We start from the raw sequence: 51,808 nt of genomic DNA on the forward strand, positions 1-51,808 counted from the left end.
TCGTCGTGTTCTCGCTTCGTCCAGCCTTCGAATACGCGACTTGTAGTGTGCAGCTCGGCCCGGCGTTCGGCTTCACCGCCGCAGCGCATGGCGAGCAGTGCCAGTGCGGCGACCGTGCCGTGGCCGCAGGCGGGCAACTCGCCTTCGCCGGTGAAGAACCGGAGCCGATATGACGATCGATCCTGATCCTCGCCGTCCGCCGCGGCGATGAAGACCGCGTGCGAGGTGCCTGTCGCAGCAGGGATGCGCCGTCGCTCGGCATCGGTGAAGGGCGCGTCGTCGAGAACGGCGGTCGGACTGCCGCCCCGGCCCCGCCGTCGGCACGCGTCGACGATCGTCACCTCGGGCATGGCGCCACCTCCATCGTGATCAACATCGTCGGGTCGAGCGCGGGCGCGCTGTGCGTCAGCACGCCGATCGAGATGAGGCCGACGCCGGCATCGGCAATGGCGCGAACCCGGTCCAGGGTGACGTTGCCGGACGCCTCCAGGACATCTCCGAACCGCCGGAACGACCGGCCCTCATACGCGTCACTGCTTCGATGTCGGCCACCTCCATGTGGTCGAGCGTGAGCCAGCCGGCTCCCGCTTCCCCTGTCCTCCGTAGAGGCGGCCACGTCGGCCCGCACCGCAGAAGCGGGGAACTCGGCGATCTTCATAGGTGGTTCCTCAGCTCTCGGAGACCGGTCTTCGGACCGAAGAGGCCGTGGGCGGCTTTCCCGCTTTCCCGAGCGTCGGGTGGGCATGGAGGTGCCGGACCGGATCGATGGTTCGGCCCCATCAAAACCCCCGCTATCCGGTCCACGCCAATAGCCCCACGAGGCCACCCCATAGGCTCGGCCCTATCGCGAGAGCAAGGAGCGGACATGCACGACCACCAAGGCGTCGAACTTCGTCATCTCCGCTACTTCGTCACCGTCGCCGAGGAGGGCACGATGACGGAGGCCGCACGGGTGCTGCGGATCGCGCAGCCCAGCCTGAGCCAGCAGATCAGCTCCCTGGAACGCCGGGTCGGGGCCAAGCTGTTCCACCGCAGGCCTAAGGGGATGGAGCTGACCGAGGGCGGCCGGATCCTGTACGCGAGTGCCCGTCGTACCCTGGCCGAGATCGAGTCGTCGCTGGTGCGGGCGCGCGAGGCTCGCTCTCCGGTGCGCATAGGGATTTGCGGCACCGTTCCCGAGCACCTGCTGGCGCGGGTCGAGCGGGTCCTGGCCGAAGACGGATCCCTGGACGTCGAGTTCGCCGAGGCCGACTCCGGGCAGCAGCTCGACCTGTTGCGGACCGGCACCCTGGCCTTCGGGGTGATGCGCGTCTTCCACGACATGGACGACCTGGCCACGCTGACCCTGGCCGACGAGCCGCTCGGCGTGCTGCTGCGCCCCGACCATCCGCTGGCCGACCACGCGGCCCTGTCCTGGGCCGACCTCGCGGGCCAGGAACTGCTGTGGTTCCCGACCGAGCGCAACCCGCGCTTCACCGAAGGCGTCCTGGCCCACCTCGCCGGCCACGGCTGGTCGCCACGGCTACGTACCCCGGACGCGCACAGCCGGGCCCTGTACCGTCACCACCTGCGCAACAGCCAGAACCTGATCACCCTGCGGGCCCGGACCGCCGTCACGGCGGATACCGGGATGGCCTGGCGACCGTTCGTGTCCGACCCGCCGCGCGAACGCTTCGTCCTGGTCACTCTCGGCGACAGTTCCTGGGCGGAGTTGTTGGCTCGCTCGGGCGGCCGGTCATCCGATGACGGCGGCATCGGTGGACCCGGCCAGAGCGCGGAGGGCTTCCCGAGCGCCCTCTCATCGACGCTGCAGGGCTCAGCCTGACAGACCGTCACCCGTCGGCCGTCGTCGCCGCATCGCACGACCTCGACGACCAGCGTCAGGCCGCCGGCCTCGGGCGCCTGAAGCGCTTGGGAACGGCCCTCGCCGCATGCGGCGCGCGAGATCGCCGAGCGGCACGGGTCTGACCGGCGGCGCACGGAACGATCGGCAGTTCGTTCCGCGCGCCGCCGGCGGTGGGGTGGCAGCCAGACGCCACAGCCGGGCTCAGACGGCCTTGAGCGGCCCGCCGTCGATCAGGTAGTCCGCGCCCGTGACGTCGGCGATGACGTCCGACAGCAGGAGGGTGATGAGAGTCGCGACTTCCCTCGGCTCGACGAAGCGGCCGGAGGTGATGCCGAGAGCCCCGGGCGCCTGCTCGGTGAAGGTGGGGATGTCCATGCCGAAGACGGCCACGACCTTCCCACCGAAGTTCTCCGTCCCGGTCCGACGCGCCGCCGGGCGCGGCGGCGCGGATTCGCCGGCGCGATGAGCACGTGGGGCACACCTCTGGGCGCACTGGAGCGGGAAGGTCGCGCCGCGGGCCACACCACTCGCCACCGGGCGCACCACCCGCCACCGGGCGCACCACCCGCCACGGGGCGCACCACCCCCCACCCCCGAAGCTGCCCACCCGCTCCGGGTAGCCGGCGAGCCGTGCACCAGTCGCACCCGGTCCGCACCCGGACCACTTCGTGCGTCACCCCCCTCCGAGCCCGGCCGCCTCGTTGTCGTCCCGGCGGGACTTCTCCCCGTTCAGCGCTTGCGATCACCGAATCGACCCACATAGTATTACGTTCATCATTTAATGACTCGGAGCGTCATCGGTCAGGCCACGACGGACAAATCCCGCGGCACTCGCCCGGTGAGCCGACAGGCCGGAGCGCGGGATCGGCCAGTCCTCCCCGAGGACCGAACCCACCCTTCACGCCCGTCGGTCACCTCCCCCTCAGCACTCCGCCCTCTTCGTCAGGAGTTTCCGTGGACTTCTCCACCAGCACCGCCCTCGTCACCGGAGCCAACCGCGGCTTCGGCCGGGCCCTCGCCACCGAACTGCTCGACCGCGGCGCGACCGTCTACGCCGGAGCCCGCAATCCCGACCACGTCGACCTTCCCGGCGCCAAGCCGATCGCGCTCGACATCACCGACCCCGCTTCGGTCGCCGCCGCCGTCGAGGCCGCCGGCGACGTGAACCTCCTGATCAACAACGCGGGTTCCAGCACCGGCGCCGACCTGCTCGCGGCAGACCTGGACGACATCCGCCTGGAGATGGACACCCACTACCTCGGCACGCTTCGCATGGTCCGAGGCTTCGCTCCCCGGATCGCGGCCAATGGCGGAGGCGCGATCCTGAACGTCCTGTCCGGACTGTCCTGGGTGAGCTTCCCGGAGCTCGGCGCCTATTGCGCCGCTAAGTCCGCAGAGTGGTCGCTCACCAACGCCCTGCGCCTGCAGCTCGCCGACCAGGGCATCCGAGTGTCCGGACTGCACGTCGGCTACATGGACACCGACATGGTCCGGTCGGTCGACGCGGAGAAGTCCGACCCCGCGGACATCGCCCGGATCGCCGTCGACGGCATCGCCGCCGGCGCCTACGAGATCCTCGCCGACGACGCCGCCCGCCAGGCACAGGCCGCGCTGGCCGGGGGCGTCTCCGTGCTCTACCCCCAGCTCCCCTGAGGAACGGGCCGCTCGGGAATCGGGAATCCGCACCGAGCCCGTGGAGGCCGGTGCCCGAAACCGCACCGCGCACCGTCGGGCCACACCCCCCACCCCCACGCCCATTGACCCATCGCCACGCACGTCTGCCGAGGGAACCGTCATGCAACAGCACCACAAGCCACCAGCCGGACGCGCCGGCATCGTGTGGGTCGTCCTCGTCACCAGCGTGGCCGGATTCATCACCGCGCTCGACAACCTGATCGTCACCACCGCCCTGCCCTCCATCCGCGAGGACCTCGGCGGCGGCCTCGCGGACCTCGAATGGACGGTGAGCGCCTACACCCTCACCTTCGCGGTGCTGGTGATGTTCGGCGCCTCCCTCGGCGACCGTTTCGGCCGCAGGCGGCTGTTCGTGATCGGGCTCACGATCTTCACCGCCGCCTCCGCCGCGGCCGCCCTCGCACCGGGGATGAACGAACTGATCGCCGCGCGTGCGGTGCAGGGTCTGGGAGCCGCGATCATCACGCCGGTGACGCTGACCCTGCTGTCGGCGGCCGTCCCGGCCGAGCGGCGCGGTGTGGCCTTCGGCATCTGGGGCGCGGTCAGCGGCATAGCGGTGGCCACCGGACCCCTCATCGGAGGCACGCTCACGCAGCACCTGTCCTGGCAGTGGATCTTCTGGGTGAACGTCCCGCTCGGTCTGGCGCTGATCCCGCTGGCCCGGCTGCGCCTGAACGAGAGCCACGGTCCCGACGCGAGCCTGGACATTCCCGGCACGCTCCTGGTCAGCGGCGGTCTCTTCGGCATCGTGTACGCCCTGGTGCGCGGCAACACGGACGGCTGGACCAGCATGCCCATCCTGGGCGGCTTCGTCGCGGGTACCGGCCTGCTGATCGGCTTCGTCCTGTACGAACTGCGCGCCACTCACCCGATGCTGCCGATGCGTCTCTTCCGCCACCGCTCCTTCAGCATCGTCAACGTGGCCAGTCTGCTGATGTTCCTGGGCATGTTCGGGGCCATCTTCCTGCTCAGCCAGTATCTGCAGACCGTCGGCGGCTACTCGCCGATGGAGGCGGGCGTGCGGATGCTGCCCTGGACGGCCATGCCCATGATCGCCGGGCCGCTCGCCGGAGCACTGTCCGACCGTGTCGGCGGCGCGCCCGTCGTCGCGGCGGGCATGGCCCTGAACGCGGTGGGCCTCGGACTGTGGGCACTGGCCGTCGAACCTCAGGTGTCCTACACCCACCTGCTGCCGGCGCTGATCGTCTGCGGCATCGGCATGGGCATGTTCTTCGCCCCCAGCGCGAACCTCGTCATGAGCACGGTCGTCCCGGCGGAGCAGGGAATCGCCTCCGGCGCCAACAACGCGATCCGCGAGGTCGGCGGCGCCATCGGCGTCGCGTCCCTGGGGGCGGTCTTCGCCGCCCAGGGCGGTTACGGTTCCGCGTCGCTGTTCGTGGACGGGCTGGTGCCGGCACTTTGGGCCGGGGCAGGCGCGGTCGCCGTGGCGGCGGCTCTGGCGTTCCTGATGCCTCGTCGGCACAGGGCGGACGGCCCGGATGCCGGCCTTGGCACAGGTGATGCCCAGGTAGGCGCACCGGTCGCGATCTGAGCGCGCGTCGCGGGGCGGTCCGGCCGGTTCGGCCTCCCCGCCCCGCGACGCGCCTCCCCGCCCCGACCTCACTGTGGCGCCCTTGCCGGCTCAGGTCACCCGGCGTCCGCCCACGCGGCGGATCACCCCTTTCGTCCGTCGGCCGGGAAGGGGCGCAGGTGCACCAGCAGGGCCTCCGGCCGTTCTTCCGGGATGAAGTGGCCGCATTCCGGCATCTCGGCGCCGGTGACGTCGTCCGCGTACGCGCGCCAGATCTCCAGTGTCGGCAGAGGGGGCGGCAGCCCGACCGAACCCCACAGCGCGAGTACCGGCATGGTCAGGCGACGGCCCTCGACCGCGTCGGTCTCGTCGAGGGCGACGTCCTCCTCCATGGCTCGGTAGTCGTCGAAGCTCGCCCGCAGGGCGCCCGGCCGGGAGAACGCGCGGACGTAGTCGTCGACCGCTTCGGGTGTCAGGGCCAGGGCGGTTGTAGGTCCACCGCTCGAAGAAGTACGCGAGGTACCCGCGGATGTCGGGTCCCACGAGGCGCTCTGGCAGGTCCGGCTGCATCTGGAGGAGCCAGTGCCGGTAACCGGAGGCAAGCGAGGCGTCAAGGCGGCGGAACATCTCCCGGGTCGGCACGATGTCGAGCACGGCCAGCCGCTCCACCTGGTCCGGACGGTCCAGCGCCCACCGGTGCCCGATACGCGCGCCACGGTCGTGCCCCACGACCGGGGCACCCTCGAAGCCGAGCGACTCGACGAGGCCGGCCACATCGGCGGCCATCCGCCGTAGCCCCCCGTTCACCAGGCTCTGTGAACCCAGCTTGTCGACGGGGGTGGGCGGTATGCGCTTCCGGGGATCCCGGCCCGCACCGGCGCGTCGAGGTCCCCGTCCCGCCGGGAGGAGCACGCGTCCTGCCAGGTCGACCCACCGACCGTGATATTACGTACGACAGGCCATGGATTAGGCTGGGGTGCGACGCAACATCGTCACGGAGCGAGTGGAGAACGCCAGTGGTGCGCTACGCCAAGGAGCACAAGGAGGTCACGCGGCAGCGGATCATCCAAAAGGCCGGGCAGCGGTTCAAGCAGGACGGCATAGACGGCTCAGGCGTCTCCACCCTGATGTCGGACGCCGGGCTCACCAACGGGGCCTTCTACGCCCACTTCGCGTCCAAGGACGACCTCGTCGCCAACGTCGTCGCGGCGGAACTGCGCGCACAGGTGGAGGCGTACGACACCCTGCGGCCGGGACGCCAGGGGCTCGAAGACCTCATTCGCCAGTACCTCTCGCCCGAGCACCGGGACCACCCCGGCGCCGGATGCCCCTCCGCCGCCCTGCTCGACGAGATAGGCCGCTGCGGCGACGCGACCAGGCAGGCCTATACCGACGGCGCGAAGGCCATCGTCGACGAGATCGCCGCCCGGCTCACGCCGGAGGACCCGCGGTCCGCGCGCGGCAAGGCCGTCGGCCTCTACACCATGATGGTCGGAACCCTGCAGCTGTCCCGCGCGCTCTCCGACCGGTCGTTCGCGGACGAGGTGCTCGAGCAGGGGATCGAGAACGGTCTCGCCTTCCTGCGCTGAGCCCTCTCGCGCCGAGCCTTCCCGCGTCGAGCGGGAGGGACGGCCGATCCGCGGCACGGTGAGGCGCGTGCCGGAAGGCCACTCGCCTCCGCCGCGTCACACCCGGGACATCGGCCTCTAACGGCACTCCCGCCGTCGCGGAGCGTTCCTGGAACCCGGGTTACCGGAACCGGGCAGGTCAGACACACCGAACCGGACCTCGAGCCGCACGTCCCGTCGGGCGTCACGGCTCTGAGGGAGTCTTCTCGGCTTGAGGGACGTGCGGTGCCTAGGGCCGTGCGAGGAACTCGAGAGCCGTCGGCACGAACTGCTCGTGGAACTGGAAGATTCCGCCGTGACCGGCATCGGGGTAGATCACCAGCTCGGCGTTCGGCAGCCGGCGGGCCATGTCGGCCGAGTTCGACGTCGGCACCATCCTGTCGTGGTCGCCGTTGGCGACGAGCACGGGCTGATGAATGACGGAAAGATCGTGCGGCCGCTCCAGCCCCCAGCGGTGAATGGCCTTCAGCTGGGTGAGGTACGCGATCGGGGAGATCGCCTTGTCCCGCTCCTGGGTGCGTTCCTTGAGCCGGGCCAGGAACTCCTTGCCGGCCCGGCGCCCGTTGGCCGTGCGGGTGAAGAAGAGGAACTGCTTGGGGTCCTGAAGGGTGAACAGCGCCCGGACGGTGTCGAGATGGGACAGCCGGGTCACGTTCTTGATGCCCTCGCCGCCGGCCGGGCCGGTACCCGTGAGGATCAGCTTGCGGACGAGCTGCGGCTCCTCCTCCACGATCACCTGGGCGATCATGCCGCCCATCGAGAAGCCGTGGATGTCCACCTGCTCGAGTCCGAGCGCACGGATGAAGGTGACCGCGTCCTTCGCCATCGCCTGAATGGTGTCCGGCGCCGAACCGCTGGACGCGCCGACGCCCCGGTTGTCGAACGTGATGACCCGGTGCTTGGCGGCGAAGCCGTCGACGACCCGGGGATCCCAGTTGTCCAGCACGGCGGCGAGGTGGGTGATGAACACCACCGGAACACCGGTGCGCGGGCCGAGGTCGCGGTAGGCGAAGGTCACTCCCCCGGCGGTGACGGTGCGGGTCGGTGCGTCCTTGTACGACGTCACGACATCACTCCGTGCTGCTTCTGCGTCATTCATGGTCGTGCCCTTCTGGGGGGCTGCTGCAAGCGTCCGCCTCTTCTCCTTGCCGGAGGGGAGGAGGCCACAGAGCAGGTACACGGTTCTCTCGGCTGCGGCTGTGCAGTCCGGGGTCGGGTCGAAGACTGAGGGAGTCGGACCGTGTGGGGTCGATCCCTTCGACCTCCCCCGACTATTGAAGTATGAACATACTTCCATACGGGCGCAAGCGGCGAGCCGGACGAAATGGCGTCGATGTCGGGACCCGCGCACCGACACCGCCCAAAAAACAGGCGGGGCCACCTCGCACGCTCGCGAGGCGGCCCCGCGATGACGCACCGACTACCGCCCGGACGGGGATCAGCGGCGCGGCGGAAATGATCAGGCGGCGAGGAAGTCGGCCACTTACTCGGTGAGCGACTTGGCGTACCAGAAGAGGAAGTCATGGCCGGAGTCGCCGACCCGCGACGAGCCACGGAGCGGGATGCGAACCGAGCGACGGAAGTGGTCGGAGGCGGGCATAGGGACACGACCGCGGGCGGCCGCTCCATCGCCGCACAAGGGGTGACCATCACACGGGATCATTGGATTACGTTCACAATCCAATACAGTGGAGGAGCCGGTGGAGGGTGAGAGATCCTTCCGGTGACTGAAGGAGTGTGCGGTGCGATACGGGAAAGAGCACAACCAGGCGACCAGGCAGCGGATCATCGAGACAGCCGGCCGCCGGTTCAAGAGGGACGGCATAGACGGCTCGGGCATCGCGGCACTGATGAAGGACGCGGGTCTGACCAACGGCGCCTTCTACACGCACTTCACGTCCAAGGACGAACTCGTGGCGACCACGGTCGCCGACCAACTGCACACCCAGAACGCGAACATCGTCGCGCACGCGGCCCCCGGCCACGCCGGACTCGAACAGATCGTCCGGTGGTACCTGTCCCCCTGGCACCGCGACAGCCCCGGCGACGGCTGCCCCTCCGCCGCTCTGCTCGACGAGATCGGACGCTGCACGCACCCGACCAAGCAGGCTTACACCGACGGCGTGCTGGTCATCGCCAACGGCATCGCCGCCCGTCTGGCGCCCGACGATCCGCTCTCGGTCCGCACCAAAACACTCAGCACCTACGCCATGATGGCCGGGACACTGCAGCTCTCCCGGGCCCTCGCCGACCGGTGGCTCGCCGATGAGGTCCTTGAGCAGGGCATCCACAACGCCCTCGCACTGCTGGATGTCGAGCATGAGCGCGCCGGGACCGCGAGCTGAGACAGCCGACCGAAGCTGCCCGTCGGCAGCTCGCGTCGGCTCGCGTCGGCTCGCGGCCGCGCATCCCGCGCACCCTCGCGGCAGGGACGACGTGCCGATCCGGATCCGGGCAGCGAGCATCAACCCGCTCGGCCTCATGGTCCGGGACGCGGAGATGAAGACGGTCCCGCCGTACCGGGTCACGTTCGTCCTGGGCAAAGACCTGGAGAGGCGGCCGCCGCGCGCATGCCCGAGGACAGCGGACTCCTCGGCGGTGAGGTCGTGTCGAGCCGGGCGGTCACGGCTCCCTGCGGGTGCCGCTGGATGAGGGTGTCGCGGTGCCCGCATCTGCGGACAGCACGTAGCTGGGGCTCCCACGCCGCTTCGGCAGTCGGCGCTCAGGACGTGCCGCGGCTGCGGTGCAGGGCCGTGGGCGCACCGGCGGACTGGCTGCCCTCATCACCGAGGCTGATGGTGTCGGCAGCGGTCAGCTGGACCACGTACAGGTGGCCGCTCTCGCACTGCAGCGAGGTGTCCGAGCGGTTGGTCGCGTGGCTCGCGGCCGCGACGAACGTGGCTGTCGTGCCGCGCACCGACCGTAGTTCCAGGGCTTCCGTGCAGCCGACCTCGCGGCCGGTGCCGGCCTCCTTGATGTTGCTGACCTGCTTGCCGGCCAGTTCGCCCGCCTCGGCGGTGTGCAGGGTGAGGGTCACGGTGAACGACGCGGTGCGCGGGTGCTGTTGGCCGTCCGCGTCAGGGTTGCCCGGCCCCGTGCCGGTCCAGACACCCGCCCATGCGGCGGAGAGGGCGGGCGCGGAGGACGACGGGGCCGGGGAGGCCGTGGAGCCTTCACCGGCCGTCTCCTTCCCGAACGGGTTGCCCAGCAGGACGCCGGTCACCAGGGCGGCCACCGCGAGAACGGAACCGGCGACGGTCCAGCGGACGCGGCGGCGTGCGCCCCCCTCCCGATGGAGGGGCGACGCGTCGTGCGGTCCGAACCCGGCCGGCCCGGCGGTGCCGGGGGCGAAAGGACCGCTGGGCTGCATGGTGCCAGGGGTGAACAGGCCGTACGGCGTGGGGGCGTCCGGAATCGGCCGGCCGTACGGGGCCGGGGTGTCGGGGGGCGGCGCGTACGGCGTGGCGGGGGTCGCGTGGTCGAGGGACGGAGGCAGGGACCCCACCCCGGCGGTCGCCGGCACGGGCGGTCTCCCGCCGGCGGACCTCACCGCGTCCGACGCCGCCTGCCCCTGGCCGTGCTGCGGTACCGCGCATCGGTGTGCGACGTCCTCCTCGCGAGCCGCGAGGTCGGCGCCGAGTCCGGGCGGGAGCGAGCCCTTCCACGTGCCGGCCACCGAAGCGGGGCCGCCCTCGTGAGCGGCCGTCCGCGGGTCGTCCGCGGCCCGCCCTCGGCGCAGCCGGTCCGCCAACTCGGCGCTGTCCGGCCGGTCCTCGGGCCGCTTCGCCAGGCAGTCGCGGATCAGCGGGGCCAGTTCGGCCGGTACGCCGTCCAGACGGGGCGGCTCGTGGACGATGCGGTAGAGCAGGGAGGCGGCCGAGGGCTGCTCACCGGGATATTCGAAGGGACCGGTGCCGGTCGCGGCGAACACCAGGACGGCGCCCAGGGAGAAGACGTCGCCCGCCTCGGTGACGGCTCCCCCGGCGGCCTGTTCGGGAGCGAGGTAGCCGGGCGAGCCGATGACACCGCCGGTGCTGGTGTGGCGGGAGTCGTCGGCGGCCCGGGCGATGCCGAAGTCGATGAGCATGGGCCGGTCACGGCCGAGCAGGACGTTGGACGGTTTGACGTCCCGGTGGGTGAGGCCGCAGGCGTGCACGGCGGCCAGCGCCGCGGCGAGTTCGGCGGCCAGGGTGCGCAGGGCGACGGGCGGCAGCGGCCCGTGACCGGCGACCCAGTCGGACAGGGCAGGCGCGGCGACGTACTCGGTGACCAGCCACAGCGGGCGGTGGCCGGACGGGCTGAAGTCCACCACCGAAACGGTCCACGGGGAGCGGACGCGGTCGCTGGTGCGGATCTCCCGGGCGAAACGCCGCTCGAAGTCCGGGGCGGCGGTGAGGTCGGGCCGGACCGTCTTCAGCGCCAGGGGGCGGCCGGTCGGCGTGCGCGACAGATAGACCTGCCCCATACCGCCCGCGCCGAGCCGGGCCAGCAGCGGATAGCCGCCGATCGTGGCCGGATCCGTACTCTCCAACGGCTCCACGTACGCCTCCCCCTGGTCACCTCACCCCATGACGGAAGCAGGATAGTGGGAGAGCACGGAAGGTGACCTGGCGGACGTCCTCGTGCTCCATCCCTGCCCACGGGACCTCCGCAGGGGCCCAGTCAGGGCAACCGAAAACCCGTGGAGCCCACCTGCGTGGCGTGGAATGCTCTTCGGCGACTGCCGGCGGAAGGGAAGGCTGAAAACGTGTACGTACCGTCATCTGCACGAGCTCTCGATGACGACGAGCGTGAGCTCGTGGAGTTGGCACGCCGCACCATAGACGCGCATACCGACGCCGGGCCCGACGAAGACGGGATCCACACGATGGGCGCCGCGGTCATGGCCGCCGACTACCGGATGTTCGCCGGCGTGAACCTCTACCACTTCACCGGCGGACCCTGCGCCGAACTCGTGGCTCTGGGAGCCGCACGAGCCCAGGGCGCCCGCCAGATGCGCTGCATCGTCGCCGTGGGAAACCACGGACGCGGGGTCATCGGCCCGTGCGGGCGCGATCGGCAGGTCTTCGTGGACTACTACCCCACCATGCGCGTCATCGTGCCCACGCCCGTGGGGCCCAGGTCCGTTCTCGCCGCCGACCTGATGCCGCTGACTCAGCGATGGACCCCGGAAGGCATGAACGGTCTCGACCCCTCGCTCTACCAGGACCCCGAGACGGCCGGTCCCCCGGTCATCCGGTTCAACCCCCGTTACCTCGAAGACGTCCGCTCCGGCGCCAAGACCAGGACCACCCGCTTCCGGGACCCGGCCCAGCTCGGGCCGGCACGGCTGGTGTTCGAGAGCGACCCCAACGTCGTTCTGACGGCAGAGGTGACCGGCATCAGGCACTGCCTGGTCAGCGACCTCACCGACCAGGACGCCCAAGCCGAGGGGCTGACGACCGCAACCGAACTCCGGGAAGGCCTCAAGATCCACTACCCGGATCTGGCGGCAACCGACGAAGTCGACGTCATCACCTTCCAGATCAACGACAAGACAGGCGCCCCTTAAACCACGGGCGGACACGTACGCAGGCTCAGCGCCGAACGTTCCATGGCGACAGCTCACCGATGACCAGTGGGAACTCATCGAGCTGTACGGGTGATGGTGGAGCGGTCGATGCCGAACAGCGTTCCCGGCACCACGTGCGACAGGTCGTGCCCGCAGAGAGATCAGCGTGGCCACGAGCCGGTCGGCGACCACCGACCGGTGGCGGGTGCCGGCACCCGCGTCCCGCTGCCCCTGGCCCCACCTCGGGCAGCATGACGGCGCCCCCTTTCCTAGCCTGCCAGGGCACCGCCAACTCCTCGACCAAGCAGGCGAGATGACGCCGTGAGACCCTGTGAACAGCCGATGGGCCAGCACCGCCCGATCGACCGTGATCACCAGAGTTGGATCATGCCGCCGGCCAGGGCCCGCACCAACCTGAACACCCAAACGTTCTCCCAACGAGCTCCCGCCCGGGGCACTTTGGCCATGCAGGTTCAACTGTCGCGAGTACTGCTGCCAAGCCTCGTTGCAGTCACTGTGTGCGCTGGGGGCGTCCGCTCCAGACATGGTGACCGGACCGTGGGAGGACACGCCGGGCAAGGGCGCATCCCCGCTCACGCGTCGACGGCTTCTACGACTGGGCCGTGGCACCGGATCGCCGCGTTGCCGGGATGTGCCGGTTCCCGCCCGGAGCCGGCCGGGGGGTCAGTCCAGTGTGGGGCGTATGCGGCGTGCGGTGCGTGCGGGCCGCCCGACTGCGGCGTACCAGACGAGGGCCGCGCATATGAAGGCCGTCGCCGCGGAGACCAGTGACCTTGTGAGGGTGTCGTTCCGGGCGCCGGAAGCGAGGGCGATGGCCATTGCCGCCGTCAAAGTGATGACGGGCAGCGCACGGGTGCTCCGTGTGGCGCTTGACGCGGCGGCCGGCGGCAGCAGCCAGGTTGCGAGTCCGTAGCAGACACAGGCCAACAGGGTGGCCCCCAGCACTTCGCTGGGCCGGTGGCCGCCCATGGTCGCGCTGGCGGCGGCGATACAGGCGAGCCACAACACACCGGCCGTGGCGACGTAGGGGCGTATGCGGGGGGAGACCACGAGGACGGCGGCGAGAGTCAGCGCGGCGGGGATGGCGGTGTGCCCGCTGGGGAAACCCTGATCAAGGAGATTCTCGGGCGCGCCCACCAGATCGGGGCGAGGCAGGGTCGATTTGAGCACCTCCTTGCCTCCGGTCGTGAAAATGACGACTCCGAGCGCCGCACACCCGGGCCACCAGCACCGCCGCACCAGGGTGATGACCACGATGACGGCCAGGCCCACCATCAGGGTGGGCTTGGCGCTCAATTCCAGCGGCGGCAGGGGCGTCGAGCCGTAGGCCGCTCCGGACAGGGGGTAGATCCATGCTTTTTCGCCGCCCTGCTTACCGAGACCGAAGAGGGCGTTCTCAGCTCGTTGCCCCCACGGGGTGCAGTCGGCGAGAAGGTAGACCGTCAGGAACCCGAGGGAGTACAGCAGAGCCGGCATCCACCGCCGTGTCGTACGCGACGGGCTGGGAACGTCGGGGTCCTGCGTCGAGGCCCCCCCCCACGGTGTGCGGGCAGGGTCGGAGAATCGTGCTGAGTCATCGCTCTGTTTCTTCCGTTGCAGGGAGTTGGGTCACGCACGTCTTGTGGCACGTCTTGTGGCACGACATGGCCGCCGGGCTCGGGCGGCCCACCGGGGGCCCCTCCTATTCGGGGAGTGCCCGCCCCTGTCGGCGCTGGGCGGTGATGGCCAGGGCGGGCAGGGGTGCGATCAGGAGGAGGAGAACGACCAGGTCCGGAAGGGACTGCATGAACGCGTCCGGCTGGACGACGATCGCCTGCGTGCGGACGCTCGCGACCGCCGCGACGGGGATCAGCCACCGGTGGTCGCCGGTTGCTGCCGTCGCCACCCACGCGCCCAGCAGGGCGGCGACCTCGAGGACGAACAGGCCGCGCTGGAAAGCCGGACTGACAGAGATGACGTGCAGGCCCCCGGCCACGAACATGGCGAGCACGACGGGAGCCAGCCAACGGTACGAGCGGCGTCGCAGACGGCTGGGTCGGCAGAGCGCCAGCACGGCGCACGCGGCGCACAGTGCCCCCGAGAGCGCCAGGTCACGGGCCGTTATCGGGGCTCCGAGACCGTAGTAGCTCAAGCCCGCCTTGCCCTCGCTGCCGAAGAGGGTGCGGCCGTGGGACGTAGCGCCGGCCCAGATCATGGCTGCCGCCGCCGGCAGCCCGATCCACGCTCTGCCCCGCAGGAGAGCGATCAGGCAGCCCAGCGGGAGCAGCCCGTAGGGCAACAGCCGTACCCGCGTGGGACCTCCGGCCCACGGATACCAGCCGGAGAAGTGGAAGGCGATGGCGTGCTGTCCGGGGTCGATGTGCAGTGCCCAGTGCCACACATCCTGCAAGTACGGAACCAGCGCCAGCGCGGCGAGGGCCAGGGCGGCCAGATGGATGCCGTCCAGCCACCACGGCCGAGTGGTGTCGTCAACGGTGGCACGGGCTCGGGCCTGCACCCCGACGCGCACCAGGGCGGCGACTTCCCGCGGCGGGGGCCAGGAGCGCCCGGGATATGCCTCGGCCAGACAGGCCAGCAACTCCTTGCCCTGCTGGGAACGGTAGGACCTGGGATAGGCCGCAAGCAGCAGACGATTCATGCCGGGGCCGCTCCGGCATCCCGTGCGCGTCCGATGACGACGGCAGCCGCCTGCTGCATCCGCAGCGCTTCCCGGCCGAGCGCCTCCGTGCCGTCCTCGGTGAGCCGGTAGTAGCGCCGCGCCCGCCCGTCCACGATCTCCTCATGGCCGGCGGACACCAGCCCGGCCCGTTCCATCCGCTCCAGCGCGCCGTAGAGCGTGGCGACAGCGATTCGGAGACGCCCGTCCGTGGCCTGCTCGGCAGCCTTGATGATGCCGTAACCGTGCAATGGGCCATCCATGAGCGCAGCAAGGATGAAGTACTGCGGTTCCGTCAACGGCAGGTTCCGTCTGGTCATGGTTCGAGAATATATCGAGTCTCGATATATATCTGCCAGTTGGGTGATCATCGGCAGCGCCTTCCATGCCCGCGGCGAGCGTCACCCACTCCCGGCCGGCGGGCGCAACGGCGGTCGGCTCGACGCTCCCGCGCGGCGTTCACGGATGCCGCCCACCGCGACCTGGTCCGGGAGGCATGTCATTCCCACCGTGTCCGCCGGACCCGACTCGCCTCCCGGCGCGCTCGATTCCTCGGGCCGGTTGGTCGTCGGCGCACGCGGTCCGGACAGCGGGCTGTGAACCGGTCAGCAGAAGTCGGAGAACTCCACGGACTTCGGGGACCGGCTCAAGCAGTCCTGCAACATGACCGACTCTCCCTCCGCAGCCGGCGCATCTTCGAGGAGCGCGGCGACGGCCTGCGTGCGCAAGTCACCCCAGCACGCGCTGCGCGGTGCTGGGGTGACTTGCCTGTCGGCGCAGCGATGGAGGGGCGGGCGGGCAGAGCGTGCCGCATGGCCTCGGACCAGAAAGTGATCACTGTTGAGGCGAACCGGACGACGGTGGCCGGGTGGTCGCGCAGGCCTCCGCGTCGAACCGGTCGAGGCGGCGGCGCATACGCCGGGTGGACTGGGGCCAGCTGAATCTGTCGACGCCGTCGGCTTCGAGGTAGCAACTGGAACAGCCGCCGGCGTTGTCGGTGCGGAGCATTGCCTGATGCACCGCGCCCATGGGCACCACAGACGACCGGCGCTTCCGCCGCCTCACCGTCCGCGTCCTCCCCCACCACCTACGGCCCAGCGCCTCTTCGACGCCCGCCAGGCCGGAGCCGGCGACCACCAGCCGCGCCACATCATCGCCGAAGACTCCGCTGCGCAATTCGGCCGGCTGTCGGTGCTGGCTTCACCGGGGCGTGAGCACGCGGAACTCGTTGCCGTCGGGGTCGGTCAGCAGCGCTGTGCCGTCCTCACCGTTGGCGGAGTCGAGACGCTTCGCCCCGAGGGAGAGCAGGCGCTCGACCTCCGCTCGCTGATCGCCGTCCGGCACGAGGTCGAAGTGCAGGTCCTTGCCGGGGTCGGGAATCAGCGGCGGACCGCCCCACGTGATCTTCGTACCGCCGTTGGGTGACTGGATGGCGGTCTCCTCGTCCTGGTCCCAGACCAGCGGCCAGCCCAGCGCCTGGCTCCAGAAGTAGCCCACGGTCTGCGTACCATCGCAGGCGAGCGCTCCGATGAAGCCGCAGCCGGTGAGGAAACTGTTGCCCGGCTCGAGGACACAGAACTCGTTGCCCTCGGGGTCGGCGAGCACCACATGGGACGCATTCGGTCCCTGGCCGATGTCGGCGTGTTGCGCGCCGAGGGCGAGAGCCCTGGCCACGGTCTCCTGCTGAGCCTCCGCGGAGGAGCTGGTCAGGTCGAAGTGGAGACGGTTCTGGCCCCTCTTCTGCGCCTGGGAGGGACGGAAGCCGAGGCGGTAGCCGGCGTCGTTCCCGGACGGAAGGGCGACGCCGTCGTAAGAATCGTCAGTTCTCTCCAAGCCCAGGACGCCGGACCAGAAATGCATCAGGCGCTCGGGCTGGTGCGCGTCGAAGGAGATTGCTGAGAGTCGGCTGCCCATTGCGCCACGCTTCCCCGGTACGTCGAGTGCCGGCCTTCGGCAGGGCGCCATGTCAGCGCCTCGAAAAAGGATCCTATGGGCGGGTCGGCCTCAGTTGCAGCCGAGTATTCCGCGGCCCAGAGCCGGAGCCGCACCCTGCGGGGTGCGGGGTGCGGGGTGCGGGGTGCGAGTCGGTGGCTGAGGCGCGTGAGTCTGGTGGTCCGGCACGTGAAGGACCGCCGGCTGGGGTTCCATCGGGTCGGGGTCAGCCGACCTGTCCGGTCGGCCGCATGGTGATGTGGTTGATGTCCACGCCCGCGGGCTGGTTGACGGCGAAGACGATCGTGTCCGCGACCTGCTCGGCGGTCATCACCGGCGCCGCCTCGGGGGTGCCGCCGCGTTCGTCCCAGAACGGGGTGTCCACCACCCCGGGTGCGACGACCGTCACCCCGACCCCGTCCTTGCCGACCAGCAGCCGGGTGTTCTCGGCCAGTGCGTGCGCGGCCCACTTGGTGACCGCATACAGGTTGCCAGGCGTGTTGCGCACCCCGGCGACCGAACCGATGATCACGATCCGGCCCTTGGTCTCCCGCAGGTGCGGCAGGGTCTCCCGCACCAGCAGGGCCGGGCCCAGGACGTTGGTGAGGACCATGGCGCGCATGTCCTCGGGGGCGTGGCTCTCCAGGTTGCCGGGCAGTGAGTAACCGGCATTGGCGATGACGGTGTCCAGTCGGCCCCACGCCTCCACCGCGCGGCGCACGGTGGAGGCGACGTCGTTCGCGTCGCTGGCGTCGCCGGTGATCGTCAGCAGCCGCTCGCCCGCTGCGGCCGAAGCGGCGAAAGCGGCCAGCTTGTCCGCGTCACGTCCGGTGACGGCCACGCGGTGGCCCTGCTTGAGCAGGGCGCGGGCGGTGGCGGCGCCGATTCCGGTCGAGCCACCGGTGATCAGTGTGACGGGTTCCATGAGACGGCCTCCTTGGCGATGTGGTCATCGGGGCTGTGTCAGGGCGCCGGATGCCGATGAACACGAGGTGGCGCGTGAGGTCGGCCGACTCCAGATCGCCCGTTCCCCGAAACCCCTGCACTATACCCAGCGATCTTCCCGCTGAGCCGGTACGCCGTCGCTGACCGGCCGTGATGGCGCACGAATGACGCCGAACTCGCGCTGCCGGCAACTGTGTTGGGATGTGCGCGGCACGCAGGCCGAGTCCGCCGGACCATGACCGGACCAGCTGCCCCGAACTCGCCGCCGTCACCCCCACGTTCGGAAATTCGCCACCCTGATGCGCGACCTGGGCGGACGACTTCGACGCTCTGCCTCAGGCGGGGAACGTCATGGGTACAAGGTGCTGCGGCGGACCGCGTCACAGCAACGCGGCGATGCCCTCCCGGTTCTCCGGTAGCCCGGCCGCGCGGAACCACAACCAGTTGCCGCCGATGCTGCCCGTCGCCTCGTCGGTGTCCACGAACGCCCGCAGCAGGGCGCGTTGGGCGGGGGTGAGCGAGTGGGTCGGGTCGTAGCCACCGGAGAAGGCTCTGAACAGGATCGGCCCGCTTTCGTTGTCGACGATGGACCTGCGGCCGGTGGCCACCATGGCGATGGCCACCGGTGCCACCTCCTCGAACGACGCGGCCAGGTCGAGCGCGGAACGCAGCACGGTGAACCGGAACCACCCGTCGACCCCGTGCAGCGGCTCGGGGAACCATCCGTCTGTCGTGCCGGGGTCCCGCAACGCGTCCAGGAGCACGGCGAGCGCGCGGGGCCGATCCACTCGGACGGGACCGAGCGCGGCGCAGACCCGCACGGCCGGGTCGGAGTCGACGAGCAGGTCGGAGGTGTCCATCCCCCAAAGACTCAGCGCCCGCGCCACGGCGGCCCGCTCCCGCCGGCCCGTCATGGCGCCCAGCTGGGCCCGCAGCAGCGCAGCGGCGCGCGGTACCCGCTCGGCGAGGTCCGGGGCGGAGAGCAGCGGCATTGCGGCGCCGAGAGCGGCCTCACAGACGTGGAGGTCGGAGGAGGAGAGGTACGGCTCGACGGCGTCGTACAGGGTGGGCCGGATGTCCCGGCACGCTCGCAGTGCGGCGAGCTCGTCGGGGTCGCGCTCCCTTCGCGTGTCCTCGTGCCAGGGCCGCCACTCCCAGTTGGCTCGGTCCCGCGACGGATCCTCCCCGTGGGCAGCCGACTCGGCCACCTGCCCCAGCCAGCCCAGCAGGGCGGCCCGCAAGCTGCGCCGCGGCCCGTCGTCCCACGGGAAGTGCCCCTCGTGCTCGGCGAGGCCCACGGGATGGTCGAGGATCGCGGCGACGAACAGCGCCGCGGGCGCGGTGACCGTATACAGCGAGCCCTGATGCAGCACGCCCATGTCCAATGCGGCCAACGCCTGGGCCCGCACCTCGGCATCCTCGTCCACGAGACTGCACAGGGTGATCGGTATGTCCTCGCCGGAGCCGTAGGCGTGCCGGTGTGAAGCCCAGTCCGTCTCCCACAGCAGTTCGTGAGCCGCTGCCGGCAACCCGTTCAGGATCCGCGTCATGCGTGCGCTCTCGCCGTCCGTCATGCACGCACCCTGCCAGCACCCACTGACAACGCCCCTTCTCGGAAGCTCCCGTCCCCTACCCGAAGCCGGGTCGGCCGCGCACGGATCAGTTCTGCCTCTTCCGCCGCCACCTCGCGCCGGCCTCTCGGGCCCGGTCGTTCCAGTGGTCCCGCACCCACCCCCAGAACAGCGCCACCGGCGCTGCGACCAGGGCGACCAGTAGCGACTTGTCCCAGGCCATGCCGCCGCGCCCGTACCGGAACATCAGCACGAGCAGCGCGTAGACGCCGACGCCGAGTAAAAGAACCTTCAACGGTTTCGAGAGATACATGCCTTGCGGATACCCGGTGTTCACCGATGAACCCGGTGCACCCTGCGTGGCGCAGAGCCGCAGCAGCCGTCCTGTCCGTGGCCACGGCCCACCATCGCCTCGGCCGCCGTCCACGCCGTCACCGCCGACGAGATCTGCACTGCGCGAACAACCGATCTGAACCACTCCCGCGGAAGACTTCAGGCCGGACCGGCCCCATGCCCGGCACTTCCTCCCGCATGCCGAACCACTGCTCGGCGCCCCACTCCTCGAACCACTGAAGCGCAGATGAGAGTGCATCCGACGAGACCGTGGGCCCCGTCATCACGTCGAGACGAGGGCGACCGGTGCCCGATGGGCACGGACACCGAACGAGCGGTGGCGCTGGGGGTGACGCGGGCAAGCAGGCCCATCGGCCACCGACCCCGGGCGGGTGGGCGAGCAGCCGCCGCATGGCGGACAGGTGAGATCCGCGGCCCTGACGACACCTCAGAAAGGCAACATGCGTGCGGGGTAACGCCCTTGATCGTGATCAAACTGTGTGAGAGCGTACGCGCACACCCGACGCGCTGCGCGGTGCGCCGATCACGGTGCTCGCCGCCCGTCGTTGATGTCTTCCAGGGGGAACCACAGAGATGAAAGCCATATCGCGTCGCTTCGCGACCGTCGCCGCGGCTGCGGCTTGCATGGTCATCGCCACCGCCACATCCGCCAGCGCAGGCACGAACTCGCCCGTCTCGGATGCGAGCAACGGAGACGGCTACGCGTACTTCGTGGCCGACGGCGACAAATTCCTGATCCACGACAACAAGTGCGACGGCGGCACGGTCTGGGCTCAGCTGACCTGGTACACCTCCGGGCAGGGCTGGCACTTCCGGACGATCCACAACACCTCCGGATGCAACACCACGGACACCAAGACCCCGTGGAACATCCCCGAGGGTGCGGCCGTGTGGGTGAGGGCCTGCGGCAGCGTGAGCGAGGGATACGTCAACACCGGTGCCGGTGTTCTCAGCGCCGGACACGACTGCGACTTCACCCAGGGCGGCCAGCGCGGCACGGCCTGACGTATCGGTGAGGGCCTTCCCAGCCGGCGTGTTCACGTTCGCCGGGAAGGCCCTCACCAGCGTTCTGGCACCATGAACCTCTTCGTATGGCGGTAACGGGGCTGGGCGGCGGCCGATCCTCGCCATCGCCTGGCGTCCAAGCTCAAAGACTGACGGCCGGCACCCGTCCCCCGGCCTCGCCATAGACCGCTGACGGCCACCCCGTGGGGAAGGAGGCCGAGGGTGGGGGCCGTGGACTCCGGCTGCGTGCTCGCGGGGGCGACGGATCACACGATGGCGAGCCGGTCCACCACCAGTTGCACCCTGCGCTCGGTGTCCTCCGGAGGGAGCCGTCGCGCCCGGGTCAGGGTGGCCAGTCCGTGCAGAGCCGCCCAGAACACCTCGGTGAACAATCCCGGGTGGACACCGTCCCCGGCGACCTCGCCGAGGCTTTCCAGCAGGGCGGCGAAGGCGTCCTTCAGAGGTTCCGGGGTGTCCTCCTGTGCGTACGGGAGACCGCCGTCGAGCTGGAAGATGGCGTCGTAGACCGCCGGGTTGCGTACGGCGAAGTCGAGGTAGGCACGGGCGAGGGCGGTGACTCTGGCGCGCGGACCCTCTTCGGCGGCGGTCGCGGCACGCACCGCCGTGGCCAGTTCGGTAGCGCCCTCCAGGGCGACGGCGCCGATGATCTCGCGTTTGCCGCGGAAGTGACTGTAGAGGACGGGCTGGCTGTACTCGATGCGCTCGGCGAGCCGGCGGGTGGTGACCGCGTCCCAGCCCTGCTGCTCGGCGAGTTCGCGGGCCGTAGCCACGATGAGGCGCTCGCGGACCGCCCGTTCGCGCTCCTTGCGTTCCTGTACCGACATGGTTCGATCCTAGCACCGCTAGACAATCAAGCGGCAGTCGTACTAGCGTTGCCTCAACAGCTAGCAACGCTATATTCGAAGAGGGGGAGTCATGTTCAACGCACTCGAGGTCGTGACCACTGTGATCGTCGGCGTGATGGTGGGGGTGGAGTTCGCCGTCGCCTTCGTCATGAACCGGATCCTCAACGCACTCCCGGAGGAAAGCCGCCAGCTCGGCCATGCCCACGGGGGCCGGATGCTCGGCGCCGTGATGCCGGTCTGGTACATCGGCTCGCTCGTCCTCGTCGCGGTCTGGGGCATCGCCGGACGGCACCACGACGGCACCGGCCTTGTCGTCGCCGCCGGCGCACTGCTGCTCCTCAGCGTGGTCATGTCGATCCTGCTGCTGGTCCCCATCAACAACCGGAACAAGACGTGGACCCCCGAGAACCGGCCCGAGGACTGGCAGGAGCAGCTGCAGCGCTGGGAACGCTTCCACTACATCCGCGTCGCCGTCATCATCGCCGCCTTCACCCTGCTCGTCACCGCCCTCGCCTGAGTCCGCGGACCGGCCGTGCGCACGGCGGCGTACGCTCCCCCGCTCCCCTGCCCCCGTGCAGGGGAGCGGGCCGCTGAGCTCCCGGCATCCGGCGAGACAGCTGCCGGCGGATACGGTGGCGCCCGGTCGGCGACATGCCGGTCTTCGGCCGGATGTCGCCTGCCGGGACGAACCCGTCCTAGAGGACGGCCACCATGTCCGCGTCGCCGTACCTGAACCCGTCATTGTCGAAGTAGAAGACGGTGACCTTCACTTTGTCTCCCTTGTCGAAGTGCGAGCCGGCGGCCGCACGCAGGGTGACCAGCGCGACATGGTCGTTGTAGTCGCAGACCAGCTTGTCCTTCTTGACGGTGCCCGCAGCGATGGACTGGTCGTGAGCGCTGTGGTTGAGCGTCGTCGCGTTGGCCACGAGTTCGTGGTCCATGCCGACGTCACAGGAGTAGGTGACCTTCACCTGCAGACCTGGAGTGTGCTGCGACACCGTGTTGATGGTCAGCAGGTTCGCCTTGGCCGCTGCTGAAGGCGCGGCCGCCACGGCCCCGGCTCCGATCAGAAGAGCGGTTGCTGCGGTTCCGGCGAGGCGTCGTCGGAAAGTGGATGACGTCATCTGATGTGTTCCTTCCCCCTTGCACAGGTGCCCTCGGTCAAGATGCGGAGAATCTCCAACTAAGCGGGCAGCTGCGTCAGTTGTTCCGGTCGATCTGGATGCTACGTGAGCTTTGAGTGATTCCGGCATCAGATGGTGCGGCCCTGCTTCGTGAGGAATGCCGCATCCTGCCGGATGAACCACTCCCGGCTCGGCATCGTCAGCGACGGGCCCGTCTGCCTCAGGAGGTCGCACGCGGCCCTCCGCTTCGACGGCCGGCCGCTCGGGCTCCAGGGGGACCCGGCTCCCCTACCGGATCGGCGCCCTCTTCACCGACAGGCTCGGTGAGGACGACCGCTCCCCCGCCGACACCCGGCCCGCGATGCCCGACGACGCACGGCATTCACTGGAGCCCCTGCCCCCTCCTCGCCGGACTCCCCCACACGCCTCGGCCACACACCTCGGCCGACCTGGTCACGAGCAGCCTCATGGGTGTGCGTCCGGCCGGCGCAGCCCGGCAGTCAGCGGGCTATCGAGATCGCGAAGGGGGTGAATCCGGTGGAGCGGATGACGTGCGGTACGAACAGGATCGCGGCTTCCGTGGCGCGGGCGGTCTGGATCCCGCCGAGGTCGGTGATCCATTCCTTTTGCCAGCCGAGGTCGGTGAGCAGTTCGTGGACGGTCTGCTTGGCCTGGGGGTCCTCGCCGGAGAGGAACACGGTCGGTGTCTGGGAGAGCGTGGCCGGCGAGGTCATCACGGGGAAGAGCATGGTGTTGAGCGTCTTGACGACGCGCGTTTCGGGGAGCGATTCCTGGAGTTGCTCGGCGAGGCTCGAGCCGGGGTAGATCAGATCGGCGGGCAGTCCGTCCGGTCCGTCGGTGGTGGCGTTGGAGACGTCGACGAGGATCTTGTCCCGGAGTTCCTCGCGCAGAGCGGCGAGCCGGTCGAGCGAGCCGGCACCAGGGGTGGCGTTGATGACGATCCGGGCCGTCCGGGCGGCGTCGGCGGTGGCGCCGGGCGCGCGGTCGGCCACGGTCACTTCGTGTCCTGCCCGGGTGAGTGCTGCGGCCAGGTTGCCGCCGACACGGCCGTTTCCGAGAACTGCGATCGTGGTCATGGTGATGTTCTGGTCCTTCCGGGGGTTGTGGGGCGTGGTGCGCGGTCAGCGCGAGAGCGTGGGCGAGAGCGTGGATACGGCCCGGGCGTGGACGTCGGGCGCGGCAGCCAGGAAGCTGTGGCTTTCCGGGGTCCAGGGGCGGCCCTCGGCGTCGGAGATCCGTCCGCCGGCCTCGGTGACGAGCAGCGCTCCGGGAAGCAGGTCCGCGCGGGCGCCGGCGAACTGCCAGAAGGCGTCGATGCGGCCGGCGGCCACGTTCAGCAGATGCAGGGTCGCGGGCACGGCGACGCGGACGACGAGCGCGTCGAAGAGCATCGCGGTGATCGAGGAGCCGACGCGCCGCACGACTTCTTCGTCCTCGTCCGGCCGGGCCTGGCTGGTGGCCACGATGCTCAGGCCGAGGTCCGCGGTCCGGGAGACGTGCAGCGGCCGGCCGTCGAGGTGGGCGCCCGCGCCGGTGAGCGCGGTGTAGGTCTCCCCGGTCAACGGCAGGTGGACCACGGTGAGCACCGGCTGGTTCTCCCGCACGAGGGTGGCGGTCACCGCCCACTCCGGCAGGGCGTGCAGATGGTTGACGTTGCCTTCGGCCGGGTCCACGACCCACCACTCGCCGGCCGGCAGCGCGCCGCCGTCCAGTTCGTCCTCCACCCAGCCGGCGTCGGGGCGCAGGCGTGTGAGGCGGGGGCGCAGGATGTCGAGGGCCGTGTCGTCGTTGACGGCGAGCGCGCGCATCAGCTCTTCGCGGCTCTGGTAGCGGACCACCTCGCCGAAACGCTCGCGCAGCGCCGAACCCGCCTCACGCACAGCGGTCACGGTCTCGGCGAGCAGCTCGGCGTCGGAGAGGGCGACGTCGGTGGTCTGAAGCGTTTCGGACATGGTGGTGCTCCCGTCTGAGAAGGGGTGGCGAGGCCGGTCGAGGGCCGAACTGCCCATTGCTGCCTGCGTTTTCCTGCGCTTTCGCCTCAACGGTATGCATCCCGGCGATTAACTTCAAATGCATGTAAGGCACGGCTAGGATTACTCACATGCAATTGGATTTGAACCTGCTCGCCGCGCTCGACGCGCTGCTGGAGGAGGGCAGCGTGACCGGAGCGGCTGCCCGCCTGCATGTCACCGCCCCCGCGATGAGCCGGAGCCTGGGCCGGATTCGGCGCACGACCGGGGATCAGATCCTGGTGCGCACCGGCCGCACGATGACCCCGACGCCGTATGCGATCGCCGTCCGGGAACAGGTGCATGAGCTGCTGCATCAGGTTCAGGGGGTGCTGGCGCCGAGCCGTGAACTCGATCTGACGACGCTGGAGCGCACGTTCACCCTCCGCTGGCACGATTCCCTGGTCGCCCTGAGCGGCCCCGCGCTGCTCACCGCCGTGCGCGAACAGGCCCCGGGCGTGCGCTTGCGCTTCGTCGCGGAATCGAGCACCGACACCCCCGAACTGCGGCGCGGCGAGGTCGACCTGGAGGCGAACGCCAACCGCCCCAGCACACCGGACGTCCACGCCGAGAACGTGGGCGAGACCCGCCTCGTCATCGTCGCAAGGCAGGGGCACCCCCTCACCCGCGTCAAGACCGTCACCCCACAGCAGTACGCCGCCGCCGAGCACGTCACCGTCTCGCGACGAGGAAACCTCACGAACGGCATCGACGACGCCCTCGCCCGGCTCGGCCTCACCCGCCGCGTGGTGGCGACCGCGCCGACGGAAGCCGCCGCGCTGGAGTTCGCGCGTGACTCCGACATCCTGATCAGCGTCCCCGAAGCCACCACGCGGTCAGCGGTCGCCGACCTCGGCCTGGTCGTCCTCCCCCTCCCCCTCGAATTGCCGTCGGCGCCCATATACCTGTCGTGGCATCAGCGCTACGACACCGACCACGCCCACGCCTGGCTGCGCGGGCTGGCACGGACCGCACTGGCCATCTGAGAAGCGTCGAAGTCGGCGCCGTGCATCCGCTTCACCCATACGCCCACGGTCCACGCGACCATCACGGCGAAACAGCGACAAGGACCGGGAGGGGGCGTACAGCGGCAGCCTTTGTCGGCTCCCGGCTCCCGGCGCGTGGTGGGAGAGTTCCCGTCCAGCCCGTCACACCCGTCACACCTGTCACGCCCGTCAGGGCCGCAGGCCCTCCCGCCCGAGGGCGACTTTGGACAAGTCGGAGATGACCTGCTGGTCCCCCCGGCGCCAGGCGTCGGCGAGCCCACCCGGCGGGGCGGGAACTGCGGCGAGCTCACGCTGCGGTCCGGTGAGAGCGCGCAGCGCGAGCAGGTCGGCGCCACCGGGTTCGTCGAAGAGGCGTCGGGTGGTGGCGGCGCGGCGGATCCAGCGCAGGCGTGGGGGCAGCCACAGCGCCAGCACGAAGGCCGTCGCGAGGACGACCAGCGCCACTGCGGTCAGGGTTGCCGCGCGACCCACGGTGTCCTGCAGGGACTGTCCGGCGTCGGAGAGGCTGTTGCCCGCTTGCGCGGCGGACCGGAGCGGCTTCTTCAACGAGTCCCCGACGAAGGGCACTTTCGAGGCCGCGTCACCGGCGTCGTCGAGGCCGGCGGCGAGGCCGTCGCCCGCGCTCTGCGCCTTCTTTCCCGGCTCGGCCAGCAGGGTGATCGCGTCGTGCACGGCCAGAGCGAACTTCACCGCGGCCGCGATCAACGCGACGGCGATCAGGTCCGCGAGTACCTGACGCCTCCGACGCGTCGGGGTCTGGGCGTAAAGGCGCATGGGCGTGCTCCTGTTCCGTCGGAAGCATCGAGGTGGGCGTGGTTGAAGGCAGGTGGAGGCGGCTCAGGCGCGAGGCCTGAGCGGGCGATCGGCCGTACGTGGAACTCGACTCTTCCACTGCTACCCCCGAGGGGACGTCTTTGACGCGCAACCGCCCCGCTGCGGCGGCGCGGTGACGGCCCGGTGGAGCCCGCGGGAAACGAAAAGCCGTCACCGACGCCGCGAAGGCACACCCACCGACGCCGGCCACCGAGCCCACGCCCCGGCCTCCCACCGCTGGACCTACGACGGCGCGGCCCACTCAAAGCCGCATGCGCCCCCGAAGGATTAACGCAGCGCTGCACTAGGCGGAGGCGACGACGCCCTCAGCGCGCGTTCCGTCCGGGCGCTGCCAGGACGCGACGACCGTTCCGGGCACGTCCGCGGACACGGGAGAAGGGAGCACCCGGTGGACCGCGGGCACCACGGTTGCAAGGTCTGCGACGCGCACCCGCACGGACGGCTCCAGGGTGTCGCTCTCGCTCTGCGCCTGGGCGACGATCTCGCCGCGGAGCAGGCCGGTCAGGCATGCGACAAGCACCGGGTCGTGCACGCCGTCGTAGATCCACCGCGTCCCGAGGACGCCGTGCTCGGACGTCCCGATCAGCGCGTCGTCCACGCCGTCGAGCGGAGCCCCACGATAGGTCAGCGGCACCAGGTAGGTGCACGGCGAGTCCGCCGAGGCATCCGTGACGATCATGAACTCGATGCCGACCTCCCCGTCCGGATCGTCCAGACGGAAGCCGCCGGCCTTCGTGAGTTCGGCCTCCGGTCCTCCCTGATACCAGGGCTGGCTCGGCAACCACTCGGTGAGCAGCTCCAGCTTGGTGGGACTCATCGTGGTGTGGTGGATGACAGCCACTGCGACTCCTCAGATCAACGCTCGGGCCACGATGCTTGCACCCCGACGTCGTGTGCATGGCGGCGGGGTGCGGACGGTTCGCGGTCCTGCCGACGAGCGGCCTGTGCACGGACGAGCGGACGGTCTGGAATGCAGCGTGGCCCAGGTGGCCGAGCGCCTCGACGTGCCGGCCCGGCATCGTGGAGAGCCGCGCCTGCGGCAGCCCTTCGCGCATGGAGGGTAGCCGGGACGCGACCACGCCTCCCCCACGCCCCGATCACCTGGGCACGCTCGGCTCGTCGAGCCTGCGGATCGCCGCGGCCGTTTCGACGCCGTCGTCGTGCAGCACCTGGCGCAGGCGGGAGACGTCGACGTAGGCGGCGTCGAGGGGGTGGGTGAACAGACGTGAGAGCGCGGTGGCGTACTTGGCCATGGAACTCCTGCCCGGCATGAATATCGACAGTTCGTCCCGGGCCTCGAAGGTCTGCACCTCGACACCGCGCGGCAACGACGACGCTCCCTCGTCCACCGTGACGGGAAGCTTCACCAGCCAGTGCGGTCCCTCACCGGCAAGTGTCCGGCTCCTCTGCTCCGCGGACTCGACCGCCAGGGTCCGCCACGGCCTCCCCGACACCACGGCTCCGGACGACTCCACTGCCTTGACCACGTCGTCGACAGTCGCAGCTACAGCGGCGTCGGCAGCGGCCCAGTCGAACGGTTCGCCCCCGGCCGACGGCCTCGGCACCGGCTTGGACACCACGGTCATCCGGTCCACCCGGCGCAGGCTCACCTCGGGAGGCGACGTGAAGAACTCCCGCGCGTCGTCGATCGCCTCGTCCTGGGCCCGCCGCTGCCGCTGCACCTCCCGCGTATGCTGCCGCAGCAGGTCGAGAGCCGTCTCCGGCTCGTCGAGGGCACGGCTCACCAGCTTCACGCTCATCCCGGTGCCGCGCAGGACAGTGATCAGCATGGCCTGCTCGACCTGCGTGAACGTGTACGAGCGATAGCCGGTCCGCTCATCGACGTCCGCCGGAACGAGCAGACCCTCCGAGTGGTAGTACCTCAAGGTCTGCGGCGGCAGATTGCACATTTCGCTGAAATCACCAATCGACAACATGGCTTCATCTTCAGCGTTATGGCGGCTGCAAGGTCAAGGAGCGAAGTGCGTGCGGCACGGCACGCAGCCGGCGCCTTCCGTCGGGTGCGGACCCTCATGGCTTGTGCAGGACATCGCGAAACGGGCCAGGATGCACCAGCTCCGGGCTGGAGGAACCGGAGTGTGACCGAGGCGACCGGTTGACACCCACGGTGTCGAAATCCCGTCGAGTTCCGCACGAACGGGGCCTACTCTGCTGACATGGCTCACGCGAAGACCTCGTATGTCTGCCTGCCCTGCCGGGCCTCGTACAAGCAGCCCTACGACAAGGGCAGGGAGCGGATCTGTCCCCGCTGTACGCGACCGCTGATCCACGTGGGCTCCGCCTTCGCCCCACCCCGCCGCCGGGACACCGCGGCCTGGCGGACGCTGTCCGTTCTGCTGCACGCCGGTGTCCGCTTCCACAAGAGCTGCTGCTGCGGGCCCGGTTACCGTCCGCGCACTCTGCGGGAGGTGCGCGAGCGGATGACGTATGCCCGGCGCAGCGGTGAGCCGTTCGCGCGGTCGCTCGTACGGTACGACCTGCCCTCCGGCCCGCCCCGCGGCTGACAGGGGCCGGGGTGCATGAGGAGACAGGAGCCGGCACCGGTCGTTCGTGGGCACCCTGCCTCCCGCCCTCGATGAGCAGTGCACCCCCGGCCGGGAGGTGGGGAATCAGGTGACCGGCGCCTCGCCGGGTGTGCCACGACGATCGGGAGCGGGACGTGATCGCCGCCTCACGGGCTCCGAGGGGCGCTCAGCGGAAGGTGTCGCACCGGGCCATGTCTCCGGTGCGGTAACCGACGCCGAACCACTGCTGCCGCTGCTCGGACGAGCCGTGGGTCCAGGTGTCGGGGGTCACCCGCCCCTGGAACTCCTCCTGGATGCGGTCGTCGCCGACAGCCGCGGCCGCGTCCAGTCCGTCCTTGACGTCCGCGTCCGTGAGGCTGGTGATCAGTGGCCTGCCTGTGGATTCGTCCTTGACCGTCGTCGCGTGGTGCGCCCACACACCGGCGTAGCAGTCGGCCTGCAGTTCCGTCTTGACCGAGGCGCTGTCGGCGCCGGTCAGCCCGTTCTGGGACCTGCCCAGCGTCCCCTGGAGGTCCTGGACATGGTGCCCGTACTCGTGTGCCACCACGTAGGCTTGCGCGAAGGGCCCGCCGGTCGCTCCGAACTTCGTCCGCAGCTCGTCGAAGAAGCCGAGGTCGAGGTACACCGTCTGGTCGCCGGGGCAGTAGAAGGGCCCCACCTCAGATGTGGCGTTGCCGCACGCCGTGTTCACCTGCCGGCTGAAGAGCACCGTCGACGCCTTCGTGTAAGCGACCTGGCCGCGGGCCGACTCCTGTGTCCAGTAGTCCTGAACGCTGTTGACCACCGCCACGATGCGGCAGTCGTCCTTGGTGTTGGCGTCCTGTCCGGTGCGGCAGGCCTGTTCGACCCGGGCGAGCGAGGACGAGGCCGGCGCCGACTGGTCGCCACCGGAGGAGAGGCCCAGCTGGTCGGGGCCGATGCCGAGCACGAGTCCCACGACCAGTACGACGAGGCCGACGATTCCGCCGCCGATGGTCGCACCGCCACCGGGGATCCGACTGCCGCGCACGTCCTGCACCTCGGAGGTGTCCAGACGGGCGTTGTCGTCGAACTGCATGAGGCGCCGCCTTTGCCGTATGTCGTTGCCAGGTCGCTGCTCCTTGTACCCCGTTTGCCGTCCCCGGTGCCCTGCGAGGCGTCGCCAGTGTGCGACGCGGGGGGGCGATCCCGTCCGTCACGCCGCGCGGTCCGCCGTCCCGTCCGGCGAAGAACCCGCCTCCGCGACCGTCCCCAGAAGATCGTCCGTGCCTACCGCCGCCCACACCTCGCCCGGCCCGCGGAGCGGCCGCCCGGCACCGGCTCGGCCCGCAGAGCGGCCGTCAACCCGTACCAACGCGTTGCGCTGCCAAAATCCACCGCGTCGGCCCATCCATCCGACCCGCCCGCCGTCGCCCACAATTCGTCCATCCGGATGCGCACTTGACCGGTTCCGGCGCTCCGAGCTCGTCGTCTGGCTACTGCGCTGTGGTTTTGCGCTCCCTGCGGGACCGCCACCACGGGACCAGGCACCAGGAGGCCACCACCAGAGCGGAGGTCACCGCGGTGGTCGACCAGCCCTTGTAGGTGCCCGCGAAGCCGGTGGCATAGCGCATGACGACGGTGAACACGGCCCAAACCACCAGCCAGAGAGCCACCTTGGCCATTCGTCCCTGTCGTCGCATGGCGCGAGCATATCCACGGGCTCGAAGGGGAACGGACGAGGGCTGTGATTCGATGGGTGAACTGGCAACCCCGGCGTTCAGTCAGATGGCGCGGCAGGCTCGTTTCCGGCACCGGAGCGGTGCTCGACGGCACCAGAACGGCGCTTGCGAGTCGCGTCCCGCGGTTGGACCGTCCTCATCCCAGGCAAATGCGCCTTGCGCACCGCCCTGCCGACGACCCACGCCGACGGCACCGGCCCGTGATGCCGGGAGTCCGTGCTCAGGGCCTGGTTGTCACCCAGGACGACCACATGACCGGCAGGCACCGGTGCGCCCGGCCCCCCGCCCAGCACGCCTGCGGGCAGGGCATCGCCCGGCAGGGCCGCGACCCGCTTGATCGTCAGCCGGCCCAGCAGGGTGTGGCCCTCAGGTGCCCGACCGGTCGGCGGCATGTCGACGATCACCACGTCGCCGCGGCGCAGCCGCGCCGCCGCCACACGCCGGCCCACCACCCAGTCACCCGGCAGATAGGCCGGACTCATGCTCCGGCCGTGCACCAGCACCAGAACGACGGCCCGGCGGACCCAGGTCAGCGTCGCCCGAGCGGCGGCAAGGAGCACCACGGTCATCGCCGCCGCAGCGATGAGCCAGGTCACCGCCTCGCCTCCACGGGCGGCCCCGGGGCGTTCCCGACCGGCCCTACGGTGCTGGACCGGTAGCCCTCGGCCTGCGCCGCGAACATCCCCGCGTACAGCCCTCCGTGCGCGATCAGCTCGTCGTGCGTGCCCTGCTCGGCCACCTCACCGTCGTCGACGACCAGCAGCTCGTCCGCCTCCCGCACCGATCCCAGCCGGTGCGATATCAGTACGCTCGTGCGGCTTCCGCGGTACTCACGCAACTGACGATGGATCCTGGCCTCTGTCTCGGCGTCCAGACCGGAGCTGGGTTCGTCCAGGATCAGCAGATCCTGGCGCCCGCGCAGATATGCCCGCGCAATGGCCAGCCGCTGCCACTGGCCGCCCGACAGCGTCACACCCCGGTCGCCGTCTCCGTCCTCCTCGTCGCCCTGGAAGAAGATCCGGGACAGCAAGGTGTCGTACCCGCGCGGCAGTTCCCGGACGAAGGTGTCTGCGCCCGACCGCTGCGCCGCCTCCGTCACCCGCTCGGGCGACGCGTGGGGCAGATCGCCCAGCGCGATGTTCTCGTAGGCGCTCAGGTCGTACGTCATGTAGTCCTGGAACACCGCGCCGATCCGGCGCCGAAGCTCCGTCGGGTCCAGTTCCCGCAGGTCCACGCCGTCCCAGAGGACCGCGCCCCGCTCGGGGTCGTACATGCGGCAGAGCAGCTTCACGATCGTGCTCTTGCCCGCTCCGTTGCGTCCGACCAGTGCGAGGCAACGCCCGTGGCCGACGCGGAAACTGACGCCCCGCAGCGCCCAGGGATGTTCGGGTGAGTAGCGGAACCACACATCCCGGAACTCGATGCCCGAGGACAGCGGGGGAACCGGCGTCGGCTTCTGCGCCACCGGAAGATCCGGTGCGCCATCGACGATGGACAGGTAGTGCCGGAACATGAGCAATTGCTGATGGGACTTGGCGATGTCCCGCATGAGCCCGGAGCCCGCGGACTGGACTCCGGCCACGGACGCCATCATGAGCGATACGTCGCCCAGGGAGATCCGTCCGCCCAGCGCCGCGAGCACCGCCCAGATGACAGCCGCGCCCGCGCTGCTCGCGGTGACGAGACCTGCCAGTGTCTGAGCCGCCAGCTCCTGCCGGTCGAGCCTGGCCCGGACGGAGTTGGCCTTGACCCTCTCCCCCGTCATCCGCGCACAGAGCCGGCCGCCGATGTCGAACAGCCTTATCTCCTTGGCGGCCTGAAGGTTCGTCAGCAGTTCCCGGTAGAAGATCTCGCGTCGTTCCGTCGGGCCGATCTGCCAGTAGGCGTTCACCCGGCGCTTGGCGAGCCACATCTCCGATGCCAGCACGGGCACGACGGACACGACGACGACCGCAGGCAGCCACCAGGCCAGCAGCAGCAGCGAGCCCAGAAATCCGCCGGCCATGGCCACCGCGCGCACCACGGACAGTACGGTGGCCACCAGGACGCCGGGAGTGGCGCCGCCGTGCTGCTGCGCGAGCCGGAAGCGGTCCACGAACGCCGGGTCCTCGAACCGGGCCAGCCCCACGAGCCGGCCGGTCGCCTCGTAGAGCTGTTGCTGCGCCAGCAGGCCCACGGCCCGCTCGAACTCCTTGTTGGCGTACATGAGCAGCTGGGGCAGGCAGCCGGTGAACAGCCCCGCGGCGGCCAGGCCTGCCGCCAGGAGAACGACCTGGCCGCGTTGCGCTCCACCTCCGTGGGCGAGGAGATCCAGAAGCGACTTGGTCAGCCAGGCGGCGGCCACCGGAGTCACGGCGCTCACGAGGGTGAGCAGCGCCAGCACGCAGGTTCCCCCGCGTGAGGCACGCCAGGTCAGCCTCAGCGCCTTGAGGATTCCCTGCATTGTCGTCACGCGTCCACCAAGGACGACACGTGCCTGATCAGTGAACCCGTCGCCCGGACCACCTTGTCCGGTCCGATCACCGCGAGCGCCGGGTACACCCGTGCGGCCAGAGCCAGGGACACCGGACCGTCCAGTTCCTCGATCACCACGGTGGACACGGGTTCGGCGAGCGCCCGCTTCGCCTCGACCTGCTCGGGCGTCCCCACCATCAGGGCCAGCACCCGCTCGCGGGAGATTCCGTGCGCCCGGACGAACGAGACGAACTCCGGCAGCCGCTCGTCGCACTTGCCGCAGCCGTGCGCGAAGATGCCGACCACCGTGTGGCCGTCCGACAGGAAGGCGTCGGAGAGATGCTCGCCCTCGGTGGTGACGGTGGTGAACTCGCCCACCTGCTCGCCCACCGCCAGCATCACGTCGAGGGGACCCGGCGTCAGATCCAGTCCGCTGTAGGCGGTCCGCTCCTCGATCTCGCGCAGCCGCCGCAGGACCCCCACGGTGAGCATGATGTTCAGCACGCACAGAGCCCCGAACAGAGCCGTCAGTGCGATGACGTACGACATGGTTCTTACCCTTCTTGCCGGAGCGGCCGGAACAGCCGGGAGATGTCGTCGGTGAGCAGCGTCACGCCGGCGGCCGCGGCACCGAACACGAACGAGGTGGTCACGCCCGCGATCCCCACGGCATCCCCGCCCGCCATCAGCTCGCAGAGCAGGCCTGCCAGCGAACCGGCCAGCAGGAACGCGTTCCTGATCAGATGCGCGGGGCCCACAGGAGCGGTGGAGGCCGCGCCGAAGCAGCGGCATGCGACCTGCTCGCCGCGCCGCACACTCGCACCGATCGCCACGGAGAAGGCGCTCAGCAGTCCGGTGGCAAGGACGAATCCGGCAAGAGGCGTCATAGGCAGCGCGAGCAGGACGACGGTCAGTGCTTCTGCGGTGATCACCGACACCGCGGCAGGCCCTGCGGGAAGGCGAGGAGCCAACGCCCCTACCGAATCGGTGAATCCGCGAAATGCGTGCCGGCCTTTGACCTTGCCCGCCACGGAGAGCACGAACACGAGGGTGATGAAGGCACGACAGGAAATGAGAACATGGGCCATGGAGGGTTCACCTCTGGAAGAGAGGCGTCGCGCCCCGCTATCACCGGGGCGCGACGCTTCGTTCATGTCACGTCACTGTGCCGACAGGCGGGCACGGCTCAGCAGTTGTCCGAGTCCGTGCAGCCCGTCTGCGACACGAAGGTGCTCCCGTCGCTGCACCTCCAGTGGAGGTCTTCCTTCCAGTACCAGAAGGGGCAGTGAGGGTTGCAGACCCTCTGCTCGATCCAACAGCCATTGGCACCGGACGACGTGGCGTGCGCCGCCCGACTCGGAACGATGTGGCTCAGCAGCTTGTCGGCAACAGCGGTAAGAGTGCTCATGGTCTCTCCTCCCGTATCTGTGGACCGGCCCGGAATCCCCGGCCGGCCGGCCGGGTCCGGACGGACCCGTTCTTGTTCAAGTAACGCTAGACGCGCGGCAGTTGACGAACTATCCACAGGCGGACCGGATTCGAGCGTTTTCCGGATAGTCACGGACACCGGCCGTTTTGGACGGCACAGTGCCGTAGGTGGCCTTGTAGAGCGCAGCGAAGCGTCCGAGATGGACGAACCCCCAGCGCAGTGCCACGTCGGTGACCGTGCCGTCGCGTCGGCCCTCGGCGATCGCGAGCAGGTCCTGGTGGGCGCTGTCGAGCCTGACCCTGCGGAGGTACAGCAGCGGGGTGGTGCCGAGGTGGGCTCGGAAGGCGGCCCTCAGTGCCGGGACGCTCAGCCCCGAGGCGAGCGCCATGTCGGCAATGGACAGCGGTTCGCCGGCATGCTCATCGCAGTACGTCATCGCCCGGCGCAGTGCGCCCGGCAGTGCGGCGTGCCTGGAGGAACGCCGCAGGGATTCACTGATGCCGCTGGGTTGGCTGTCCAGCAGTCCGTGCACCAGCAACTGTTCGAAGTGACGCGTCCCGAGCGGCGAGCAGGCGAGAAGCCCGCTCTTCAACGCCTCGGCATAGGCGTGCAACGTGTCCAGCCAGGCCCGTGAGCCGGGGCGTCGGATGTCGATGGCGGGCGTGAACCGGACCGGGGCGCCCGGGGCGACGGGAATGCCTCGCAACTCGATCGCCCGGTCGAGAACCGGTCGCGGGATGCGCAGGATCATCATGTCGCTGTCGTGGGAACGGCGGATTTCCATCCGCTGTCCCGGGCTGACGACGTCCTGCGCGGTGGCCACGGGCTCTCCGTCGACGACCAGAGCGCTGCGGCCGGCCAGGGGGATGTGGATCAGATACAGGCCCTGTTGCACGACGGTGCGTATCTCGACGTCTGCCCCGTGGCCCAAGCGGTAAAGGGCCATGTCACCTTGCGAGTTGCTCACCCGGAAGCGGGCCGGCCCGGCCTCCTTCCCGAGCAGTCTCAGCCGGTGCGGGGCGAACTGGGCGGCCACGGCCTCGTGCATGCGCGCCAGGTCACGCCCTTCGTACAGGACGGTCTCCGGGACGTTCTCCACTCGTCCTCCTTGATCGGTGATGCGGAAGCAGGCCGGCATACGGCGCGGCAGGTCGGCCGGCGAAGGCCGGGTGGGTGCGGTGATGTGGGGGGGGGAGGGCTGGCTGGCCGCTGCGCAGCGACTTGCCGGAGCGTACGGAGGTGCGAGGTACGGGCAGGCTGAGACGCATCGCCCGAGGCAACTGTTCTGCGGCATTCGCGCCTCGCGGAACACCGTGGATGACGGCGGATTCGTCCGTTCCGGCTGTGGTGGTGACGACCGCGGCTGACTGCGGTGAGCGGGCCGGCGCCGGTTCACGTGTCCCGGAGTACCGCTGCTCTCGGCTGGTCGACGAGGCGGTCCAGCAGTGGAACCGCCGCCCCCTCGCCTGGCCCCGTCAGGGGGTGAATCGATCCTGCTGCGCCACGGCGCGTATCGCGCTCGCGCCCAGGCCGGACAGCCCGGCCGGACCTCGGAACCTGATCATGGCCGGTGCTGCCCTGCTGTGGTGCGCCGACGACGCCGAGCGGCTGCCGGTAGCGGCCCGGACACCGTGGTAACCGGATCGGGCCGTCGGCCCGGTTGATGTGCGAGGAACATGCTCGGCTCACTTGACTCCCTCAGCGGTGCTGGGTGTGACTCCCCCCGTTGGGAGCAGTGACAGTTATCCCCCGATCACGGAGCGGGCCGCGGGCATTTCGACTTTCCTCGAAGTGGAATCGGCCTCGGCCGCGTCAGCCGACGTCGTTGCCGCCCCCCGCGCCGAGTCCTTCCACGGGAATCCCCCTGCCGCAGGTGCTCAGCCTGCCGCGCACCCCTGACCGGCCACCACGCCTGCCCCTGCGCCGGAGCGATTCACCGGCGGCACGATCACACCTCCGAGCAGACGGTCTTCCGAAACCGGCGGCGCCGTCGACCCTCAGACGGCCGCCGGACGATGTGCCCACGACTCTGCCGTTGCTACGGCGCTTGAGTCGCGGACCACTGGCCCGGTCCGCGTCACGCTCTCCCTACGATGCCCTGAGGCTGCCAGGCCTTCTGGCTGTCCGCCCGTACCGCGACCGGCGACTGTGGCCGCCCTGGGTCAAGAGGACGGCCTCCCCCTGCTACCGGCGCCCTCGTACTCCTTCGGCGTCTCGGGAACGGCCGGTCCGCTCCCCGTAGGCGGACCGGACCGGCGAGCCAGCAGCCGGCGGGCCAGCCGCTGCCCCGGCAGCTCCACCAGGTGATAGGTCACCGCGCTCAGCAGGAGCAGAGTCGACAGGAAGGCGGCCACCCAGGTCAGCTGGTGGACCGTACTGTGGGGATGCCCGGTCTTCTCCATGAGCCAGGACATCGCGGCGATCAGCGGCCGGTGCAGCAGGTAGACGGAGAAACTGACCAGGCCGAGCCAGGTCAGGGCACCGGGCATCCGGCGGTGGCGCAGGAGGAGGGCCACGCCGAACAGCGCCCAGCCCGCCAGGAAGGCGCTGACCCAGGCGATCGGCGAGGCGGTCCAGGTGCGGATCTGGGCTTGCTTGTCGTCGTAGAGCAGCCCGGCGAACGTACCGGCCACGATGACGGAACCGCAGTACGCCCACGCCGCACTCCGGCGCAGCTGTCCTTGTTCGGCACGATATATCACGGTCCCGCTGAACATCGTGGCCAGGATCAGCAGGCTCTCCCAGGGGGTCGACCGCCCGTCCGCGACCATGAGGACCAGACCGAGCCCCGTCAGGAGCGCCGCTCCCGTCAGCTGCGCCGCACGACGCTCGGTGAGCAGGAACAGCAGGCCCACCATTACGACCAGCGCGGTCCCCGCGACCAACTGCCTCACGGTGAACTCAGGCCGCAGGCTCCACTCCGCCGCCCACGGTCCCAGCAGCAGGGCCGCCCCGGCGAACACCACTGCCACCGGCCCGCTGCGGCGGTGGGCGCCGCCCATGAACAGCAGCGTGACCAGGTAGTAGAAGACCATCTCGTAGGTCAGCGTCCACATCACCGGCAGCCCGCTGCGCAGACCCAGCAGGTCCTGCAGCATGGTGGCGTTGGCGACTGAGGCCAGCAACGGGTGCGTATGCACCGAGACATCCACGGCGGAGAAGCGTTGCGGCACCAGCACGGCCGCGGCGACGAAGACCACGATGCACAGGGGGTAGAGCCGGAACAGCCGTCCGATCCAGAACGCCCGCACATCTCCCCGGCGTTCCAGGGAGGCCGGCACAATGTAGCCGCTGACCAGGAAGAACGCCATGACGCCGAAGATGCCGGGGTCGAACCACTGGCGCACGGCCGCACCGAGGCCCACGAACAGCTCGCCGCTCAAGTGGTGCAGGGCCACAGTCAGGGCCGCGATCCCCCGGACCGTGTCGAGCCATCCGAACCGGGCCGCCGCTGAAGGCGCAGGTATCCGTGATCTCACCCGCGGACACTAGCAAGGCCCTCCGCTCTCGCCGAAACCACCCCTACCAGCGCAAACGACAGATCGACGCAACTGAGACAGGACGTTGCAATGTGCCCGCACCCGAGGCGCAGGGTGCTCACAGGGCACGTGCCGGCAGTCCCGGCGTCCTGTCCCCTGCCGTCGCGGGAGGGCGCGCAGAGGGGCTTGGGCGGCTCGACTTGTTGCCGGAGGGCGTCCAGGGAGCCGGTGAAGCCGGGTCGGCTCGCGGTCCGGATCGGCATCGTCAGCGGGAATCCCTTTTCGCCCGCCTTCGGCTACCCTCCGGAGGGTTGCCCAGAGCGGCGCAGGGCCCGTCGGAGCTTCGCCCCGGAGCCGGGCGACAACTCGCAGGGCGGACTCCCTTGACCTCCTCGCCGTACCCCGATCGTGCCCTACGACCTTCCAGGATTCTCGAAGGAGCATGAATTGCGTCCGAATACGCGTGTTCGACGGCGTCTGCAACTGACGGGGTTTCGCGCGGGAGCAGCAGTCGCGGTGTCCGTCGCCCTCGTCGTGCCCCTCGCTGCGACCCCGGCGAGCGCGAACACGATCCATGAGACCACGGCCGCCGGGCCTCGGACGCTCTCGACGGTCCGGCAGGACGGCACTGCGGAGACACGCGCTCACCTGCAGGCGCTGGCGCGGAAGTTGGTCGAGGAAGGAGTGCCTGGGGTGATCGTGCGGGTGGACGACGGTCACGGCAGGCCCATCGAGATCTCCGAGCAGGCCGCCTGGACGAAGAAAGACCATCGGCTGAGGGCGGACGACGAGGTGCGAGAAGCGTCCAACACCAAGACGGTGATGGCTGCCCTCGTCCTGCAACTGGTCGCTGAGCACAGACTCGCCCTCACCGACCCGGTCGACAGGTGGCTGCCCGGCCAGGTGCGCGACGGCAGAGCGATCACCCTGCGCATGCTGCTCAACCACACCAGTGGGCTGTTCGACTACACCGAGGACCCCGCTCTCGCACCGGCCCTCACCGGCCGGGACCCCCACGTTTGGACGTCGACGGAAATCCTGAGCCTGGTGAGCGGACACCCGGCACTGTTCGAGCCCGGCACCGAGTGGTCGTACAGCAACACCAACTACATCGCGATCGGCGCCGTCCTGGAGAAGGCCACCGGTAAGAACCTTGCGGCGCTGGTGCGGGACCGGATCGCCGGACCCCTGGGGCTCCGGCACACCTTCTACGCCACCGGTTCCGCCTGGCACGACCGGCACGCGCACGGCTACGAGCCCGACGCGGCCCACATGCCACCGGACGTCCCCGATGAGTTCAGGGACTACGCCGGGCCTCAGCACGACGACCACGTGGACGTCACCGGCGACTACGTCACGGCAGACGGAGCGGATGCCGCGATCGTGTCCACCGCCGGCGACTGGTCCCGCTTCTACGGCGCGCTGATGTCGGGCCGCCTGCTGCCCGCCGCCCAGCTGGCCGAGATGCGCACCACCGTGCCGGAGAACGGGCCCGGGGACCCGGACGAGCTCGGCTACGGGTTGGGCATCGAGACGGCGAAGACCTCCTGCGGCGCGGTCTGGGACCACGTCGGCGTCGTCCCGGGCTATGCGACCTACAACGTCACCGACTCCACCGGCCGACGCACGGCCGCCTTCTTCTTCGCGACGTCCACCCTCAGCAAGCAGGCGCACCACACCGGCGCGGCTCTGATGGACGCGGTCAACTGCGCCCTTTTCGGCTGACCTGCGTGTTTCCGTGGGAGCCGCCTCCGGATCACTTGGTCACCTGAGGAACCAGGCGGTGGACCACGCCCGGGCTCGGGGTTCCGGGCGGGGAACCCGGGCGGGCGGTGCAGGCCGGCGATGCGCGTCCCGGCCTCGCGCCAGGCAGTCCGAGCGCCGCTTGACGCATGGGGCAGATGGGGGCACAGTTGTAGATATACGCCGTAAACATACAACGTCGCCCGCGCACACGAAGGAGCCGGGCCATGAGTGCCCCCTCGACCATCCTCGTCACGGGCGGCGCAGGATTCATCGGCAGTCACGCCTGTGTCGAACTGCTCGACCACGGCTACGAGTTGATCGTGGTCGACGACTACTCCAACAGCAGGCCACAGGTCTTCGCCCGCGTGGAACGCATCGCCGGCCGATTCCTCGGCACCGTCTATGAGCTGGACATCCGTGATCGACGCGCCCTGTCGGCCGTCTTCGACCGTCACTCTGTGGACGCCGTCGTGCATTTCGCCGCGCACAAGGCCGTCGGCACGTCGACACGGATGCCCATCGACTACTACGACACCAACGTCGGAGGGACGACCGCGCTGCTGAACACGATGCACGAGCACGGGGTGCACCAGCTCGTCTTCTCCTCGTCCTGTTCCGTCTACGGCGACGCCGGCCATGGACCGCTCGACGAGTCGACCCCGGCCCGGCCCACGAATCCGTACGCCGCGTCCAAGGCCATCTGCGAACAGATCCTCGCCGACGTCTGCCGCCGTCGCCCCGAGTACACCGTGCTGTGTCTCAGGTACTTCAATCCGGCCGGCGCCCATCCCAGCAGCCTCCTCGGCGAGGACCCCAGCGGCTCCCCGGAGAACCTGCTGCCGAACCTGGCCCAAGTGGCGATCGGACGACGCGAACGTCTGCGCGTGTTCGGTGACGACTACCCGACGGCGGACGGGACCGCCGTCCGCGACTATCTGCACGTCATGGACACCGTCGAGGCCCATCGCGTCGCACTCGACCACCTCGCGGACGGAACGGGGATGCGCGTGTACAACCTGGGCATAGGCAAGGGGAGTTCGGTCCTCGACGTGATCGCCTCCTTCTCCGACGCATGCGGCCGTCCCGTTCCGTACGAGATCGTGGCACGCCGTCCCGGAGACGTCGCCGAGCTCGTGGCAGACGCCTCCGCCGTCGCCCGCGCCTGGGGCTGGCGCCCCTCGCGGGACCTCGCCGACATGTGCCGGGACGCCTGGCGGTTCCAGCAGCTCAACCCGCACGGTTACACCGGATCTCCCCGTCGCGCGTCGGCCAAGGACTGACCGCACACCGGCCCGGGGCCGGCATCTCCCGGACGGGCTTCCCGCCACAACGGCCTACGCCAGCGACTTCGACCCCGACCCCGGCTCCGGCTCCGGCTCCGGCTCCGGCTCCGGCTCCGGCTCCGACAGCAGGTACGCCGTCTCCACCAGCGCCAGGTGGCTGAACGCCTGCGGCGCGTTGCCGAGTTGGCGGCCGGCGTCGGGATCCCACTGCTCCGAGAGCAGACCGAGGTCATTGCGGATCCCCAGTACCCGCTCGAACATCTCCGTCGCCTGCTCGCGGCGCCCGGTCGTCGCGAGCGCGTCCGCGTACCAGAGGGAACACGCCACGAACGTGCCCTCGCGCCCGGGCATCCCGTCCACACCGTGCAGCCCCTGGCCGTTCGAGGCGTACCGGCGCACGAACCCGCCGTGCGTCAGCTCCCCCATCGCCCGCACCGTGCCGCGCACCCTCCCGTCCCCGGCGGGCAGGAAGCCCAGCCGCGGGATGAGCAGCGCCGAGGCGTCCAGCGCCGGCGAACCGTAGGACTGGACGAAGGCCCCCCGTCCCGCGTCCCATCCCTCCCGGCACACCTGCCGGTGAACCTCGTCGCGCAGGGTCCGCCACCGGGCGGAAGAACCGTTCCTGCCGAGCAGCTCACCCATCCGCAGCGCACGGTCCGCCGCCACCCAGGTCATGACCTTGGAGTGGACGAACTGCCGCGCCGGACCACGCACCTGCCACAGACCCTGGTCCGGCTCGCGCCATTGACGGCCGAGGTGGTCCATCATGGCCTCCACCAGAGTCCACACATGGCCCGGCATCGGGATGCCCGCGCGCAGCGACAGCAGCAGCGCGTCGAGCACCTCGCCGTACACGTCCAGCTGGAACTGACTCACCGCGGAGTTCCCGAAGCGGACCGGACGCGAGCCCTCGTAGCCGGACAGCCACGGCGCCTCCGTCTCCGGGAGCAGCCGCTGTCCGGCCACGCCGTACACCGTCTGAAGATCTGCGGGTTCTCCGGCGATGGCCCGTACGAGCCACCCCAGCCAGGCCGTGGCCTCGTCGCGGTAGCCGCCTCGCAGCAGGCAGGACAACGTCAGCGCGGAGTCGCGCAGCCAGCAGTGCCGGTGGTCCCAGTTGCGTTCGCCGCCGATGGAGCCGGGCAGCGAGGTGGTCGGGGCAGCGACGATGCCGCCGGTGGGCGCGTAGGTGAGCGCCTTGAGCGTGATCAGCGACCGCATCACGGCATCGCGCCAGGGGCCCTCGTACCGGCACTGGGACGCCCAGAGCCGCCAGAAGTCGCTGGTCTCCCTGAGCACCGTCTCGGCCGGGAGGGACAGCGGTGCGGGCGGGGCGGTCCGGTACGAAGGCGCCCACACGAAGGTCAAGGTCGTGCTGTGTCCGGCCCGCACGGTGAAGTCGTGCACCGTGGAGTTCCCGCCGCCGGGCTCGGGCGCCAGGCCCTCCGTGTTCAGCCAGACGGCGTCCGGCCCGGCGACCGCCACCGTGCAGGCCTCGTCGGCCTGGATCCACGGCAGCACCCTGCCCTGATGGAAGCGCAGCCGCAGTTCGCTGCGCATGGAAACCGAGCCGGAAAGGCCCTCCACCACGCGCACGATGCACGGCAGTCGACTGCGCGGCGGCATGAAGTCGACGACCCGCACGGCGCCCGTGGCCGTCTCCCAGCGGGACTCGAGGATGAGGGTGTCCGGCCGGTACGCCCGGCTCGCGCAGCGCGCGTGCGCCGCCCGGGACACCGGTGCGATCCGCCAGAATCCGTTGTCCGGTGTCCCCAGCATCGCGGCCAGACAGGCCGGCGAGTCGAATCGAGGCAGGCACAGCCAGTCGATGGAACCGCCCCTGCTCACCATGGCAGCGGTTTCCAGATCGCTGATGAGGGCGTAGTCCTCGATGGGTGAATTCATGATCGAAGCCACGCCGCCGTGTTATTGCCGCACCTCCAGGATACGGCGAACGGAGCTAGAATTCCCGTTATGACCAGGTGAATCCGGGGTCCCGCCGGCCCGGTCGCACAGGGCGGAAGGACGTGGTCCGCGTGAAGCCGCTGAGGATAGAAGGAGCCTGGGTCCACGAACCACGGCTGTTCGCGGACCGGCGGGGGTCCTTCCACGAATGGTTCACGAGCGTCGATTTCCGCGAGTCCGTCGGACGCGATCTCGGTCTCGCGCAGGCGAACTGCTCCGTCTCGGCGCCGGGGGTGCTGCGTGGCGTGCACTTCGCCGACGTGCCGCCGGGGCAGGCCAAGTACGTGACGTGTGTGCGCGGTGCGGTGCTGGACGTCGTGGCGGACCTCCGGACGGGTTCTCCCACGTTCGGTGAGTGGGAGACCGTGCGGCTCGACGACGACGCCCACCGGTGTGTCTATCTCTCGGAGGGCCTCGGCCACGCCTTCCTCTCCTTGGCCGCCGACAGCACGGTCGTCTACCTGTGTTCCACGGGATACACACCGCATGCGGAGCACGGCGTCCACCCCCTCGACGCGACGCTGGGCATCGACTGGCCGGTGACCGGGGATCCCGTGCTGTCCGAGAAGGACGCCGCGGCGCCCACCCTGGCCGCGGCGCAGAGCCAGGGACTGCTGCCCTCCTACGAGGCCTGCCGGGCGCTGCGTTCGGCTTCCAGCAGCGAGGGGAACGCGTCGGCCAGCGCCTGACGCCAGTGCCGCGGCGCCGGGAGTCCGGCCGCAGCCCAGCGGGCGTGGCCGAGAACGCTGTAGGCGGGCCGCGCGAGCCCGGTGGTGCGGCACGGGCGCACCCGGCGGGGATCCGCGCCCAGCAACCGGAAGACCTCGCGGGCCAGTTGGTTCCAGGTCGCCTCTCCCCCGGCGGTCGCGTGGTAGACACCGGGCGGCGCCGCCCCGGCGAGCGCCGAACTTCCCAGCAGGATCAGCCGGTCGGCCACGTCGCCGGCCCATGTGGGCTGCCCCCGCTGGTCGTCGACGACCTGGAGCTCGTCCCGCGTCTCCTCCAGGTGGATCATGGTGCGGACGAAGTTGCGGCCGCCCGCCCCGTACAGCCAGGCGGTGCGCACCACATGCCCGGTCTCGGGGAGCGAGTCGAGCACGGCGCGCTCCCCGGCGAGCTTGGTCCGCCCGTAGGCGGTGCGCGGCCCCGGGGTGTCCGTCTCCGTGTAGGGACGGGTGCCGTCACCGGGGAAGACGTAGTCGGTCGAGACGTGCAGCAGGACCGTACCGCGTCCCTGGCACACCTCGGCGAGGCGGGCGGGACCGTGTCCGTTGACGGCGAGTGCCTCGGGCTCGCTGGTCTCGGCCCCGTCGACGTCCGTCCAGGCGGCGCAGTTGACCACGGCCGAGGGCCGGTACCGGTCGAGGGCGTCGCGGACGTCGTCGCGGTCGGTGATGTCGAGCCGCCCGTGGCCGGCCGCGAGGGTGTGGATCCCGCGGGCCGTGAGCCGGGCGACGACCTCGTGACCCAGCATGCCCTCGGCCCCGGTGACCAGCCAGCGGCCGGTCATGGCGCCGCGCTCGCGGCCGTCGGCCGCAGCGGCTCCCACCACGTTCGGTGGGTGCGGTACCAGTCGACGGTCTCCGCGATGCCGGCGGCGAGTTCCTTGCGCGGCCGGTATCCCAGTTCGTCGCGGATCTTCGCGTAGTCGACCGAGTAGCGGCGGTCGTGTCCCTTGCGGTCCTCGACGTAGGTCACCCTGTCCCAGTCGGCCGCGCACTCGGCGAGGAGCAGGCCGGTGAGGTCACGGTTGGACAGTTCGTTGCCTCCGCCGATGTTGTAGACCTCGCCGGGCCGGCCGCTCCGCCTGACGAGTTCGATGCCCTGGACGTGGTCGTCGATGTGGACCCAGTCGCGGACGTTGAGTCCGTCGCCGTAGAGGGGGACGTTCCCGCCGTCCAGGAGGCGGGTGACGAAGAGCGGGATGACCTTCTCGGGGAACTGGTGGTGGCCGTAGTTGTTGGAGCAACGGGTGACCCGGACGTCGAGGCCGTGGGTGCGGTGATGGGCGAGCGCGATCAGATCCGAGGCCGCTTTGGACGCCGCGTAGGGCGAGTTGGGGCACAGCGGGTCGGTCTCCGGCCAGGAGCCCTCGGGGATCGAGCCGTAGACCTCGTCGGAGGAGATGTGCACGAAGGTCCTGAGGCCGTGGCGCAGTGCCGCGTCCAGGAGCGTCTGGGTGCCGAGGACGTTCGTACGGACGAAGGCGTCCGCGCCCAGGATGGACCGGTCGACGTGGGACTCCGCTGCGAAGTGCACGACCTCGTCGTGTTCGGAGACGAGTTTGCCGACCAGCTCCGCGTCGCAGATGTCGCCCTGGACGAAGGCGAATCCGGGGGCGTCGCGGACCTCGTCGAGATTGGCGGGGTTCCCGGCGTAGGTGAGTTTGTCGAGCACCGTGACGGCCACGTCCGGCGTACCGTCCGGGCCGAGCAGGGTGCGGACGTAGTGGGAGCCGATGAATCCGGCTCCGCCGGTGACCAGGACCCGGGTCGTGGTCATGTCGGGATCTGCACTTTGCTGTGGTCCCCGAGCACCAGCCGGTGCACGGAAGGCGTGCGGGGCGCGGGGGTCACCTCGACGTTGTGGCCGATCAGGGAGACCTCGATGCGGCGCATGCCGACGATGGACGCCCTGTGCAGGACGATGGAGTACTCGATCTCGCTCTCCTCGATCCGGCAGTCCTCCGCGATCGAGGTGAAGGGGCCGATGTAGGAGTGGGCGATGACGGTGCCGGCGCCGATGACGGCCGGGCCGACGATCCGGCTGGCGAACACCTTGGCGCCGTCCTCGATGCGGACCCGGCCGATGATCTCGCTCGCCTCGTCGACGCTGCCGTCGACGCGCGGTGCGACCGTCTCCAGGACGGAACGGTTGACCTCCAGCATGTCGGTGACGTTCCCGGTGTCCTTCCAGTAGCCGGAGATCGTCGTGGAGCGCACGTCGAACCCGCGGTCGAGCAGCCATTGCAGAGCGTCCGTGATCTCCAGTTCACCGCGCCGCGAGGGCTCGATGGAGCGCACGGCCTCGTGCACGCCCGGGGTGAAGAGGTAGACGCCGACCAGCGCGAGATCGCTCTTGGGCTCCTGCGGCTTCTCCTCCAGGCCCACCACCCGGTTGTCCGCGTCGAGTTCGGCGATGCCGAAGGCCGTCGGCTCGGACACGTGGGTCAGCAGGATGCGGGCGTCCGGCCGCTCCCGGCGGAAGTCGTCGACCACGCCGGAGATGCCGCCGACGATGAAGTTGTCGCCGAGGTACATCACGAAGTCGTCGTCGCCGAGGAAGTCCCGGGCGATGACGACGGCGTGGGCGAGTCCGCGCGGGGCGTCCTGGTGCAGGTAGGTGACGTCCAGCCCGAAGGCGGAGCCGTCGCCGACCGCGGCTCGGATCTCGCGCTCGGTGTCCCCGACCACGATCCCGGTCTCCCGGACGCCGGCGTCCGCGATCGCCTCGAGTCCGTAGAAGAGCACGGGTTTGTTGGCCACGGGCACCAGTTGTTTGGCTGAGGTGTGCGTGATCGGCCGGAGCCGGGTGCCCGCTCCGCCGCACAGGACGAGTGCTTTCATGACGGCCGCCCCACAGGGGATTGATCCGATGGTCGTACGGGTGTCCGCGACTGCGCCGCGAACCAGTCGACGGTGTCCCGCAGCCCTTGCTCCAGGGACACTCGCGGGTGCCAGCCGAGTGCCTCTCGCGCGCGGGAGACGACCGGGCGCCGGCGGACCGGGTCGTCGACGGGCAGGGGGAGGTAGCGCAGTGGGCTGCGTGATCCGGTGACCACGACGACGAGTTCCGCGAGCTCGCGCACGGTCCACTCGCTGGGGTTCCCGAGATTGAACGGCCCCGGCCGGTGCGAGTCGATCATGGCGATCAGGCCCCGGACCATGTCGTCGACGTAGCAGAAGCTCCGTGTCTGGCTGCCGTCCCCGAAGAGGGTCAGCGGCTCCCCGTGCAGCGCCTGCCGGATGAAGCTGGAGACCACCCGTCCGTCGTAGGAACGCATGCGGGGGCCATAGGTGTTGAAGATGCGGACGATGCCCACGTCGACCGCCCGGGTGCGCCGGTACGCCATGGAGAGGGCCTCGGCGAAGCGCTTGGCCTCGTCGTAGACGCTGCGGGGTCCGATGGGGTTGACGTGTCCCCAGTAGTCCTCGTCCTGCGGATGCACCTGGGGATCGCCGTAGACCTCGCTGGTGGACGCCAGGACGAACCGCGCCGAGTGACGGTCGGCGAGACGCAGCATGTTCTCCGTGCCCCTGCTGCCCGCGGCCAGGGTCTCCAGCGGGAAGCGCTGGTAGTCGACCGGGGACGCGGGGCTCGCGAGGTGCACCACGGCGTCCACGTCCCCCGACACGCTGAAGCTCTCGGTGACGTCCCACGACTCGAAGGCGAACCGGGCGTCGTGGCGCAGGTGGGCGATGTTGACCGGTCTGCCGGAGGAGAGGTTGTCCAGACAGCAGACACTGTCACCTCTGCTCAGCAGCGCTTCGCACAGATGCGATCCCAGGAAGCCGCTTCCGCCGGACACGACGACACGCATGGATTCCACCTCCCGTCCCTCAGCCGGCTCCCGGACGGCCCAGGGCGTGGACCGACCACCCCGCGGAGCGCCACCGGACCGGGTCCAGGGTGTTCCGCGCGTCCACCAGGACCGGGGAACGCACCGCTGTGGCGAGCACGGCGGGGTCCAGGTCCCGGTACTGGGGCCACTCCGTCAGATGCAGGACGACGTCCGACCGCTCGCAGGCCTTGGCCACGTCCAGGGCGTACTGGAGCTCGGGGTGGACCGCCCGGGCGTTGTCGATCGCCTCGGGGTCGTGCACGCGGACCTGCGCGCCCCGGCGGTGGACCTCGTCCGCCACCGCGAGCGCGGGCGAGTCGCGGACGTCGTCGCTGCCGGGCTTGAAGGCGGCGCCGAGCACGGCGACGCTCCGGTCGGCGAAAGAACCGCCGAGGAGCCGCTCGGCGAGCTCGACGGTACGCAGCCGCTGGCGGGTGTTGATCTCGTCGATCTGTCGCAGGAAGGCGACGGAGCCGCCGAGTCCGAGTTCCTCGGCGCGGGCGGCGAACGCCCGGATGTCCTTGGGCAGACAGCTGCCGCCGAAGCCGAGTCCGGGGGACAGGAAGCGGGGGCCGATGCGGGAGTCGCGGCCCATCGCCTCGGCCAGGGTGAGCACGTCGGCGCCGGTGGCCTCGCAGATCTCGGCCATGGCGTTGATGAAGGAGATCTTGGTGGCCAGGAAGGAGTTGGATGCTGCCTTGACCAGTTCGGCGGTGGCCGGGTCGGTGGCGATGAACGGGGAGCCCGCGGCCAGGAGTGGCGCGTAGATCTCCCTGAGCCGCGCCTCGGCGCGCGGGGAGGTGGTGCCGGCCACGATGCGTTCGGGGCGCAGGGTGTCCTGGACGGCACAGCCCTCACGCAGGAACTCCGGGTTCCAGGCCACTTCGGCCTGTGGGGCGGTGGCGCGCAGCCGCTCGGCCAGGCGGGCCGCCGTGCCGACCGGGACCGTGGACTTGCCGACCACGAGGACCCGTTCGTGACCGCTGTCGCGAAGCCTGGCTCCCAGGCCGTCGACGGCCGCCTCGACGTGGCGCAGGTCCGCGGCGCCCGTGTCGGGGTTCTGCGGTGTGCCGACGCAGATGAAGTGGGTGTCGGCGAACCCGGCGGCCTCGGACCGGGAGGTGGTGAAGCGCAGACGGCCGCTGTCCACAGCTCTCATCAGCGTCTCCGACAGGCCTGGTTCGAAGAACGGCGGCGTGCCCGCGGTCAGGGCGGCGATCCTGTCGGCGTCGACGTCGACGCCGAGCACGTCGTGCCCGATGTCCGCCATGCAGGCGGCGTGCACCGCCCCGACGTATCCGGTGCCGATGACTGTCAGACGCATGTCGATCTCCGTGGTCGGCGGGTGTCGGCCGGTGGCCGAGAGGCTGGTGGCCGAGAGGCTGGTGTGTCCGTGAGGCGGTCAGGGGCCGAAGGCACCTCCTGGATCGCGTTCGGCGGCGGGGAGGCCGAGCAGGTCGCGATAGCAGGCGTCGACAGCCCCGCACATGTCCTCGGGCGCGAAGGTGGCGCGGACCCGCAGGCTGCCCTGCCGGCCCATCTGCGCAGCCTCGCGCGGATGGTCGAGGAGCCAGCCGACCGCGCGTGCGGCGTCCGCCGGATCGGCCGGTGCGACGAGCAGTCCCGTGGCGCCGTGCTCCACCAGGTCGGGCACCCCGTTCACGGCCGTCGCGACGACGGGCCGGGCGGCGGCCAGCGCTTCGGTGAGGGCCCGGCCGAGCCCTTCGTAGCGTGAGGTGATCACGAAGACGTCCAGTCCGGCCACGAGCCGGTCGGCGTCCGGGCGCTCTCCGGTCAAGGTCACCTCGACGCCCAGATCCGCGGCGAGGCTTCGCACCTCGCCGGCCAGCGGTCCGTCCCCGATCATCACGAACGCGGTGTCCGGGTGCTCCACCCGGGTCGCGGCCGCCATGCGGACGAAGGCGAGGGGGTCCTTCTGGGTGTCGATACGCCCGACGGTGCCGACGAGGGCCGTCTCACGGGGGACGCCGAGCTGGGCGCGGGCGTGGGGGTCGAAGGTCTCGGGGATGTCCGCCAGCCGTACGGCGGACGGCACCACCTCGACGCGGCCGGGCGGGACCAGGCGTTGCTCGACGGCCTCCTGTGCCACGCGCGGGGCGACGGCGAGGAACCGGTGGGCCAGGCGCCGGGTCACGCGCTCCAGCCCTCGGTAGAGGGTGCGGCGGGAGCGGGACATGTACGGGTGGAAGCTGAGTCCGTGGAAGGTGTGCACCACCACGGGGGTGCGGCACAGCCCCGCTGCCACGCGGCCGAGGAACCCGCCCTTCGCGGAGTGGGTGTGCACGACCGTGAACCGCTCGCGGCGGATGAGGCGCACGAGCCGTGCCAGGACGAGCAGATCCCCGGGGGCCAGCGTGTGGCGGAACCCCGGTATCTCGACGGTGCGCACTCCCGCGGCCCGGGCCTGTTCCCAGAGATCGCCGCCCGGTACACCGGCGACCCACACCTCGTATCGGTCGGCGTCCATGCCCGCGGCCGCCAGCAGGGTGTTGCCGCCCGCGCCGGCCCGGAAGCGGGTGATGACGTGCAGGACCTTGATCCGCGGGAGGACCGGCGCCGGGGGCAGTTCCTCGGCGGGCGCCACCGGGGGCGGGGGCGCGGGCCAGCCTCCGGCAGGGCCGTCCGGCCTCCCCGGGCGGGGAGCGAGGGTCCCGTACAGCATCAACGATCACCACCGATGGGGGCTAATGCGTATATTTACGCTGTATACGTACATCTTCACCCGAGCAGTGGTCCAGGTCAATCCAGAGGCGGGACCGTCCTGGCACCACCCCTGTGACCAGGCGTTCCGGCACGGAGTCGACCGGAGATGCCGACGTGGTCCGGGGCCCGGATACTGGGCTCGCAGGAGGTCCCCTCCTCCCGGAGGAACACACATGGTCCTGGCCGAACAGCACGACATCGAGCCCCTGCTGGTGTGCCCGCACTGCCGGTCCGCGCTGAAACCGGCCCCCGGGGAGCTCCGGTGCAGCTCACCCGGCTGCCCCTGCAACGCGCCGCTCGCGCTCCCGGTGGCGGGACGCTGGCCGGTGCTCGTCGACTTCACCGGCAGCGTCGTGGACCGGGCCGCGGTGCTGGCTGCGCCCGATGCCACCGGTCCGGCGGGGACCGGGCCCGTGAGGGGCGCGGACGGACTTCCGGCGCCGCTGCGCCGGATCCTCAAGCCGCCGAACCGTGTCGCCGCGCGCAACATCGACCTGCTGCTGCGGGCCCTGCCGGGCCGGTCCCCGCGCCTGCTGGTCGTCGGCGGGGCGACGGTCGGCAACGGCGTCGAGGCGATCTACCGCGATCCGCGCGTCCAGGTCGTCGGATTCGACATCGTCGGGAGCCCGGTGACCCAGTTCATCGCCGACGCCCACCGGATCCCCCTTCCCCCGGCGAGCGTCGACGCGGTGCTGGCGCAGGCCGTCCTGGAGCATGTGCTCGACCCGGCCACTGTCGTCGCCGAGATCCACCGGGTCCTCAAGGACGGCGGACTCGTGTACGCGGAGACGCCGTTCCTCCAGCAGGTGCACGCGGGCGCCCACGACTTCACCCGGTTCACGGCGAGCGGACACCGCTACCTCTTCCGCCGGTTCGAGGAGATCACGGCGGGAACGGTCGCGGGGCCGGGCACCGAGATGCTGTGGAGCGTGGACCACCTGATGCGCGGGCTGTGCCGCTCGGCGCTCGTGGGCCGTGCGGCGCGCGGGCTGGCGTTCTGGCTCCGAGGCCTCGACCGCCTCGTCGCACCGGAGTTCGCGGCCGACAGCGCCTCGGCGCACTATTTCCTCGGCCGCAGGAGCGAGAAGGAGATGACCGCCCGGGAGATCGTCGCGTACTACCGCGGCGCACAGGCGCAGAACCCCTGACCGCCCGGCCTTCGCGCCCGTCCGCGTCACCGCCGGCCGTCGGCCCGGCGCGAACCTGCGCCGACCGACCTGGCCCGGCGGATCGGGCACGTGCATCCGTCTGTCCTGGCCCGCCGGGCCGGCACCGACACCCGGCTGGTCGGGGCCGGCGCCTGCCCACCGGCGCCGGCCGGCCCG

At 70.4% G+C, this 51,808-nt stretch carries 51 protein-coding genes and 1 pseudogene (1 of these 52 cut by a window edge); 15 read left to right on the forward strand and 37 right to left on the reverse strand.

The window, feature by feature from the left end; all coding sequences use genetic code 11:
- Window positions 1-350 carry the start of a PhzF family phenazine biosynthesis protein gene (locus BG482_RS01760; RefSeq protein WP_069766978.1) on the reverse strand. Its footprint begins 523 nt before the window's first position, so only the first 350 of its 873 coding nucleotides appear in the window; it begins with the start codon at window positions 348-350; its stop codon lies beyond the left edge, outside the window.
- Entirely contained in the window at window positions 338-658 is a 321-nt protein-coding gene (locus BG482_RS01765; RefSeq protein WP_069766979.1) for a hypothetical protein, read from the reverse strand. The genes BG482_RS01760 and BG482_RS01765 overlap by 13 nt, the downstream gene beginning before the upstream one ends.
- Before the next feature lie 207 nt (window positions 659-865).
- Here BG482_RS01765 and BG482_RS01770 point away from each other — a divergent pair, with 207 nt between their 5' ends.
- The gene (locus BG482_RS01770) at window positions 866-1,825 is read left to right on the forward strand and encodes a LysR family transcriptional regulator (RefSeq protein WP_069766980.1); all 960 of its coding nucleotides are present in this window, start codon (window positions 866-868) and stop codon (window positions 1,823-1,825) included.
- Between the two features lie 222 nt (window positions 1,826-2,047).
- Here the strand turns inward: BG482_RS01770 and BG482_RS01775 are convergent, their stop codons facing one another.
- Window positions 2,048-2,236, reverse strand: coding sequence for a hypothetical protein (locus tag BG482_RS01775; RefSeq protein ID WP_069766981.1), 189 nt, complete (start codon window positions 2,234-2,236; stop codon window positions 2,048-2,050).
- 564 nt (window positions 2,237-2,800) lie between these two features.
- Here BG482_RS01775 and BG482_RS01780 point away from each other — a divergent pair.
- Together BG482_RS01780 and BG482_RS01785 are read left to right on the forward strand one after the other, a co-directional pair.
- On the forward strand, window positions 2,801-3,499 hold the full coding sequence (locus BG482_RS01780; protein ID WP_069766982.1) for an SDR family oxidoreductase: 699 nt from the start codon (window positions 2,801-2,803) through the stop codon (window positions 3,497-3,499).
- Between the two features lie 142 nt (window positions 3,500-3,641).
- On the forward strand, window positions 3,642-5,093 hold the full coding sequence (locus BG482_RS01785) for a DHA2 family efflux MFS transporter permease subunit (protein WP_069766983.1): 1,452 nt from the start codon (window positions 3,642-3,644) through the stop codon (window positions 5,091-5,093).
- A 122-nt stretch (window positions 5,094-5,215) separates the two neighbouring features.
- Here the strand turns inward: BG482_RS01785 and BG482_RS44810 are convergent, their stop codons facing one another.
- On the reverse strand, window positions 5,216-5,464 hold the full coding sequence (locus BG482_RS44810; RefSeq protein ID WP_256096160.1) for an alpha/beta fold hydrolase: 249 nt from the start codon (window positions 5,462-5,464) through the stop codon (window positions 5,216-5,218).
- A 190-nt stretch (window positions 5,465-5,654) separates the two neighbouring features.
- Here BG482_RS44810 and BG482_RS44815 point away from each other — a divergent pair, with 190 nt between their 5' ends.
- Window positions 5,655-5,867: a hypothetical protein gene (locus tag BG482_RS44815; RefSeq protein WP_256096161.1), complete on the forward strand. Its 213-nt coding sequence runs from the start codon at window positions 5,655-5,657 to the stop codon at window positions 5,865-5,867.
- A 221-nt stretch (window positions 5,868-6,088) separates the two neighbouring features.
- Window positions 6,089-6,661: a TetR/AcrR family transcriptional regulator gene (locus BG482_RS01795; protein ID WP_069766984.1), complete on the forward strand. Its 573-nt coding sequence runs from the start codon at window positions 6,089-6,091 to the stop codon at window positions 6,659-6,661.
- A 268-nt stretch (window positions 6,662-6,929) separates the two neighbouring features.
- Here the strand turns inward: BG482_RS01795 and BG482_RS01800 are convergent, their stop codons facing one another.
- Window positions 6,930-7,766 (reverse strand): alpha/beta fold hydrolase, encoded by an 837-nt coding sequence (locus BG482_RS01800; RefSeq protein ID WP_256096162.1) that lies wholly within the window; start codon window positions 7,764-7,766, stop codon window positions 6,930-6,932.
- Between the two features lie 676 nt (window positions 7,767-8,442).
- Here BG482_RS01800 and BG482_RS01805 point away from each other — a divergent pair.
- The gene (locus tag BG482_RS01805; protein ID WP_069766986.1) at window positions 8,443-9,045 is read left to right on the forward strand and encodes a TetR/AcrR family transcriptional regulator; all 603 of its coding nucleotides are present in this window, start codon (window positions 8,443-8,445) and stop codon (window positions 9,043-9,045) included.
- A gap of 377 nt (window positions 9,046-9,422) precedes the next feature.
- On the opposite strand, the gene BG482_RS01810 is transcribed toward BG482_RS01805, so the two are convergent.
- Window positions 9,423-11,240: a serine/threonine-protein kinase gene (locus BG482_RS01810; RefSeq protein ID WP_069766987.1), complete on the reverse strand. Its 1,818-nt coding sequence runs from the start codon at window positions 11,238-11,240 to the stop codon at window positions 9,423-9,425.
- Window positions 11,241-11,498: 258 nt separating this feature from the next.
- Here BG482_RS01810 and BG482_RS45995 point away from each other — a divergent pair, with 258 nt between their 5' ends.
- Entirely contained in the window at window positions 11,499-12,251 is a 753-nt protein-coding gene (locus BG482_RS45995) for an ASCH domain-containing protein (protein WP_069766988.1), read from the forward strand.
- 86 nt (window positions 12,252-12,337) lie between these two features.
- Here BG482_RS45995 and BG482_RS46000 read toward each other — a convergent pair.
- The 9 genes and pseudogenes from BG482_RS46000 to BG482_RS01855 form a co-directional block, all read right to left on the reverse strand.
- Window positions 12,338-12,629, reverse strand: a pseudogene (locus BG482_RS46000) (IS5/IS1182 family transposase); the annotation flags it as partial.
- 306 nt (window positions 12,630-12,935) lie between these two features.
- The gene (locus tag BG482_RS01820; protein WP_069766989.1) at window positions 12,936-13,748 is read right to left on the reverse strand and encodes a phosphatase PAP2 family protein; all 813 of its coding nucleotides are present in this window, start codon (window positions 13,746-13,748) and stop codon (window positions 12,936-12,938) included.
- 205 nt (window positions 13,749-13,953) lie between these two features.
- Window positions 13,954-14,910, reverse strand: coding sequence for a hypothetical protein (locus BG482_RS01825; protein ID WP_069766990.1), 957 nt, complete (start codon window positions 14,908-14,910; stop codon window positions 13,954-13,956).
- Window positions 14,907-15,248, reverse strand: a complete 342-nt coding sequence (locus BG482_RS01830; protein WP_069766991.1) for a PadR family transcriptional regulator — start codon at window positions 15,246-15,248, stop codon at window positions 14,907-14,909. The genes BG482_RS01825 and BG482_RS01830 overlap by 4 nt, the downstream gene beginning before the upstream one ends.
- Window positions 15,249-15,762: 514 nt before the next feature.
- On the reverse strand, window positions 15,763-15,936 hold the full coding sequence (locus tag BG482_RS44505) for a hypothetical protein (protein WP_218108754.1): 174 nt from the start codon (window positions 15,934-15,936) through the stop codon (window positions 15,763-15,765).
- Window positions 15,937-16,128: 192 nt separating this feature from the next.
- Entirely contained in the window at window positions 16,129-16,842 is a 714-nt protein-coding gene (locus BG482_RS01840; RefSeq protein ID WP_069766993.1) for a VOC family protein, read from the reverse strand.
- 244 nt (window positions 16,843-17,086) lie between these two features.
- Window positions 17,087-17,785: an SDR family oxidoreductase gene (locus tag BG482_RS01845; RefSeq protein WP_069766994.1), complete on the reverse strand. Its 699-nt coding sequence runs from the start codon at window positions 17,783-17,785 to the stop codon at window positions 17,087-17,089.
- A gap of 400 nt (window positions 17,786-18,185) precedes the next feature.
- Entirely contained in the window at window positions 18,186-19,379 is a 1,194-nt protein-coding gene (locus tag BG482_RS01850; RefSeq protein WP_256096163.1) for a hypothetical protein, read from the reverse strand.
- Window positions 19,380-19,464: 85 nt separating this feature from the next.
- A complete protein-coding gene (locus tag BG482_RS01855; protein WP_256096164.1) occupies window positions 19,465-19,671 on the reverse strand; it encodes a hypothetical protein in 207 nt (68 codons plus the stop codon).
- 632 nt (window positions 19,672-20,303) lie between these two features.
- On the opposite strand from BG482_RS01855, the gene BG482_RS01860 reads away from it, so the two are divergent.
- On the forward strand, window positions 20,304-20,735 hold the full coding sequence (locus BG482_RS01860) for a hypothetical protein (RefSeq protein WP_141746525.1): 432 nt from the start codon (window positions 20,304-20,306) through the stop codon (window positions 20,733-20,735).
- 266 nt (window positions 20,736-21,001) lie between these two features.
- Here the strand turns inward: BG482_RS01860 and BG482_RS01865 are convergent, their stop codons facing one another.
- Window positions 21,002-21,580 (reverse strand): TetR/AcrR family transcriptional regulator, encoded by a 579-nt coding sequence (locus BG482_RS01865; protein ID WP_069766997.1) that lies wholly within the window; start codon window positions 21,578-21,580, stop codon window positions 21,002-21,004.
- 91 nt (window positions 21,581-21,671) lie between these two features.
- Here BG482_RS01865 and BG482_RS01870 point away from each other — a divergent pair, with 91 nt between their 5' ends.
- Window positions 21,672-22,118 carry a DUF1772 domain-containing protein gene (locus BG482_RS01870; protein WP_069766998.1) on the forward strand — a complete coding sequence of 149 codons (447 nt, stop codon included), beginning with the start codon at window positions 21,672-21,674 and terminating at the stop codon, window positions 22,116-22,118.
- Between the two features lie 178 nt (window positions 22,119-22,296).
- On the opposite strand, the gene BG482_RS01875 is transcribed toward BG482_RS01870, so the two are convergent.
- The 3 genes from BG482_RS01875 to BG482_RS01885 all read right to left on the reverse strand — a co-directional run bounded on the left by BG482_RS01875 (window position 22,297) and on the right by BG482_RS01885 (window position 24,698).
- On the reverse strand, window positions 22,297-22,725 hold the full coding sequence (locus BG482_RS01875; protein WP_069766999.1) for a hypothetical protein: 429 nt from the start codon (window positions 22,723-22,725) through the stop codon (window positions 22,297-22,299).
- A 500-nt stretch (window positions 22,726-23,225) separates the two neighbouring features.
- Window positions 23,226-23,822 (reverse strand): NADPH-dependent F420 reductase, encoded by a 597-nt coding sequence (locus BG482_RS01880; protein ID WP_069767000.1) that lies wholly within the window; start codon window positions 23,820-23,822, stop codon window positions 23,226-23,228.
- Between the two features lie 45 nt (window positions 23,823-23,867).
- The gene (locus tag BG482_RS01885) at window positions 23,868-24,698 is read right to left on the reverse strand and encodes a 3'(2'),5'-bisphosphate nucleotidase CysQ (protein WP_069767001.1); all 831 of its coding nucleotides are present in this window, start codon (window positions 24,696-24,698) and stop codon (window positions 23,868-23,870) included.
- A 149-nt stretch (window positions 24,699-24,847) separates the two neighbouring features.
- Between BG482_RS01885 and BG482_RS01890 the strand changes: the two genes are divergently transcribed.
- Complete coding sequence (locus BG482_RS01890; protein ID WP_069767002.1) at window positions 24,848-25,741, forward strand: LysR family transcriptional regulator; 894 nt, start codon at window positions 24,848-24,850, stop codon at window positions 25,739-25,741.
- A 189-nt stretch (window positions 25,742-25,930) separates the two neighbouring features.
- On the opposite strand, the gene BG482_RS01895 is transcribed toward BG482_RS01890, so the two are convergent.
- From BG482_RS01895 to BG482_RS01905, 3 genes are all read right to left on the reverse strand, one after another.
- Entirely contained in the window at window positions 25,931-26,536 is a 606-nt protein-coding gene (locus tag BG482_RS01895; RefSeq protein ID WP_069767003.1) for a hypothetical protein, read from the reverse strand.
- Window positions 26,537-26,879: 343 nt separating this feature from the next.
- Window positions 26,880-27,437: a 1,4-alpha-glucan branching protein gene (locus tag BG482_RS01900; protein ID WP_069767004.1), complete on the reverse strand. Its 558-nt coding sequence runs from the start codon at window positions 27,435-27,437 to the stop codon at window positions 26,880-26,882.
- A 256-nt stretch (window positions 27,438-27,693) separates the two neighbouring features.
- Window positions 27,694-28,533, reverse strand: coding sequence for a MerR family transcriptional regulator (locus BG482_RS01905; RefSeq protein ID WP_069767005.1), 840 nt, complete (start codon window positions 28,531-28,533; stop codon window positions 27,694-27,696).
- A gap of 240 nt (window positions 28,534-28,773) precedes the next feature.
- Here BG482_RS01905 and BG482_RS01910 point away from each other — a divergent pair, with 240 nt between their 5' ends.
- On the forward strand, window positions 28,774-29,121 hold the full coding sequence (locus tag BG482_RS01910) for a deoxyxylulose-5-phosphate synthase (RefSeq protein ID WP_069767006.1): 348 nt from the start codon (window positions 28,774-28,776) through the stop codon (window positions 29,119-29,121).
- 187 nt (window positions 29,122-29,308) lie between these two features.
- Here BG482_RS01910 and BG482_RS01915 read toward each other — a convergent pair whose 3' ends face one another.
- From BG482_RS01915 to BG482_RS01955, 8 genes are all read right to left on the reverse strand, one after another.
- Window positions 29,309-30,199 (reverse strand): neutral zinc metallopeptidase, encoded by an 891-nt coding sequence (locus BG482_RS01915; RefSeq protein ID WP_069767007.1) that lies wholly within the window; start codon window positions 30,197-30,199, stop codon window positions 29,309-29,311.
- A gap of 397 nt (window positions 30,200-30,596) precedes the next feature.
- On the reverse strand, window positions 30,597-30,803 hold the full coding sequence (locus BG482_RS01920) for a hypothetical protein (RefSeq protein WP_141746526.1): 207 nt from the start codon (window positions 30,801-30,803) through the stop codon (window positions 30,597-30,599).
- 77 nt (window positions 30,804-30,880) lie between these two features.
- Complete coding sequence (locus BG482_RS01925; RefSeq protein WP_069767009.1) at window positions 30,881-31,438, reverse strand: S26 family signal peptidase; 558 nt, start codon at window positions 31,436-31,438, stop codon at window positions 30,881-30,883.
- Complete coding sequence (locus tag BG482_RS01930; protein WP_069767010.1) at window positions 31,435-33,285, reverse strand: ABC transporter ATP-binding protein; 1,851 nt, start codon at window positions 33,283-33,285, stop codon at window positions 31,435-31,437. Before BG482_RS01930 ends, BG482_RS01925 begins: the two co-directional genes overlap by 4 nt.
- Before the next feature lie 5 nt (window positions 33,286-33,290).
- On the reverse strand, window positions 33,291-33,845 hold the full coding sequence (locus BG482_RS01935) for a hypothetical protein (RefSeq protein ID WP_069767011.1): 555 nt from the start codon (window positions 33,843-33,845) through the stop codon (window positions 33,291-33,293).
- A 5-nt stretch (window positions 33,846-33,850) separates the two neighbouring features.
- Window positions 33,851-34,384 carry a MauE/DoxX family redox-associated membrane protein gene (locus BG482_RS01940; RefSeq protein WP_069767012.1) on the reverse strand — a complete coding sequence of 178 codons (534 nt, stop codon included), beginning with the start codon at window positions 34,382-34,384 and terminating at the stop codon, window positions 33,851-33,853.
- 429 nt (window positions 34,385-34,813) lie between these two features.
- Entirely contained in the window at window positions 34,814-35,824 is a 1,011-nt protein-coding gene (locus tag BG482_RS01950; RefSeq protein ID WP_176741282.1) for an AraC family transcriptional regulator, read from the reverse strand.
- 1,063 nt (window positions 35,825-36,887) lie between these two features.
- Window positions 36,888-38,204 (reverse strand): acyltransferase, encoded by a 1,317-nt coding sequence (locus BG482_RS01955; RefSeq protein WP_079141505.1) that lies wholly within the window; start codon window positions 38,202-38,204, stop codon window positions 36,888-36,890.
- 516 nt (window positions 38,205-38,720) lie between these two features.
- Between BG482_RS01955 and BG482_RS01960 the strand changes: the two genes are divergently transcribed.
- Window positions 38,721-39,929, forward strand: coding sequence for a serine hydrolase (locus BG482_RS01960; protein WP_218108756.1), 1,209 nt, complete (start codon window positions 38,721-38,723; stop codon window positions 39,927-39,929).
- A 245-nt stretch (window positions 39,930-40,174) separates the two neighbouring features.
- The gene (galE, locus tag BG482_RS01965) at window positions 40,175-41,230 is read left to right on the forward strand and encodes a UDP-glucose 4-epimerase GalE (protein WP_176741283.1); all 1,056 of its coding nucleotides are present in this window, start codon (window positions 40,175-40,177) and stop codon (window positions 41,228-41,230) included.
- Window positions 41,231-41,284: 54 nt separating this feature from the next.
- Here galE and BG482_RS01970 read toward each other — a convergent pair whose 3' ends face one another.
- A complete protein-coding gene (locus tag BG482_RS01970; protein ID WP_069767015.1) occupies window positions 41,285-43,138 on the reverse strand; it encodes a glycoside hydrolase family 15 protein in 1,854 nt (617 codons plus the stop codon).
- Window positions 43,139-43,269: 131 nt separating this feature from the next.
- Here BG482_RS01970 and BG482_RS01975 point away from each other — a divergent pair, with 131 nt between their 5' ends.
- On the forward strand, window positions 43,270-43,887 hold the full coding sequence (locus BG482_RS01975; RefSeq protein ID WP_069767016.1) for a dTDP-4-dehydrorhamnose 3,5-epimerase family protein: 618 nt from the start codon (window positions 43,270-43,272) through the stop codon (window positions 43,885-43,887).
- On the opposite strand, the gene rfbD is transcribed toward BG482_RS01975, so the two are convergent.
- From rfbD to BG482_RS02005, 6 genes are all read right to left on the reverse strand, one after another.
- The gene (rfbD, locus tag BG482_RS01980; protein ID WP_069767069.1) at window positions 43,821-44,708 is read right to left on the reverse strand and encodes a dTDP-4-dehydrorhamnose reductase; all 888 of its coding nucleotides are present in this window, start codon (window positions 44,706-44,708) and stop codon (window positions 43,821-43,823) included. The genes BG482_RS01975 and rfbD overlap by 67 nt on opposite strands.
- On the reverse strand, window positions 44,705-45,700 hold the full coding sequence (gene rfbB / locus BG482_RS01985) for a dTDP-glucose 4,6-dehydratase (protein WP_069767017.1): 996 nt from the start codon (window positions 45,698-45,700) through the stop codon (window positions 44,705-44,707). Before rfbB ends, rfbD begins: the two co-directional genes overlap by 4 nt.
- Window positions 45,697-46,764, reverse strand: coding sequence for a glucose-1-phosphate thymidylyltransferase (locus BG482_RS01990; RefSeq protein ID WP_069767018.1), 1,068 nt, complete (start codon window positions 46,762-46,764; stop codon window positions 45,697-45,699). The genes rfbB and BG482_RS01990 overlap by 4 nt, the downstream gene beginning before the upstream one ends.
- Window positions 46,761-47,738 (reverse strand): UDP-glucuronic acid decarboxylase family protein, encoded by a 978-nt coding sequence (locus BG482_RS01995; RefSeq protein ID WP_079141507.1) that lies wholly within the window; start codon window positions 47,736-47,738, stop codon window positions 46,761-46,763. Before BG482_RS01995 ends, BG482_RS01990 begins: the two co-directional genes overlap by 4 nt.
- Window positions 47,739-47,757: 19 nt before the next feature.
- Window positions 47,758-49,083 (reverse strand): UDP-glucose/GDP-mannose dehydrogenase family protein, encoded by a 1,326-nt coding sequence (locus BG482_RS02000; protein WP_069767019.1) that lies wholly within the window; start codon window positions 49,081-49,083, stop codon window positions 47,758-47,760.
- Between the two features lie 78 nt (window positions 49,084-49,161).
- On the reverse strand, window positions 49,162-50,442 hold the full coding sequence (locus BG482_RS02005; protein WP_107450301.1) for a glycosyltransferase: 1,281 nt from the start codon (window positions 50,440-50,442) through the stop codon (window positions 49,162-49,164).
- Window positions 50,443-50,656: 214 nt separating this feature from the next.
- Between BG482_RS02005 and BG482_RS02010 the strand changes: the two genes are divergently transcribed.
- Window positions 50,657-51,631 carry a class I SAM-dependent methyltransferase gene (locus tag BG482_RS02010; protein ID WP_069767021.1) on the forward strand — a complete coding sequence of 325 codons (975 nt, stop codon included), beginning with the start codon at window positions 50,657-50,659 and terminating at the stop codon, window positions 51,629-51,631.
- The last annotated feature ends 177 nt before the right edge of the window (window positions 51,632-51,808 follow it).

Source organism: Streptomyces sp. LUP30 (assembly GCF_001746365.1).
GTDB lineage: Bacteria > Actinomycetota > Actinomycetes > Streptomycetales > Streptomycetaceae > Streptomyces.

Bases quoted from the DNA above. Each gene is read 5' to 3' on its own strand.
- BG482_RS01785 (WP_069766983.1), top strand. From the start codon at position 3,642: ATGCAACAGCACCACAAGCCACCAGCCGGACGCGCCGGCATCGTGTGG.
- BG482_RS01940 (WP_069767012.1), bottom strand. From the start codon at position 34,384: ATGGCCCATGTTCTCATTTCCTGTCGTGCCTTCATCACCCTCGTGTTC.
- BG482_RS44810 (WP_256096160.1), bottom strand. From the start codon at position 5,464: ATGGAGGAGGACGTCGCCCTCGACGAGACCGACGCGGTCGAGGGCCGT.
- BG482_RS01825 (WP_069766990.1), bottom strand. From the start codon at position 14,910: ATGAATCGTCTGCTGCTTGCGGCCTATCCCAGGTCCTACCGTTCCCAG.
- BG482_RS01770 (WP_069766980.1), top strand. From the start codon at position 866: ATGCACGACCACCAAGGCGTCGAACTTCGTCATCTCCGCTACTTCGTC.
- BG482_RS01970 (WP_069767015.1), bottom strand. From the start codon at position 43,138: ATGAATTCACCCATCGAGGACTACGCCCTCATCAGCGATCTGGAAACC.
- BG482_RS01990 (WP_069767018.1), bottom strand. From the start codon at position 46,764: ATGAAAGCACTCGTCCTGTGCGGCGGAGCGGGCACCCGGCTCCGGCCG.
- BG482_RS02000 (WP_069767019.1), bottom strand. From the start codon at position 49,083: ATGCGTCTGACAGTCATCGGCACCGGATACGTCGGGGCGGTGCACGCC.
- BG482_RS01935 (WP_069767011.1), bottom strand. From the start codon at position 33,845: ATGTCGTACGTCATCGCACTGACGGCTCTGTTCGGGGCTCTGTGCGTG.
- BG482_RS01845 (WP_069766994.1), bottom strand. From the start codon at position 17,785: ATGGAACCCGTCACACTGATCACCGGTGGCTCGACCGGAATCGGCGCC.
- BG482_RS01915 (WP_069767007.1), bottom strand. From the start codon at position 30,199: ATGCAGTTCGACGACAACGCCCGTCTGGACACCTCCGAGGTGCAGGAC.
- BG482_RS01905 (WP_069767005.1), bottom strand. From the start codon at position 28,533: ATGTTGTCGATTGGTGATTTCAGCGAAATGTGCAATCTGCCGCCGCAG.
- BG482_RS01930 (WP_069767010.1), bottom strand. From the start codon at position 33,285: ATGCAGGGAATCCTCAAGGCGCTGAGGCTGACCTGGCGTGCCTCACGC.
- BG482_RS01875 (WP_069766999.1), bottom strand. From the start codon at position 22,725: ATGACGTCATCCACTTTCCGACGACGCCTCGCCGGAACCGCAGCAACC.
- BG482_RS01890 (WP_069767002.1), top strand. From the start codon at position 24,848: ATGCAATTGGATTTGAACCTGCTCGCCGCGCTCGACGCGCTGCTGGAG.
- BG482_RS01885 (WP_069767001.1), bottom strand. From the start codon at position 24,698: ATGTCCGAAACGCTTCAGACCACCGACGTCGCCCTCTCCGACGCCGAG.
- BG482_RS01860 (WP_141746525.1), top strand. From the start codon at position 20,304: ATGAAAGCCATATCGCGTCGCTTCGCGACCGTCGCCGCGGCTGCGGCT.
- BG482_RS01865 (WP_069766997.1), bottom strand. From the start codon at position 21,580: ATGTCGGTACAGGAACGCAAGGAGCGCGAACGGGCGGTCCGCGAGCGC.
- BG482_RS01920 (WP_141746526.1), bottom strand. From the start codon at position 30,803: ATGCGACGACAGGGACGAATGGCCAAGGTGGCTCTCTGGCTGGTGGTT.
- BG482_RS02005 (WP_107450301.1), bottom strand. From the start codon at position 50,442: ATGCTGTACGGGACCCTCGCTCCCCGCCCGGGGAGGCCGGACGGCCCT.
- BG482_RS01895 (WP_069767003.1), bottom strand. From the start codon at position 26,536: ATGCGCCTTTACGCCCAGACCCCGACGCGTCGGAGGCGTCAGGTACTC.
- BG482_RS02010 (WP_069767021.1), top strand. From the start codon at position 50,657: ATGGTCCTGGCCGAACAGCACGACATCGAGCCCCTGCTGGTGTGCCCG.
- BG482_RS01910 (WP_069767006.1), top strand. From the start codon at position 28,774: ATGGCTCACGCGAAGACCTCGTATGTCTGCCTGCCCTGCCGGGCCTCG.
- BG482_RS01870 (WP_069766998.1), top strand. From the start codon at position 21,672: ATGTTCAACGCACTCGAGGTCGTGACCACTGTGATCGTCGGCGTGATG.
- rfbD (WP_069767069.1), bottom strand. From the start codon at position 44,708: ATGACCGGCCGCTGGCTGGTCACCGGGGCCGAGGGCATGCTGGGTCAC.
- BG482_RS01850 (WP_256096163.1), bottom strand. From the start codon at position 19,379: ATGACGGACGGCGAGAGCGCACGCATGACGCGGATCCTGAACGGGTTG.
- BG482_RS01995 (WP_079141507.1), bottom strand. From the start codon at position 47,738: ATGCGTGTCGTCGTGTCCGGCGGAAGCGGCTTCCTGGGATCGCATCTG.
- BG482_RS01820 (WP_069766989.1), bottom strand. From the start codon at position 13,748: ATGCCGGCTCTGCTGTACTCCCTCGGGTTCCTGACGGTCTACCTTCTC.
- rfbB (WP_069767017.1), bottom strand. From the start codon at position 45,700: ATGACCACGACCCGGGTCCTGGTCACCGGCGGAGCCGGATTCATCGGC.
- BG482_RS01880 (WP_069767000.1), bottom strand. From the start codon at position 23,822: ATGACCACGATCGCAGTTCTCGGAAACGGCCGTGTCGGCGGCAACCTG.
- galE (WP_176741283.1), top strand. From the start codon at position 40,175: ATGAGTGCCCCCTCGACCATCCTCGTCACGGGCGGCGCAGGATTCATC.
- BG482_RS01765 (WP_069766979.1), bottom strand. From the start codon at position 658: ATGAAGATCGCCGAGTTCCCCGCTTCTGCGGTGCGGGCCGACGTGGCC.
- BG482_RS01840 (WP_069766993.1), bottom strand. From the start codon at position 16,842: ATGGGCAGCCGACTCTCAGCAATCTCCTTCGACGCGCACCAGCCCGAG.
- BG482_RS44505 (WP_218108754.1), bottom strand. From the start codon at position 15,936: ATGCTCCGCACCGACAACGCCGGCGGCTGTTCCAGTTGCTACCTCGAA.
- BG482_RS01830 (WP_069766991.1), bottom strand. From the start codon at position 15,248: ATGACCAGACGGAACCTGCCGTTGACGGAACCGCAGTACTTCATCCTT.